This window comes from Chitinophaga tropicalis (genome assembly GCF_009758205.1).
Taxonomy (GTDB): domain Bacteria; phylum Bacteroidota; class Bacteroidia; order Chitinophagales; family Chitinophagaceae; genus Chitinophaga; species Chitinophaga tropicalis.
In genome coordinates, this window is record NZ_WRXN01000022.1 from 1 (window position 1) to 54,885 (window position 54,885).

Below are 54,885 nucleotides of genomic sequence, written 5' to 3' on the forward strand. Positions count from 1 at the left end.
AATGATGGGTGAAATTTATAGCTTCATATACTCCAATCCTAGTAATATTAGGGTGGGGTTACCATCAGCGGAATGAGGGGGTACCATGTTCCGGTATGGGGGGATACCATACTCCGGAATCTACAATTAAATGATTATAACTGTAACAGGTCCGGGGGTTCGAATCCCTCTTTCTCCGCTAAATAAAAGAGCCGTCAGTTTTAACTGATGGCTCTTTTTTTATTAAGCATACCCCTATAAAATCATGGAACAGGACTTTCCTTACCGGTCCATTGACATATTATTTCATAAGGTGGCGTCCTGGAATAATATTGAATCCAGCTAAGAAACAATGCACTATTCTTGCTGACCGAAGAACTCGTAAAGGCTAAAGTTTCCGAACTCACACAACTAACATGATGATACAAATCTTCATCGTCACCTCATGGGCGGAACGCAGTTGCTAACAGTTCTTGTTTCTCTTAACAGATAAAGGTAATCGACGTTTTAAAACATCCAACTATTAGTATCTGGGTCTAAATCCAGGGCCTGGGCCGGATCTGGAGAAACGATTATTTTCTGGTCTTTCAGGTTTTGGACGAGCCTCATACACTACTATTTTCTGGCCAGCAACTACTGAATTATTCAATTCCTTAATTGCCAGTACTGCATTGGAATCGTCTGGCATTTCAACGAATGCAAAGCCTTTAGAACGTCCACTGTACTTATCGTAAGCCACATTAATACTATATACAACTCCAAATGGGTCAAATAAAGACCATATTTCATCTTCAGTTGTTCTGTCACTTATATTACCTACAAAAATATTCACAAATATAATTTTAATTAAATATGCTTACTACTGAAAAACAGGAATGAGGAAGAAAAAGGACCTCAAACTAAATCAGAAGAAGCCAAATGCAACCTCGCTAAAGTTAGAGCAATAAATTGAGTATTGCAGGATTAATTTATGGGATTGGATTATTAGCATTAGTACATAGTCTGCGCAAAAAGCAGCTTAAAATGGCTGAGGAATATTTATTTCGTCAATAAAAATCCCCGATGCTTGTCTGCCATTTGGTATTTCGTGTCTTAAGACTATTGATATGTTCCGTGAGTTAGAGGAAACATTTTAGCTTTTCTAATAACCATGACAGAACTTGCCAAGGTCCTGATTGAAATTGATAAGATCTCTGAATAACAACAAAGGAGCCTCGCGGCTCCTTTGTTAATTTCTGTTTTCGTCTTAGCTACTATTCTCTGAATCACCTTATTTCTTCAGTATTTCAGGACTTTATTGCTATATGTTTTCTTACCAGCTATTGTACTAATAATATAAATACCGGCAGGAAGATGTGAAAGACCGATCTTCGACCCATTCAACACTCTTCTGGCAGGAAGGACTACTCCTCCACTGCTGTTAAAGACTTCCACTATAACATACTGATCTTTTATACTCTCGGCCTTTACAGTAACATCAGACGTAAATGGATTGGGAGTTACCGTCAGACTGCTGCTGGCCCTTGCAGCAGAGGTTGCACATCCTGCCTCAAATATCCATGTACCGGAAGACACGCTGAATCTGACATACTGTGCATCTTCTGCTGAGAATGTCACCCCTGGTACCACTGTTACTGTCGCACCATTCCTCCAGATAACTGTGCCATTCACCTTGATCTCTTTCAGTCCGCAGGTTATGGCGCTCTTTGGAATACCTACAATACCTGTTGTGCCGGACGGAGATATGATGGTTTGCAGCACTCCGGAGCTATTGGAGAAGAAAGTCGCGCTGATATTACCTTTAACGGTAGGGATCACGCCGGATACATTAGTGAGATCACCCGGTTGCGGCAGGAAGGAAAACTCCTCATATCCCGGCAGCGAAGGACGCACTCCAAGCACGAAAGCACTGAGAACATACAGTGGTCCGGCAGACCAGGCATGGTTATTACTATTACTGGCAGGAAACTCTTCCCATAATGTAGATGACCAGCTATCGATCATAGCTGCATAACGGTCCTTCATTCTTTTAATACCCGCTTTAGGGTCAAGCTGCACCAGGGCCTGCTCTATGTACATTTCCTGGTATGGACTTGCATTGTATTTCGTTTTAAGAACATTCAGTATTCCTGCTTTCTGCGCATCATTGGCCACACCGGCAAGCAGCGCCCATGCGTTACTTCTGTCGTCTATGATCTGAGATTGCGCACCCTCAGCTGTACGATGGTAAACATACGCGTTTGCACTGCTGTTCCAGAAGTAATTATTAAAGTTACTTCTTACCTTATTCAGCAGTTGTTCATAATAACTTTTATCTGCTGCATACCCCAGCAAATTGGCAATATTGGCAGCCGATTCAAGGAACACTGCATAAATACCATTATAAACAGTATTGGCAGCGCCGATAGTTGAAGCATCCTTGTTATCTCCCCAGTCAACCCAGTTCCAGGGACCATTCTGCCAGACAAGCATACCATCGCTGTTTGAAGAACCGGCACAGTATGAAGCAAATTTCTTTATTGCAGGATACAGCTCCTGTAATAAAGCCCTGTCTCCCGTATAAGTATAATACTTCCACAACAGGGCCACCGCTGCCAGGTTCTGATCCGGCAAATGGAACTCTGTACCGGGCGCAGTAGTATATAATGATCCGTCGCTTTTCTGGGAGCGCAGCAACTCACGATAACCTTTGCGGGCAAGAAGGTTCGAAGACGTATCATAAATATAGGCTGAATAAAGGATCTGCTGGGATACATCTCCCCACCATTGCCCTCTTTCCCGGTTAGGGCAATCGTAAAAGATATCTCTCATACATACCTGGGAAGTTGCTTTTGACTTTCCCCATAATGTATTAAGGCCCTGGTCATTTGATGAAAAGGTTCCAGGTTTTGTTGTATTATAGCTGGTTTCACGATACTTCAGTGCCAGTACCTGTACTGTGCCGGTTACATTTGAAAATTGATAGCTTACTGTATCCCCGCTGGAATTTTGCCAGGCAAAGCATTCAAACTCCTGTTCTCCCGCCTTTGTGGTATATTCCTGCCAGTAATACCGGTTCACTTCTACCCTTACCTTAACGCCGGCCGGGGCATTCAGTTTAAGATAGGGCCTCACCTGTATATTGGTACCTACTCTTGCTGTAATAACACGATTAGAGCTGAGCGTAGCAGGGAATGAACCTGCATTGGTATAGTTATTCAGATCAGATTCTTTCCACATCGGTATGGTCCTGTGCTGGAGCTGATTCCATGGCGCTACTCCTGCCACTCCTTTTTGGACAGCATTTGGCCAGGTACTGTCATCATAAGCTGCAGACGTCCAGGCGCCAGGTTCAGCCTGTGCATTGTAATAAACAGGCCAGGCCAGCCATTTATAACCATTGTTGTCAATAATGAGCTGCGTAGACGGACCAAATGAAGGGTGTACTTTCGCTTTCCAGGATGCATCTGAAACAATAGATGAGGGGCTGCTGCCTTCCAGGGAAGATTCAAAAAGCAATCCACCGTACCCGGTTACGCGCTGTGAATATGAGTTATTTCCGCCTTTATGCCAGACCAGCACAGCGATAGTATTTTCGCCGGCAGTAAGATAAGGAGCAATATCTACTTCATCGTAATAAGTATTTAACAGATCAGGGCGGGCGTCCAGTCCACCATCTTTTATAACCAGCTGCTTATTGATATACAGCCAGTATTTATTCTCCGCTGCGATCCTGGTCAGCGCGCGGGATGGCTTAGCGGAAAGCGTTACTTTCTTTCTCAGGGATAGCCATGTATTGTTAGGTCCGGCAACAGATGTCCATATCCAGTTACCCAGCCATGATGAAGGGTTGACCTTCGCAATAATAAGGGATGTGACCTTATCATTCCATTCAGGACCTATCCATGGTTCGGATACTGTTCTTGTCAGGCTGCTGCCTGAGAAATTATCATCCCAATATACCGTTACCTGGTAGCCGGATGGCACTGTGAATGAAGAAATAGCATCATCGGGTATACCATAAGCTATCATTTGTGCCCGGGTATAATTTCCGGGAGAAAGCGGGACCGCCTTCCCTCCATAAGTTGCATCAGTATAAAAAACTGCCTGTTCTTCCGGTGCTGCTTTTGTAATAATAAGGGATGTAACCTTGTCATTCCATTCAAGGCCAATCCAGGCTTCTGACGCTGATCTGGTAATACTGGCGCCGGTGAAATTATCATCCCAGAAAAATGTGACCTGGTAACCCGCTGGAATTGTAAAAGAGGAAATTGCATCATCAGGAAGGCCATTGCCAATCATCTGCGCCCTGGTATAAGTACCGGCAGACAGTGCAATAGCTGATCCTCCGTAGTTCATATCAGTATAGAAAACGGCCTGGTCTGAGGGATCGTTACCCGACGCCCGTACAGAGATCAAAACTAAAGTCTGGGCCAGGAAGAGAAGTACGTACTTCCTGAGCCATTTCATAGGCATTAATAGTTTCATAATGTTTGGTTAAAGAGGGTTTGGTTAATGAACTATAACTTCGGTCATCTTCTTTCTGGTATATCGTGATCCCGATAAACTCCAAAAGGCAACTTCCGAGAGTATCTTTATCAGCTGTAGTTTCTATTTTTTTACGAACACCGGGTTACTTACACAGTTTCTGCCTATCTAAAGCTACCGTATTGCGTACAAGATTTTAGAACTTTCTTGGTCCGGAAGATTTTCCTTAACTTCTATCTGCCATTCAAAGGTTAATTATCAATCATTTATAAAAATGGAGTACTCCTAAATATTCCTGCTATTATACTCAAAAACTACTGCCAGCTGTAACAATAAAAATTATTATTCCTTATGATTTACAAAAAAGATTGGTCGCTTCTGCTCTTACTGCTCTTTTCCATGACATGTACTTTTGCCCAGAGAAGGGAAAAATTACTTGCCACATTAGGAATAATGCCTCAAAAACCTGCTCTTCATATAGACACATTGGAGAAGGTAAAACTTGGTAATGGGTGGCGATATAGAATTAAATACTTAGCTGAAGATTCAAATACAACTTTTCATACACCGGAAGATTATATCTATGCTTTTCTTTTCATTCCTGATGCAGCTAAAAGCAAAAAACTGCCAGCCATAGTAGCTATTCACCAGGATGGCAGTCACAACTACATAGGGTATTCGGAAACAGCAGGCATAACAGGCGATGCTGATCAGCATTACGGACTTGAACTGTTCAACAGAGGTTATATAGTTATATGCCCGGACAGATTTTTACATGCTGAAAGGCGCAGAATCCCCTCTCCCGATACACTGGCAGATGTTTTTGAACAGGCCGATATTGCAGAACAACACTGGGTTGGACAGCTGCTACTATCAGGCCGCAACTTTGCAGGTAAAGAAGTATATGATCTGATACTGACAACCGATGTCTTATGCACCGTTCCTAATGTCGACAAATCGAAAATAGGCGCAATCGGACACTCTGCCGGCGGGTACATACTTACTTACTTTATGTTTGCAGATAAACGGATCAGCGTTGGCGCTTCATCGTGTGGCGTCTTTGAACTGATGGACTGGTATGCAGAAGATGCCATCCGCAAAAGAAATGCGATGGCTGCTATTCCAGGATTAGCCTTGACAGGTAAAACCGCAGATTATGTAGGTATGATAGCTCCAAGGCCATTTTTAATGACAAGAGGATTGTATGAATGGGGCAATGAAAACGATGCAGAAAAACAGGATAGTAAGAGACATGTAGAAGGCGCCCAGCGGCTGGACTCAACAGCCAGAAAATATTATAAGGCTTTGAATGCAGACGGTAACTTACATACTATTTACTTTGATGAAGACAACGGACGGCATGCTTTCCCGCCTAAAGTAAAAGAAGAAGTCTATCATTGGCTGGATGCACATTTGAAGAAATAACAGCAAGGGGCATAAAGCCCCCTGCTCATTCCTATTTCACTTAAATTCTTTATATCCAAGGCCTTTTGCAACATGAGCTTATCAAGCATATATGATATACAGGGCCTGTTTGAATTATTAACTCTTTTAATTAACTAAAAAAGTTCAGTTGAGTATGTCTTTTATAATATCCCCACGCACGCTTACTCCAAAGGATATTTGCAGTTTGGATAATCCATCTATTGGCTCACTCGTTTTGGGAAACAGGTAGTATGCTTGTACTGCACCGACCAGTTGACCAAAGTTTAGTGTAAAACCACCCTCCAGACCTAAAAATGCCCATCTCTTGCTAGGGAATGATTCCAGGTATTTCGTTTTTCCAATCTCAGTTTTTAGCAGATTTCTGACATCGCCACCAAGAAATCTGCCTGATACCCCAAACTCTGCATCCAGCCCAACCGTAGTTTCCCCCAGTTCTCCCCCAAAAAGCCTTCGATGGAAAAATGCACCGACTCCTATTACAGAGGCAGATTTTGTCAGTGATCCACTACTTGTTGTATCCACATCCCATACTGAGGAAGAGAAAGAACCATAAAAGTGTAGCCAGTTGTTTATATTCTTCGTGATTTGTGGATACCATTCAAGTAATCCTGATTTTAAAGCTTTACCATTAACAGGACTCAATACATTAGCTCCAAAGCCTGATCTTATGGTATCTTCCGTAGCAGCCACAGCCACCTGGGCAGAAAAAAGATGCCGGTTGCTTGAATATGAAATTCCTATAGTGCCTGTACCTCCTGCCAATGGTTCTGTAGACTTGGATGTGGCAACATTCCTTATATTACCGCTGGCAAAAAAAGAGGCAGTTGGTTTGGAGGATTTTAGAACAAATGATTTGATAACCTCTATTTCTTCTTCAACCTCTTTTCTTTCTTTTCCATCCGGGTCAAACGAATACTCACTGAAATACCTTTCCAGTACTGCAGGCTTTTGCACCGCAAGAGAAGCGTAATAAATACTTTTCGTGGAAGGTGTATTAAAGTGGTCAGACAGATCATTTGCCTTCATGTGTTTGCTGTAAAAATCCAGCAACTCAACAAAGTCTTCAGTATTTTCTCTTGCAAATTTAGCAGCATCCTTCCAATGCTGTATCTCCCTTTTCCGTGCATAACTGTCCGTCCTTGCATTTTCCCGAACTGAATCTGGCACATTGGTTGCTGATATGATTTTCCTGACTTCCTTTACTGCTATCTTCTCTCTTGCGCTCTGCAATGTGTTTATATTACTTAAAGTTTGCCCAGATACGCAGGTAGGCAGTATGATTAGCAGCGTATATGCCGCAAGAAACTCAATAATAAAATGCTTAGCTACAAAACAGAAATTGCGAGCGCTGTTCTTTTTCATATGACGATATTTTCGGTCGATAATGGGGTTGATGATCAGTAAACTGGTATATGATTATATGATTTTGGGGTATTTGATTGCAAATTAATGCTGCTATTAGTAAAAATAAATACCAACAAGTTGGTATTTCTGGGGTTTTAATAACGCTGACACGGAACTAAGCATTGAAATAAAAATGAATAAAGGAGCTTAACGGCTCCCTTATTCATTCCAGCTTCGCTTTAATTCCCCACCCTCCAAAGTCTTCCGAAACAGCTATCCACAATTCATTACGCCCTTTCTTCAGATCAAGGTATACAGCATCGAAGTAGCCGATAGTTCCCAGGAACCGGTAATCCCTGGACATAAAACCATCTTCTCCGGCATATTGCAGGCGGTTATTGAGATATACCTTCGCCCTGTCAGAAAAACCAAAGCTTAGCTTTTGGATGCCCGGCTTATCAGCATATATGATCCTCTTTACAAACACAGTATTACTGTTGGAATCCACTCCCGAAAGCATAGCGAGGTCTGTGACGCCCAGTTCATCAGCATTTAAATGTTTCCAGCTTAGCTTAGCAGTATCTGCCGCAGAAAGATGGAATTTATTGGTTAACTGTTTCTCATTGAACGGACTGGAAACCTGCCAGGAGGTGATCACCGTAGAAGGCAACGGAGGAACCGGAGCAGCCTTGCTTCTGATAGTAACAGCATCGGTGGATGTATAAGTAAAATTGCTGTACCAGGCCGGCGAAGGAGCCATATTTGACAACTTTATCTTACCACCTGCAATATCTCTTCTCAGATGGCGGATAAAAAGCACAGGGGTAGTATCCTGGTCAAAATACACCTCCGCCTGACTGCCCAATACTACCAGCTTAACATGCAGCCAGCGGTCAAAAGGCAGTATAACAGGGTTATTATATCCCTCTCCGTAATATAGCTGCCACCCGGCAGAATTGTTATATACCGGGGTATACTGCATGGCATCCGGATTACCCGACTGATGGGGCCGCAGGTAATATTGTTCATAGTTATATTCATCCTGTACCCGGAATTCAATAGCCGGAAAATACCGTTCCTTTGCAAGGGCGATATCAAACTCAATGGTCCCGTTCTTAAAGTTGACATCTTCAAGCAGGGCAGCGCCCTTTGCCAGTCGGTAGGCGGGCCGGCCCAGGTGGGTTTCCTGTACAAATCCATTCCCCGTTATCTTCCAGCGGGGAGAATCAAAGGGAATAATGGGTTGCGCTCCTGCGGTCAATGAGAGAAGCAGTAAGATCAATAAACTGAAACGCATACGGTTAATGGTTTTTAAATTTGTGAAAAGCATTATTTTGGACCGGGTATGACGGGAAAGTTATAGTCTTCTGTAAGAACACAGTTATTCAGCCCGCATGCAAGTTTGTTCAAGATTGTTCAGCGATTAATTAATTGATTATCAATAATGGATAATATTGAATTACTACAACATTGTTGTAGGACCATTGAAGAAAAACTTGGATGGGGAAGCGCTGACGACTGGCAGAACCAGGACTTCGAAGCGCTCAGCGCCCGTATATATGACCATACGCAGGTAGTTCTTAGTGTAAGCACCCTGAAAAGAGTGTGGGGAAAAGTGAAGTATGAGAGCTCTCCTTCTCTAAGCACCTTAAATGCCCTCGCCGCATTTTCAGGTTATAGAGATTGGCGTGATTTCAAACAACAACAGCTTGCGGTACCTGTTGCCGGCACGGCGCTACAGAACGATCATCCTGCCGTTCAGTCTGCAGGCAGGCGTAACACCGGCTGGTATATCGTATCGGGCCTGCTGCTGATATCAGCTACTGCTGGATGGATGTATAGCAAAACAAGTACTGCCGGCATGTCCTCTCCCGTACCGGACAGCGCCCGTTTCAGTTTTTCCAGTCAGCCGCTGGCTGCCGGCATTCCCAATTCAGTGATCTTTAACTATGATGCTACCGCTGCAAAGAGTGATTCCGTGTTCATACAGCAATCATGGGACCCTTCCCGCCGTTCACGGGTGCCCGCCAATGGCCATACCTATACTTCCATCTATTATTATCCCGGTTTCTTCAAGGCTAAGCTGGTAGTTGGCAGTAAGATCGTAAAAGAGCACAATCTTATCATTCCTTCCGGTGGATGGCTGGCTGCTGTAGATCAGGAACCAGTGCCGGCATATTTTTCAAAGGAAGAATTTATAACGGATGGAGCGCTGCATATACCAGTAGCATTAATGGAAAAAAAGAACATCCATATGCAGCCACAGGCGCCGGAAGTGCGTTTCTATAATATCGGCGATTTCCACGGACTGAAAAACGACAACTTCATTTTTGAAACAGAACTAAAGAACGATTACAAACAGGGAGCCGCCGTTTGTCAGCGTGCTGATATTTATATTCACTGTGATGGTTCTGCCATCATTATTCCCGTGGGCATTCCCGGTTGTGTGGGAGAAATGAGCCTACTGGCAATAGACACGGGCTTTACAGCACAACATGGTAATCTTGCCGGCTTTGGCTGTGACATGAGTGAATGGGTGAAAGTATGTTGTGAAGCCCGCAACAAACAATTACAGATATTGGTAAATGGTAAGCTGGCGTATAGCCATAACTTTGCCTCCGATGCAGCTGATATTGTAGGTGTTAGCTACCGCTTCAAAGGCGCAGGGGCTGTTAACGCTGTGAAATTCACACGCCTGAATGGGACTGTGGTGCTGGAAGATAAGTTTGGGAAATAGACATCGATCGGTAACTGATCAGATAATGAGAACCGGGGTTTTACAGGCCCCGGCTTTTCTGTTTCAGGCTTACTTTTTAGTAAGTTATTGTACAGACCAGCAAAATGTTCCAAATTGAAGTATGAAAAAACTATCTCATTTCTTTACCATTGCTGGTCTGTTTATGACCACGTTATCCTTTGCTCAAACTAAGAATCAAAACATGGAAAACAACCCGAACTACAGCGTTGAAATTATCAGGTATAACATTCCTTCATCAGATCATGATGCTTTTGAAAGGGCCTATATTGAAGCAGGTAAGCTGCTGGAAGCATCTCCCTATTGTAAAGGCTACAATATCATCAAAGGGAGCGATGAACCGGATCATTATATTGTAACCATCTACTGGACCTCAGAAGCAGATCATCTTCAGAAATTCCGTAAAAGCGAACAGTTTACGGGATTCTTCCAGCTTGTAAAACCGTTTTATAATAACATACAGGAAATGAAACATTACCTGCCTCCACTGGTAAACTGGCAGAAACAATAACTACTGCAAAGCCGGTATCCTTTAACGATACCGGCTATTTCCATTCCTATTCCTGCAGTTTTACGATCCGTTCATAATATTCTCTTATGTATCCCATAATGCAATTATAATTAGACTATAACAGGAAATGCTGCATTTAAAAAGGACTTTGGATATATCAGGTGCAGCATTCCTGCATTGGGTTTTATTTTAAAGTTTCTTTTTTTAGAATAGAAAAAAAAATTTTCTACTCTAAGAATTTTTTTTCTAACTTCATCTTACTGAAGAAGATGCCCAATGGAGGAAGTATAATCTCAATTTAACTATAACATTTCTGAACCGGACGATTGTATCAAACCCTAAGAATTGGCTATGTTACCCTAGCATTATTCCTTTTACATTCAGACTAAAACTTTAGAAGCACTATTGTAGACTATACCTCTTAACAAATGGCTTAGATCATTTGCGGTAATACTTTTATCTGTCAAAGAAAGTTTCCAGGAATTTTATTGGTCCCTGTATACATTCCTTTGCTGCAAAGTACCTGCCGGTCATTACATCAAACAATAATCATAATAAAAGAAGATGAGCAAACTGATTGCACTGATTGCAATTGAACTAGTCATGTTGTTCAGCAATAACATATTTGGGCAAATCAAAATTTCAGGTAGAGTGACAGACAGCGCCTACCAGATTGTGGAATATGCAACTATTGAGTTGAGCAGAGATAGTATTCATGTCCTGAAATCTTTTTCAGATAGTACGGGCAATTATTCTCTGACCAACATCCGGCCAGGCAGTTACCGGTTAGTAAGCAGTTATCTGGGCAACAGGCAATATGAGTTAAATTTCATTCTGACCCGGGATACCACTATTGATATCAGGTTTGCAGCCAGCACTTCTAAAGATTTACAGGCTATTACAGTGAAAGCAAAGGTTATTGAGCGGGTGGGTGATAAACTATACTTTAACGTTGAAAACAGCATCATTTCCAAAGGCTTTAACGGTATAGATGTTCTGCAACGAAGCCCAAAACTGAATGTCAGTACGGATGGGGGGATCATGCTGAATAACAGGGCCGCTACTGTATTGATCAACGGCAGAAAAACCAGCCTGGCCGGTGCTGAGTTAAATAGCTATTTGTCCAGCCTCAACTCAGAAGACATTAAACGTATTGAGATACAGGAAATGGCATCAGCAGAACTTGATGCCACTTCAGCAGGAGGCGTTATCAACATCGTTTCAAAGAAAATACCCAACGGTTTCAGGGCAATAGCCAAAACTTCCTACCTGTTCAGAAAAGAAGAATATGGTACTTATAATGGCAGTCTGGGCCTGAACTATAGCGCAGCGAAATGGACAATGTATTCAAATCTGAATTATTCCAGGAACCGCGATCTGGGAAGATCCACCAGTGCTTTTAATTACAATACAGGAGTTAAAAATACCTATCTGGAAAAATTTGATGCGGATGATAATGACCTGAGCTGGAGAACAGGCCTCCTTTTATATCCTGACAAAAGGAATGAACTGGGTATTGAAGGATATGTCAATAATAACAAAGCTGTTTATGATGGCTACGGTAATCAGCAGCTGACAAGGCACAATTCAACAGATGTAAACAGTAAAATACATTCTGTTTCGGCTTTTAAGAACCGCCTCTGGTACATTACGCTCAATTACACCTATAAAACTGACGGGCAGGGAAGTACCCTGAAATTCATTGGCGATGTAGGAAGAAACAAAAGCCTCCCATCCAACAACGTTGAAACAAACTACCCGGATGATCCTGAAAGGAGCAGCTACTATACTTATAATACAACTGCCCTGTCAGATTATTATACTTTACAGGCTGACTGGATCCAGAAGATCGGGAGTAACACAGAGCTTCAGTCAGGATTAAAATATGGGAACGTTAAGCGGAATAATGAACTGACACCAAAGTTTCTTAAAGACGACCATTGGATAATTGATGAAGGTCAACGCCAGGATTTTGACAACCGGGAAAACATTATTGCAGGATACCTTAGTGCCGGCAAGCAGTGGAACAAGCATTATGTAAAAGCAGGGTTGCGCGTCGAAAATACAGATATTAAAGGCCTGAACAGAATCAACTCAAAAAATGTAAAACAGAACTATACCAGGCTTTTCCCAAGTCTTTATTACAAATATGACCTGAAGGAAGACAGAAGCCTTTCAGCCTCTTATAAAAGAAGCATCACAAGGCCTTCTTTTGCAGATCTGAATCCCTACGTCGTGAAACAGAACGATTACCTGTACCTTACAGGAAATCCATATCTGCAGCCTTTGTATATGGATATGGCAGAACTGGGCCTGGACTATCCCAATCAGTCTATCTCAGTTTTTGGCAGAAAAACCACTAATACCATACAGGGCGCCTATTATACTGACAGCGCACTTGTTAATTATTTCCAGCCACAGAACTTCGGCAAATTCTATGAAACAGGTATTGATTACTACTATAACAGAGACATTACCAAATGGCTGTACGCCAGCGTAAGTACAGGAATATTCTACAATTCATTTAAAGACATTGCGGGTATCAGCACATCCGGCACCTCATTTTATAACAACATATACATACAGCTTAACCCAGTCCCAACCTGGACAGTAGAATTATTTAACAACTATCAGCATCGCTATAAAAACAAGAACCTATCAGGAGAGCCTAAATATAAAACAGATGTTTCCATAAGAAAATCATTTAAACAGAATATTATCCTGAGTTTCAGGGCAAACGACATTTTCAATACAAGAATAGACGAGAACCTTTCCTTCTACAAAGATTTCACTTCTTATTACCGCCTGAAAAGATTAACCAGGAGCTTCATCATTTCTATCCAGTACACCTTTGACAATAAGAAAAAGATTAATACCAGGACCATAAAATCTGACAATGAAACCAGACAAAGACTTTGACTATATAAAGTAAAAGACGTTGCAACAAGGAGGCCGCTGAAAATCCTGAATAGAGTAAGCATAATCTCTAAAAACCCAAAAAAATGAAAGGTAAAATCAATTTAAAAGGACTGGAGAAAAAAGTTACTCCCCTGAAACAAAATGAGCAAGGTAAACTAAAAGGCGGTTTCTCTGCATTTGCCCCTAGTACTGTAATTGTTAAAGACCCCGTGAATGTAAACGTTGACGTGGCATCTGGACATGCTTGCGCCTGCGCCTGCAAATGATCCTAACCTTTAAGGCCGGTCTTGGAGAACTAAGACCGGTCTTCTTTGAACTAAGACTTCTAAACTTAATCATATGAAATTAAGCAGATTTAATACAGCTGTTCCTTATGGAGAAGAAATAGTTTACCATAACTCGTATACGAACAAATTCCTCCTGATTGATAGCTTCCTTTATGAGCTGGTCTCTGCAGGGAAAACACCCGCAGCCCTGGAAGAATTAAAGGAGATCCATCAGGAGTTTTTCGATGCACTGGTTGAATATGGATTTATAGTGGAGAACGATACCGATGAACTCCAAAATGTAAGAAACCTGATAGATTCTGTCGATAACCAGGACAACTATTTTCATCTGATTGTCAATCCAACCATGAATTGCAATTTCAGCTGCTGGTATTGCTATGAAAACCATGAAAAAAAATCAAAGATCACCGATGAGGTTATTGATAAGATTGAATTGTTGCTGGAAAATATCTTTACTCAGAACCCAAAGCTGGAAAAGCTCAGTTTATCCTTCTTTGGCGGAGAACCGCTTTTGTTCTATAATAAGATGAGTGAACTCATGAAAAAGGCAAAAGCCATTACAGACAAATACGGTAAAGAACTGCTGATTTCAATTACCTCAAATGGCCTGCTCATAGACCAGGAAATTATAGAGGAGCTGAAAGGATATAATGTGGGAGGGTTTCAGATCACCCTTGATGGAAACAGGGAAAAACATGACCTGGTACGTTTTGTATCAAAAAGCAAGGGATCATACGACAAAATCATTGCTAATGTAAAAGCTCTTGCAAGAAATGGGTTTGTGATCACCCTAAGGATCAATTTTACAAAAGAAAATCTCATAGGACTTGAAGATGTGATAGACGATCTGGCTGATCTGACAGTGGAAGAGAAAAAAATGATCTCATTATCCATGCAAAAGGTGTTCCAGGAACCCGGTACCCCGGAACTCGTAGAGAGTGTAGCCATTTTTAAAGAATACGCAAAAAAGAACCATATCCATCACCGGAGCGCAGTACTGGCTGACACTGTAAGAAGCTCCTGCTATGCTGATAAAAAAAATGAAGCCGTAATAAACTATAATGGCGATGTATATAAATGTAATGCCCGGGACTTTAACCAGAAGAACAAGGAAGGCGTACTGAATGAAAAGGGAGAAATAATATGGAATGAACAGCATAATAAAAGGCTGATACCTAAACTAACCAACAAGCCCTGCCTGGAATGTTCAATATTGCCGATCTGTGGCGGCGGTTGCAGTCAAATGATCATTGAGAATATAGGCAAGGACTATTGCGTACATGAATTTGATGAAGACAGTAAAAAACGGCTTGTACTGGAAATGTTCTTAGATCAGGAAACACAATTAATTTGAAATGACCTTTTCCCCTCAACACGATCAGATGGATTGCGGGCCTGCTTGCCTGGCAATGGTGGCATCCTGTCATGGTAAGATCTATGGTCTGAGCTATTTGCGGGAGTATTCATTTATATCCCGGGAAGGGGTATCTCTTTTGGGGATCAGCGAAGCAGCTCAGCGTATTGGCATGGAAACATTAACAGGCAAGCTTACTCCTGATATGCTTGCGGAAAAAGATACCCCGCTTCCCGCCATCCTGCATTGGAACCAAAACCATTTTGTAGTACTCTGCAAAGTGCAAAAGCGTCTGTTTACAGGGAAAACATATTTTAAGATAGCAGATCCTGCCCATGGTCTCATTACTTTATCACAGGAACGTTTTGAGAAGAACTGGATTTCTGATGATGGTGAAGGCGTAGCACTTTTCCTGCAGCCTACTGACAACTTTTATAACCAGGATCCACCAAAAGAAAACAATGCATCACTCCGTTACCTGTTTAGTTATCTGATCCCGTATAAACGTTCTTTAATATCAATGTTATTGCTGCTGCTGCTGGGCTCCGGCATTTCACTGATATTTCCGTTCCTTACCCAGAACCTGATCGACAAAGGAGTAAACGGGAAAGACCTCAACTTCATCACCCTTATATTACTGGCGCAACTGGGTCTGTACTTCGGTAGCCTTATGATGGAACTGTTGCGTAACTGGATCATGATGATAGTAGGAACAAAGATTAATATTCAGATCATTTCAGACTTCCTGAAAAAGCTGTTAAAATTGCCCATCAAGTTCTTTGATACAAAATTAATGGGCGATTTCAACCAGCGTATTTCTGACCATGACCGCATAGAATCTTTCCTTACCTCCCAGAGCCTGCTTACCTTCTTCTCCATGATCACTTTCATGGTCTTTTTTGGGGTGCTCTGGTACTACAATCCCCAACTGTTGTTCGTTTACCTGGGACTTAGCGTAGTGGCGGTCCTATGGTCATTGTTCTGGTTGAAAAAGAGGAAAATACTGGATTATTTCCGTTTCCAGATGCGTAGTGAAAACCAGGAGTCTATTTATGAAATGATGAGTGGGGTTACGGAGATGAAACTGAATCAATTTGAAGAATATAAAAGAAATGAATGGGAAAAAATACAGCACAAAATATTTAAGATCAATATCCGTATCCTCAAGCTCAACCAGGTACAGTTATCCGGCTTTGAACTGCTCAACCAGCTTAAGAACATCCTTGTTACCTTTCTGGCTGCATCACTGGTAATAAAAGAACAAATGACCCTGGGCGCATTGTTGAGCGTATCATACATTATTGGTCAGATGAACTCGCCTATTAATCAGCTGATGAGTTTCTTCCGCTCCCTGCAGGATGCCAGACTGAGCCTGGCCCGGCTTAACGAGATACAGCATCACAAAGAAGAAGAAGAGAGCAGTCTTAAAGATAAGATCCTGATGGGCAGTCCTTCTGACAACCTGGACTTCCAGCTATCGGGTGTTGATTTTCAATATGAAGGCCCCAGCTCTCCATTTGTTCTGAAAAATATTTACCTCCACATACCACAGGGAAAAGTCACGGCTATTGTCGGCGCAAGCGGCAGTGGTAAAACCACCCTCATGAAACTACTGCTGAAGTTCTATGAACCGGTGAACGGCCATATCTTCCTGGGAGACGCTCCGTTGAACGAGGTATCACACCTGTGGCTGCGCAGGAACAGTGGTGTGGTATTGCAGGATGGTTTTATTTTCGGAGATACCATAGAAAGGAATATTGTCTGTGGCGATGAACATATTGATGAAGAAAAGCTGCAGCAGGCATTGCATATCGCCAATATCCAGTCATTCATTGCAAGCCTGCCGCTGGGGCTGAATACTAAGATCGGCTCTTCAGGTAACGGTCTTTCCGGCGGACAGAGGCAAAGGATCCTGATAGCCCGTGCAGTATATAAGAATCCGCAATTTCTCTTCCTTGATGAAGCGACATCTGCACTGGACGCTGAAAATGAAAAGGTCATCCATAACAACCTTCAATCCTTTTTTACCGGAAAAACAGTGGTGATCATTGCCCACAGGCTTTCTACCGTCAAAAATGCTGACCAGATCATTGTATTGAGAGATGGGCAGATCGTGGAGAGCGGTACGCACAATGAACTGGTAGCCACAAAAATGAATTATTACAACCTGGTAAAGAACCAGCTGGAGCTGGGAACATAGTCGTAATCCCGTCAAAAAAAATCGCTTTTACCAAAGGCAAAAGCGATTTTCTGAAGAATTTAATTGCTACAGTTGTACAGGTGGTGATTTTTTGAAAATATGCTATACAGATTCTGTGTATTTCTTAAAATTATCCATAATAGCCTGCCAGCCGGCCTGCTGCATCTCGATCGGGTTCTCTGATTCCGGTTCAAAAAATTCAGTTACTGTGGTGGTATTGCCATTTGCTTCGAAAACGACTTTTACGGTTCTGCCATCAGCGATCGTATATTCGATCAGTTTATGTTCTTCTACAGCATCATAAATACCTGCAAAATCAAAACCCCAGCTGCCATCTTTCGCCTCCATACGTGAAGTGAATTTGCCTCCCGGGCGAAGATCGTTCGTGGCACTGGGAGTGTGCCAGTCGTCAGAAGGAGAGTTCCATTTCATAATATCTTCCGGGGTGCTCCATGTTTTCCATACTTTTTCAACCGGTGCATTTACGGTTGCAGCTACAGTCAGGATAGTTTTTTCAGTTGTACTCATTTTGCGTTTGTTGAATAGTGAATGATGTGTTTGTTTTGACAATACAAACTTAGCACCTATGCGCAAGAACAATAGTGGGCAAAAACGACAAATAAAGGGTGATTTTACGAACTAATATACCTAAAGATGTATTTTATACACTTAATAACTATCCCTTTTTCTTTTAAAAAAATCTTACTTTAGGGAACATTTCCGCGTATGAACCTTCATCTCCTGACCGATGATATATTGCTCCGGCTTTTAAAAGCTTCTGATGAGAAGGCTTTCCGTGTATTATATGAACGCTACTGGAAGAGGTTGTTTGCAGTTGCCTGTTATAAACTGAAGAACAGGGAAGCCGCAGAGGAAATTGTCCAGAATATCTTTGTAAGCCTGTGGGAGAAAAGAGCCGATCTGCAGATAGAAAAGCTGGAGGAATATCTATTCACAGCAGTAAAATACAAGGTGATCAACTATGTGGAATCCCTGCTGGTAAGGCAGGCAGGTCAGAAACAGCTGGCCGGCGCCATCACAGATGCCTCCACAGAAGATACCATTATTATCAATGACCTGCACAATGCAATACAACAGGCGTTATCCTGCCTGCCGCCAAAGACCAGGGAGGTATTTACCCTGAGCCGTTTTGAGAAATACTCTGTAAAAGATATAGCACAGCATCTCAACCTCACCGAAAAAGCGGTAGAATATCATATTACCCGTTCCCTTAAACAGATGCGTATCAGTTTGAAAGACTTTATTGTTATTAATACCCTGGCCATCCTGATCTGTCTCTAATTTTTTTTCTTTCCCTTTAGGGGTTTTTCCTTTTGAGCTGACTTACTATATATAAACCGTAATCAGCTATCATGGACCGTCATCAATTCCGGCTTTTTCTTAAAAGATATGCGGAGAACAAATGTACTCCGGAGGAGATCGTACTGATTGACCATTGGTATGAGCTGATAGGAGATGATGTAGCGTTGTCATCCATGCAGGAAAATGAATGGGCGCATACAGAAGAACGTCTCTGGCAGAAGATCAGCGCCAGCGCCCTTCAACCCGCCGCTCCGGCAAAACGTTTCCGTATGACGCCCCTGAGATGGGCGGCGGCAGCGGCCATATCCGGCGTAATAATAGCAGGCGCCCTGTTCTTCTCACACAACAGGCCAATGACCGCAGAACAGATCTATGCAGCGGCCGGGGACACACATTTTACAGAAGCAACCAATAATACAGCCTCTTCCCGCCGTATCAGGCTGGAAGATGGAACAGTGATCATTTTATATCCCGGTGCGGCTATGAAATATCCGCAACACTTTAACACAACCAGGAGAGAAGTATACCTGAAAGGTAAAGCAATGTTTGACGTTGAAAAAGATGCCAACAGACCCTTTTATGTATACAGTGCCCATCTCGTGACACACGTTTTGGGCACTAGTTTCACCATCGATCCGGACAAAGACGGCGGCCAGATACAGGTATCCGTACACAACGGCCGGGTTGAGATCTATGAACAACACACATCTGTCGCAGTAAAACAAAATGCCGGCAACAGCGGCGTAATACTTACTCCTAACCAGCGGGTCATTTACAGACAATCTGAAAGCAGTTTTGAAACAACGCTTGTAGAAGCACCTGAACCGGTAGTAACACAGAACAATGAAACAGGAGATACCGGCATTTCGCTGCAGTTCAGCGATGACCCTATCAGCATGGTCATTAATGCACTGGAAAAGTATTACGGCGTAGAGATCGTAGTGGACAATGAGAACCTGTACAACTGTCCTTTTACAGGCGCTCTCACTCAACAGGGACTTTATGAAAAACTGGCCGTGGTCTGTCAGTCGGTCGGCGCCAGTTACGAGATTAAAGGCACCCGCATCCTGATAAGGGGGAAAGGATGTAATTAAGCAAATTTTTACTATACAATTAGCACGTTATGAACACTACATTATTCAATACTGGATAGTCGTACCCTTTTTGCATAAAAAAACCGGCGATGCTGCTACATTACCGGTTTTTATCCCTTGCAGGAAGATTTCACCGCCTCTTATTATTAACGATTAAATCCACGTAAAAATATGAAAAAAAAGCAACTTGTTGCTTTAATGCTGCTTGCCATGAAAGTAACTGCAGTACAGATCACGTTTGCAATACTGATAGTTTATTCGGTATACGCCTCCCCTACTTCGGCGCAGGATATGCTGGATAAAACGATCTCTATACATGCCGACAAAAAAGAGCTGAAGTCCATCATTGCCGATATACAGGTGCAGACCGGCATACGCTTCATCTTCAGTGCCAAAGCTATACAGTCAGACAGGACCCTGAGCCTTGTAGTGAAAGACCGTAAACTGGGTACTTTCCTGCAGCAGGTATTCCTGCCGCTGCATATCGGCTACAAGGTGGTGGGCGATCAGCTGTTGCTGTACAATACAGAGAATGTACAGGGAAAGGACGAGCTTGCCCCCCGGGAAACAGGCATCTCCGGGGTGGTAAAAAGCAATAAAGGAGAACTGTTGCCTGGTGTGACCATTCAGCTGAAAGGTACTAACAGCTCTGCCCTGACAGACGGAGAAGGACATTTTGAGCTAAAAAGGGTACCTGCCGGCACCTATACGCTGGTAGCATCTTCCATAGGCTATATTTCCAAAGAACAGAGCGTCATCGTGGCCGACGCCACCGTCAGTATCAACCTGGTACTGACCGAAGACGTGCTGCAGCTGCAGGGTGTAGTAGTAACAGGAGGCAATCCCAAGAAAAAAATAGAATCCAGTGTGGCCATCACTACTGTCAGCAACCGTGATATTGAGACCCGCGCTCCCCTGAACAGTACAGACCTGCTGAAAGCCATTCCCGGCCTGACCGTTGAAAGCACCGGTGGCGACGGTCCCGGAAACGTGTTTGTAAGAGGCTTTCCACAACAGGGCGGATACATCTTCCTGGGCATTATGGAAGATGGACTGCCTGTTATACCTACCGGCTTTAACTCTATCCCCTCTGCCGACCAGTACTATAAAACTGACCTTACCATTAAAGGCATTGAAGCCATCAGGGGTGGTAACGCCGCTATCCTGCTGAACAATACTCCCGGCGCCGTAGTAAATAATCTCAGTTATACCGGCGGAGACAAGACCTATGGCAAAGTAAAACTGACCAGTGGCCTGTCACAGGACCTCTACAGACTGGACCTCAACATAGGAGGGAAAGTAAGCAATAACATTAAATACAATATAGGCGGACATTACCGCACAGATAAAGGCATTGTTCCTCCTACCTATACTCCTAACCAGGGCGGACAGATCAAAGGCAATATGACCTTCGATTTTAAAAATAAGAAAGGATTTATACGGGTGTATGGTAAATACCTGAATGATAAAGTACAATGGATGCTGCCGGGATACTATGCCTACGACGGTTCCGGCAAGCCTAAATCTATAGCAGGATTTGACGTCTTTAACCAATCTCTCGCCACCTCAGATACCAAATGGAACTATACTGATCCTTCCGGCAGGACCTTCAATTACGATATGGCAGATGGTATACATACCCGCCTGGGCTACGGCGGCCTGCAATTCAACTATGTTACGTCCAACGGCTGGCAGATCAACAATAACTTCCGCTACCAGGAAGCTAAAACAGATTATACCGTAGGTATTCCTATTGGCGCAGCCCTATATAACGGCACTACTTCCTACTATTATCCCGATGGTTCTCCTGCAGCAATGAAATCAGGCGACTATGTGGTGACGGCTTTAGCTATTGCCCAGAAGAACAGTGATAAACAGATAATAGATTACCTGGACTTCAAGAAGAAAATAAATAAGCACCAGCTCACACTCGGAGCCGGCATCTATCAATATAATGTGAACAACGGGCCTAACAACACATTCCTCTTCTCACAGGAACTGAAAAAGCAGCCCCGCAGGCTGCTGGCTGGCAGCCCAACCGGAAATGGTATGACTGCACTGTCTACCGCTACCGTGATCGGCGATACAAGAACATTATCCGCTTATCTGAGTGATGAGATCACCCTGGACGACCAGTGGAGACTGGATGTAGGTCTGAGACTTGACAATGATCATATTGAAGGTAAAAGACCTTACTATGGCGTAGATGCCGCTGGTAACCCGGATGTTACTGCAGCTGCAACAACTACTATTGCGGGCTATATTCCTTATACCGAGACCAATACTAACTGGGCAGCTTCACTGGGCCTTAACTATAAGATCAGCAATGCCCTGGCTATGTTTGCAAGAGCTACCAAGGCTTACAACGCGCCGAATGTGAACGACTACAACGCTACACAGTTCAACCCGGCTTCTATTAAGAAAAGACCTGTTTACCTAGGTGAACTGGGCGTGAAGTATGCAGAGGGGCCTCTCTCGCTGTTTGCTTCCGCCAGCTATTCCGCCATCAAAAACGTATCGCTTACTATTGCGGTGCCAACTACTACGGCAGGGCTGCAGAACTTACTGTCATTCGGTTCCACCCGTACCTGGAGTGCTGAGTACGAGATCTCCTACAGGCCTGTTAAACAGCTGGGTATCAGGCTGACCGGTACTCTACAGAACTCCAAATACACTGACTACAAAGCTTCCACCAATACCAACAGTACCGTACTGGCGGAAATGGGCGATACTACTTACAGCTTTACCGGCAACAGGACAGAAAGGGTACCTGTGCTTAATACAGAGCTGTCTGTTACATACGACCTGAAACGCTTTAACATTAATCTTTCTGCCAACTATATAGGCGCCCGCTATACTTCTCCATCAGAAAGCTACCAGCTGCCGGCTTACGTGGTAATGCGCGGCGGTATAGGGTATGATATCACTAAAAAGATCGGTATACGTGTATGGGCGGATAACCTGCTGAACACAAGAACGCTGACAGAGGGAGATGTAAGAGGTGATCAGTTCCGTGATTTCTCTACCGTAACTAAAGGTAGTGCTATGGCCGGAAGAACAATACTGCCACGCAGTTTCTGGGCGTCTTTATCTTATGAGTTTTAATGAATCCCTCAAAAATAAGTGTCTGTAAAAAGATACTGCCATCAAAAACACAATTATGAAGAAACGAACCCTTATTTCATTCTTTCTGCTGGCAGCTACCATTGCCGCAGCACAGACGGACTATACCGCAAAAGCAAAGGAACTGGTCGCAAAAATGACATTGGAGGAAAAAGCCGCTATTTGTTCAGGCAGGGACTTCTGGAGCACCAAGCCTCTTGAACGGCTGGGTATTCCCTCTGTGTTCATGACTGACGGACCTCATGGGCTGCGCAAATCAGCGGGGGTGGATTTTACCACTACGGTACCCGCCACCTGTTTTCCTACAGCTGCAGGGCTGGCCTCTTCCTGGAACCCGGAACTGCTCACTGAAATGGGTCAGGCATTAGGCGAAGAATGCCAGGCTAATAACGTACAGTTCCTGCTGGGGCCCGGGGTGAATATGAAACGTTCCCCCCTGGGAGGAAGGAACTTCGAGTACTTCTCCGAAGATCCTCTCCTGGCCGGGAAGATGGCCGCCGCCCTGATCAGAGGAGTGCAAAGCCAGGGCGTTGGTACCTCATTAAAACACTTTGCGGCCAACAACCAGGAGTTTGAGAGACTTACAAACAACTCTGTCGTAGATGAAAGAACGCTGCATGAAATCTATCTTCCTGCATTTGAGATCGCGGTGAAAGAGGCGCAGCCATGGACCGTCATGTGTTCTTATAATAAACTAAACGGGACCTATGCTTCCGAGAACAGTCTGCTCCTGGATAGTATACTGCGTAAGCAATGGGGCTTTAAGGGATTTGTTGTGAGCGACTGGGGCGCGGTGAACAACAGGCCAGTGGGCGTAAAGGCGGGGCTTAATCTTGAAATGCCGGGCAATGGTGGCGTAAATGATAAAAAGATAGTGGATGCTGTTAATAGCGGCACCTTAAGCATACAGCAACTTGATGAAAGCGCTGTACAGACACTCGCGCTGTTCCTGCAAACACATGCGTTGCATAAGGCGGATGCAACATATGACAAACAGCTGCATCATCAGCTGGCCAGGAAGATCAGCAGTGAATGTATTGTATTGCTTAAGAACACTGGAAATGCGCTGCCACTTAATTTCAACAGCACAAAGAAAATAGCGCTGATAGGTGGTTTTGCCAAAACACCGCGTTACCAGGGAGCAGGCAGCTCACAGGTAAATCCTACACAGATCTCCAATGTATTTGACGCACTGACGAAAGCAGCAGGTAAACAGGCCGTTATTTCCTATGCGCAGGGCTATACTTCAGATGCAACAACAGACGATAAACTCATAGCAGAAGCACAGCAACAGGCAAAGAACAGCCAGCTTGCGGTAATCTTTGCCGGCCTGCCGGACAGCTATGAAAGCGAAGGATTTGACAGGAGTAATATGGACATGCCTGCTGCTTTCAACAGGCTGATAGAAGAAGTAACTAAAGTACAGCCCAACACCGTGGTGGTGCTTATGAACGGTTCTGCCGTAAGCATGCCCTGGGCAGGGAAAGTACGCGGTATTGTGGAAGCATGGCTGGGCGGACAGGCCGGAGGGGAAGCGCTGAGTGATGTTCTTACGGGAAGTGTAAATCCCTCCGGTAAACTGTCCGAAACATTTGCCGCCAGACTGGAAGATACTCCCTCCTACACGGAGTTTCCCGGCAGGAACGGGAACACGCTGTATGGTGAAGGGATCTTCATCGGTTACCGCTATTATGATACAAAGAAAGTAGCGCCACTGTTCCCCTTCGGATATGGACTAAGCTATACAACCTTTGCATACACCGGTATCAAAGTAAGCAGTAATACAGCAAAGGATACAGATAAGATAACAGTAAGCGTAAAAGTAAAGAATACAGGACGTGTAGCAGGAAAGGAAATTGTACAGCTCTATCTGCATGATGAAGATAAGACTGTGACAAGACCGGAAAAAGAGCTGAAGCATTTTGCAAAAGTAATGCTGCAACCAGGCGAGGAGACTACTGTGAATTTTGAGCTGGGCTACCGTGATTTTGCTTATTATGACGAGAAGGTACATGACTGGCAAACCAGTAACGGCAAATATGTTGTACTGGCCGGCGGCTCTTCTGGCAACCTGCCTTTACAGCAGACACTGGAGATACAGCCTACCAACGTACTGTATCCTCCTCTTACAAGGAATTCCATGCTGAAAGAATTTGCTCAGCATCCAAAAGGAAAGGCTTTGTACGCAAAACTGATGGAAAGTATGGGCAGTATGTTTGGCGGTGGTAGTAACAGTACGGAAAAACTGACGCCCGCGCAGGAAGAAGCGAAGAAAAAGATGCAGGCTATGATGATGGCGGTGCTGAATGAAATGCCTGTCAGCAAACTGGTAACAATGGGCGGAGGGAAATTTACGGAAGAGATGCTGAATGCAATGCTGCAACAGGTGCAGTAAGAAATGAGATGCCGGATGAGCGGAATGCTCATCCGGCTATCATTTTATACCAGTTCCGGACCAGCTGCCAACTCCTGTATGGGCTGTAAACCGGCCTTCAGCCTTTCAATCTCAGCCACGAACCTGTCTGCCACCAGCTTAAACCCATCGTTAGTAGGATGGATCTCATCATACCAGCTATTCCTGGCCACCAGGCCCCTGACATTGATATAGGAAACATAGTCAGGGAACGCCTTCACAGCATTCTTCAGGCGGGTATTGAATTCATCCACCATAAACCTGATCAGCGCTTCCCGTTCAGCCTGCGGTTCAATACCCTTCTCAATCATATATACTCCCAGCCAGCTTGTCTTCTTCGGATACATTTCAGTATCTACCGGAATAATATAGTCGTAGCTATGCGTTAATATACGCAGGTGCGGATATCTGATCTTTAGTTCGGTGAACATTTCCTTATACCATGCTTCCAGCATATCCAGCTTATCAAAGAAAGTCTCGTTCAGATAACGTCTTGGGGTAGCATCGTTCGGGTCAGGCGTATCCCGCAGAGAGCCGCGGAACTGCTTGCCCAGGATGTCATTACCGCCACCGCTTACCAGGTAGAATATGGCCTGTTCTTCTGCGATAGGCTCTACATATTCCCGTTCCTTCATATAGTTTTCCATCGTATCTCCTGCTTCTGCAAAGCTTCGGATGGCGTACAGACGATAGAGATGGTCCAGTATATCCTGCACCAGGATGGGATACTGGAACCAGGAATCGCCTTCAGCTACTATGCGTGTTCTGCTGGTGTTCTTAAGCTTTTTGTACAGCCGTTTACGTTGTAATGTTTCTATTGTATTGGCAGCCCATAGCTTAAAATCGCCCAGTATACCTCTCTCTCCTTCCGGCAGTACCAGTTCTTTCTTCAGGCTAAGCAATGAAGGTTCTCCGTTTTCATCAGGCGTTACATCATAGTACAGTCCGGCTGCATAGAAAGCGGTTTCTTCATAGTCCATCAGGGCTTCTGCCGTAGCTTTACTGATATGATTGTACAATGGGTTCTGTTGTATCAATGATAAGGTCTGGGTGATCCAGCCTGAGAACTGCACAGGATCATTCTTCCTTGTCACCAGGCTCCTTTCAATCACTCTCCTGTCCTTATCTGCCAGGATATAAGGTCTTGGCAGCGCTTCCAGCACCAGGGATTCTGCATTGAACTCCTCAGTACTTACTATAAATTTCAGGAATTCAGCGATCTCCGGCCAGTTATATTCACGGGCTACTTCACTCAGTTCAAAACGCAGCAGATCATCTCCTTCCAGCTGCAGGAAGAGGGATGCTCCCGCTTCCAGCTTCTGTGTTCTCTGTGGCAGAAAATCAAGGAAGGACTGGAACAACATGTCCAGGTATATGGCAGCTACATAAAGGTCCTGTTTCGTAGTATTGGTGATCTGTATCTGCAAAGCGCCCTGCAGGGACTTATCGCCCTCTTCATATTGCAGGATGGCGGTGCCTCCCTCTGTATCCAGCAGCTTTTTACTGCCGTCATTGAATACCCGGGTCACCTCTATTTTCAGCGGCTTTGCAGGGAATCCTTTAGGGATGTCAGCGTTCTGCAACTGTTTGATGAAATGCCATTGCGACATATGTTTCAATGTTTCCAGCAGGAAAGCATTGTCTTCTTTGCTCATCAGCGGCTGTGGCTGTACCAATGGCCTGTAAGGATCGCCGGGACGGGTAATAACGGCCTCCCCTGCCCTTATATGTACCGTGTAATCTGCCCTGCGTGCACTGTTGTTATCGGATGACTCAAATTCGAAATGACCGTCTGTTTTAGTGCGGATATCTTCCAGCAAGGCATCCATTTCTTTTGGATGACCATTCCAGTTATTCAGTTCCAGGAGAATGTTGCCTGACATCAGGCCGGCTACTTCCGCTTTATGGGCAAGGCCGGTAGAAAGATTACCTGTAATGGCAATAATGCTGTAGTCAATGAAGACCTTTTTAATGGTAGCCTTCAGCTTTTCCTGTGCATTTTCTGTATTGATGATCGCCACTTTGCTATCGGCAGTAACACCGTGAATAGCGCCGATGTTCAGCTGCCAGCCTTTGGTACTGTTATAGGTAGCTTCCGCGATAACTGTCTGGTCTGTCAGCGGTCTGTTCAGGAAACCGGCAGCCAGCAGGGCCGCGGCGTTTTTTCCTGAGGCATAGATACGTGGTGTCTGTTCAAAACTGAACCGCAGGTACTGCCGTATCCTGTTACGTAATACGTTATAGGAAAGATTACCTCCTGAAGCATCCAGCGCTGCCAGCAGCTGTTTGGTAAAGACGCCTTCACCGTTCACTTCCATCGCTGACTGATCACTCTCACAGGCGGCTATCTGGATATGCTGTCCTTCCGGCAGGAATTCGCCGGGTTTCTTACCTGCAATATCCTCTTTCCTGATTTTGCTGCTGAACATAAAGTCTGACCATTGTCTTTGCTCAAAAGCACCAGAAACACGGGAAGTCACTATCATACGTTTGGCGATGGTATTGTCTGCAAAGGCAGCTTCTACCAGGGCTCCACGGGTATTATCTCCTGAGTGGCAGCAATCACATATAACAACGATATGCGCCTGTGTCTTTTTATAGAGCTCTGCCAGCAGGTAGCGAAGCTCTTTATCTGTAAGCAGGAATTCGGGCGATCTTGTAGTGCCTCCGTCATGACATACAAGACATTCCAGCAGCTGGTCTGTTTCATCCCATAACGGATCTGCTTCTTCCCTGGTACCATGGCCGGAAAAGTAGAAGAGCACTGTATCATCCTTCCCTGCCTGTCCCAGGTGTTCTTCAAACCCTTTGGCAATGCCGGCGCGGGAGGCCTGATCATCCAGCAGTGTTTTAACTTTACAGTCCAGCGTTGTGCGGCGCTCCAGGTATTCCTTCACACGTTTGATATCTTCCAGGCATCCGTTCAGTTTACGGACCCTGTCGTAGTTATTGATGCCGGCAAGCAGGGCATATACCTTACCACTGCCGGGAGTAAGTTCTTTTTCCAGGATTTCTTCTGTAATATTGTTAGGGTTATACCCTTCATTATCTGAAGCTTCTTCTGTGCCTTCTGTGATCTGTGTAGCCGGCTGTGATTGCAGCAGCGCATCTTCATCCGTAATGACGGCTTTCCCTGCAATAAGATCTCTCGTTGCTTCGCGAACCAATGACGGTGTAAAGGAAGTAGCCTGTACTCCGCCGATCAGCGTGTCCCAGTCAAATGCGGGGCCAATATCCCATTTACCGCTGCTGCGGTAGTTAATATGAGATACGATCCCTTTGAAGCCAAGCACATCGTTGGTGGTCAGGAAGCGTTTATCTTCCGGCAGGAACTGACGGGGAATATTATATTTTGCCGTGAGATAACGGAGCAGGATAATAGTGCTTTCCAGCTGTTCAGGAGTATAGGAGGCATAGTAGGACTGATCACGGAAAGGTGTGTCTGTCTTAATATAGGCTTCCGTGGTATTGAGAGAACAATAAGGATCCGGCGGGCTCACAACACCTGTGTTAGGATTCTTTACACGGGAATAGATGGTTTCAAGTACACCATCCCTCGGTACAAGAAATCCATAGTTGGAGATCTCTATGCCTATGGTAGCTTTGTCCTGGCTGTTGCCTGTGCCCTGGTTGCCTATGCCCGCGCCTATGTGGCCGGACCAGTAGCCGGAATGGAAAAGCTGGTAAATGGTGCCGTCACGTCCTATTACGAATGCTACAGATACATGCCTGCTCTGCGTGGTCAGGGTATACATGTCTGATCTGACATTTCCTGCGGTAAAGTGCAGGACAATACGTTGTTTGGGGTGTTTGGTCTCGTAATAGTAATTACTCCGGTTGGGCTTATACAGTAAGCCGTTCAATGTGAGTGATTCATTTGGCACCGGTACTGATAAAGGTGAAAGGAAAGGCGCAGCTTCGTTCCTGAAACGAGCCTCGATCTGGGGTAAGGTTTCGTATCTCATGCTTGAGGTTTGTTTTAAATTTTTGGGGATGTGCTGTTATATTGTCCTGTTTTGAAGCCAGGCTGTTCTTCTCTTATATGTGTGAAAATGAAAATCTGTGGTTATAACCAGGCTTATATGACCCCGAATTTATGTCATTAAATCTGAAAATAAAAAAATTGCTTCTGCCTGAGGCAGAAGCAATTATGGCAATGTCCGGTCCAATAATTTTGTCTTTTTAAAGTGTGTTCAAGGTATTTATCAGATTGACCAGATCGGTCGCTGAAACCTCTGCTAATGTGAATTTGATAGGAGAATAATTAGTACCAGCCGCAGGCGCCGCCACTGTTATATTTGGCAACAGCTGTGCATAGAATTTTCCATTCAGGGCCGTAATGGCAAGGAAGGATCCTTTCTGTCCAACAGAAACGGCGGTCTGATAGCTCAGAAATCCCTTAAATCCTGCAGGAGCATCCAGGATAAGGTTATATAATTTCACCACAGAATTGATGCCCTGTGGCTTAAAATAAAGCAGGCTGGGTTGCTCTGACAGGGATTGCTGTGTTTCATCATTAAAATAGTTGCTAAAGTATCCCAGTACAGTAGTTTTTGGAGTAGGTGTGCTGTATAGCACATCACAGTTAGTCCAGCGCAGCAGATCTGAGAGCTGGAAGTCGACAGTACCTGTAGTGGCATTGAACAGTGCATATGTTGGCAGCTGGCTCCAGTCAACACCGGGAGCTACGGCAACAGGTATGACCACACCAACCGGCTGATTGAACTGGTTATACCCATTCAATGTGGTAGTTGCGGAAGTATCGCCATCCCAGAGCGGCAGCTTCTCCTGCCCGGCGGGCCTTCCTACTGCCGGCGCCTGTACGCCGATAGTAACACCAGGTCTCAGCTTCAGCTCTGTAGAACCCTGAGTAGCTCTTACAAAGAATTCTCCGAATGACTGGAGGAAATTAGCTCCGGAGGCAGTCTGCCTGTCAGCAAATACAAAATCCTTAGGTTCGAAGATCTCTTTGAAAGAAAGAGTGATCACTCCTGTGGCTGTACTGCCGTCAGGTTTTACAAAGGCCAGGGAAGGGATAGTGTATGTGACCTTCTTTTTAGTGGTCAGTACTTTACGGCCTTCCGCCTGTACAGTAAAGAATTCAGGCTGGGGTCCCACCTTCCTGAAAAGTTCTGCCAGCAAAGCGCCGTCTTTACTGATAAAACCGGCGGCAGCTATAGTTTCCGGTGTTTTCAGTTTTTGATCATCAGATTGTTTTTTGCAGGACGCAAAACCAAGTGCAACAGTTGCCACCAAGGCAAGTGCTTTGACAGAAAGGGATTTCATGTTATCAGTTTTTAGTTAGGAAATTCAGAGGGTTACATATATAGGTGATCAATGCTTTACAATGATAAGCGTGATAACATGAAATAAAACCGCAGGAAGAAAAATATGACAGTACGATATTTCGCAGCAACAATGGCGATATTACGATATATCGTAATTATCATATGACAAAATCCTCTATAAATATTGATTTTCAACAGCTATCTCTCAGGCATGTATTTAGCCTGTTCTATTAAAACTGTTGTAATTATGAAATATCCCGAATTTTTCCCCCTGTTAAAATTAGAGGACCCTGACACCAGTCTGCCATTTGAGATCTTTTCTATCAGAAGAATGAAAGGAGAGATAATGACCCATAACAGCCATCCGCATAAGCAAAACTATCTTGAAATCATCTGGATCACGAAAGGCAGTGGCTGCCTTATTATTGACCTTGACAGGCATGAACTGAAAGCTAACAGTATCTTCTGCGTCACCCCCGGACAGCTGCATCAGCTGAAAACAGATGAAGACACGGAAGGATATATCCTCACATTCACCGAATCTTTCCTTTGCCTGGGCGACCAGGAATATGACCTGACCTATAATTCAGGGCTTTTTCAGGCCTTTTCCCGATCGGCCGGAATATATATTGATGAAGAGATAGCAATGGAAATGAACAGCATCATTGCGAAGATGATAAAAGAATGTCATAACGTATATCTCTTCAGAACAGAGATACTGCGCCGTTACCTGAAGATCTTCCTTATTTACCTGACAAGGCAATTCCAGGGCCCTTTACAGACTACTATGCAAACCAGGAACCTGGAGCTGATGGAACGCTTTAAATCCCTCGTGGAAGTACACTTCAAATCGCACAGGAAAGTGGCGGATTATGCGCGCCTGCTAACAGTAACGCCTAATTACCTGAATGAGATCGTAAAAAAGATCAGTGGTTATCCTGCCAGCTATCATATCAGGCAGCGTATAGTACTGGAAGCCAAAAGAAGGGCAGCTTACTCTGACGTATGTATGAAAGAAGTGGCCTGGTATCTTGGTTTTTCAGATATAGCACATTTCAGCAAGTTCTTTAAGAACACTACTGGTACTACTTATTCTGATTTTAAGAGGGAATGCCTTATTGTTTCATCCGGCAACTGATAAAACATACCCTCATATGTACCACCACTACGATAATATATACAAGTGTTTCCGTCATACGGAAATTGATTTTTATCTTCTGCATATCTACATTTGGGCCCAAAAGCCCACTGCCACGTTATTATGAATATGAATAGCATGAATACTTCATACAGGTCAGCCCGGTTAACAGATGCTGAGGAACTTACTATCATGTCTATGGAACTGTACAATGAAGTTGTTAACCGGAAAGATTTTACAGAGAACAGGATCGTTGCCTCATTACGCTTTTATGAAGAGAACAGTAATATGGGAGAAGTGCTTATGCTTGAATATAACAGCAGGTTGGCGGGGTATGCAATTGTATTCAGGTTCTGGAGCAACGAGTATGGGGGATTAATACTGGGAGTTGATGAGTTATTTATCAGAAAGCCTTTCCGCAGGTTAGGCATTGCAAAGACCTTCATCAATTCACTGATCAGTGAAGAAAAGAATAATCCTCTCTTTGCGGGGGTAGAAATGGAAGGGCATGCGGATAATGATGTAGCGAATAAACTGTATGCTTCAATAGGGGTCCCCAAGAATAACAATTCATTTTATATACGACTGTTTAAAAGATAATCCCTTAAAAAAATAAATAGCGCCACATGGAGTAGTGGCGCTACCGGGCTAACAACATTATCTACCTATTACAACTGTCCTGTATTATTTCCATCCACCACCAAGGCTCCTGTACAATTCTACAGAAGCGCTCAACTGCTGCCTGGTAATATCAGCCTGGGTAAGCTCAGCTTCCAGGGACCTTCCCTGTGCTGTGATCACTTCCAGGTAATTAGCCATTCCGCTTTTGAACAACAGCTGCGCATGCTGTGTAGCAAGATGCGTAGTGTTGACCTGGGCAGTAGCTATCTCTTGCTGTGTTTTCAGCTTATCCAGTTTCACCAGGGCATTCGCCACTTCTCCTATAGCGTCAAGCGCCAGCTGTCTGAAACGGATCACCGCTTCTTCCCTCTCTACTTTCGCTACTTCCAGCTGAGTTTTCAACTCTCTGCGCTGAAAGAGAGGTTGTGTAAGACCTCCTGCCACTGTACCGAAAAGGGAGGAAGGCAGATCGAACCATTTATCTGCTTTAAAGGCATTCGCACCACCACTGGCAGTAATATTCAATGATGGATACATGCTACCCTGTGCGGCCCCTACCCTTGCGTTAGCTGCTACCAGCGCCATCTCTCCGGCTTTTACGTCGGGGCGGTTGCTGATCAGCGCAGCAGGTACGCCGGTAGATACCATCTCGTTAAGAGGCGTTGAGGTAAGCGTAGCATTATATGTCACAGTTCCCGGCAGTTCTCCGGTAAGGATGCGTATGGTGTTCTGCTGGATAGCTAATGCCTGTTCCAGCTGAGGCACCAGCAATGCGGCTGTTTGCCGTTGTGCTTCCGCCTGTTGTACTGCCAGTTCGGTTACCTCACCTGCAGTTTTCTGCAGGCGTATCATCTGTACGATTGTATCGCTGAGCGCTACATTGCTACGGGCAATATTCAGCTGGGCATCCAGCATCAGCAGGTTGTAGTAACCGTTGGCTATATTGGCCACCAGTCCTGTCTGCACAGCATGTGCGCCTTCATATGTTTCAAGGTAGCTGGCTAATGCAGCCTCTTTACGACGGCGTATCTTACCCCATACATCAATTTCCCATGACAGGGTACCACCCAGATTAAAGTCTTCTATATGGTCTGTGCCTATGAACTGGCTCAGGTTTCTGCCATTCAGACTGTTTTTGGACGGGATGGACGTAGAGGCTGATGCGTTCAGGCTTACAGAAGGCAGCCAGGCCACTTTCGCCTGTTTCAGGTAAGCATCAGCAGATTCTATGCGTTTCAGCGCCAACTGAAGATCATAGTTGCCGGATACTGCTTTGGAGATCAATCCCTGGAGGGTAGGGTCAGTGAAGAACCGTTTCCATTCCAACGTAGCGATACTACTGTCTGCCGTTGAGGTCACAGTTGCAGCAGAATCTGCGAACTGTGACGGCAGGTCCAGGGCGGGCCGTTCATAATTCCGGCCCACCCGGCATGCTGCCATACCTACAACTATAAATAAACAGACGAATGAAACGTTGATATATTTTAGTGTCATTATATTTTTCTTTATCATCTTAAATATGTTCCGGAAAGGAGCTATATGATATCCTGTTTAAACCATCACTTCGTCTTCGTGATGTTTCTCCGGCTTGCGGCCTACTTTTTCCTGCAGGTACTGGAATATGATGAACAGTACCGGGATAGCAAAGATACCCAGCAGTACACCGGTAAGCATTCCGCCTGCCGCACCTGTACTGATGGAACGGTTACCCAGTGCAGAAGAACCTGTAGCTCTCATCAGCGGCATCAGACCTGCCACGAAGGCGAACGAGGTCATGAGGATAGGTCTTAAGCGCAGCTTGGATGCTTCCAGTGCTGCTGCCAGCAGTCCCATACCGTTACGGCGCCGCTGCACGGCATATTCCACAATCAGGATGGCGTTCTTGGCCAGCAAACCTATCAGCATGATCAGACCTACCTGTACATAGATATTGTTGTCTATACCAAAGATGTTAATGAAGACAAACACACCGAAGATACCCAGTGGAATAGAGAGGATAACGGCCAGTGGCAGAATGTAGCTTTCATACTGGGCTGCCAGCAGGAAGTATACAAATACCAGACAGAGCAGGAATATGATACCTGCCTGACCACCGGCGGCAATCTCTTCTTTGGTCATACCAACCCACTCATAAGTATACCCTCTTGGCAGGTATTGCTGCGCCACTTCTTCTACTGCCCTGATAGCATCGCCGGAGCTGTAGCCGGGTTTCGGCTGACCATTGATGGTAACGGCGTTGAAGAGGTTGTTGCGGGTCACGGTTTCAGGGCCATATACACGTTCCAGTTTCACAACGGTGTTGATAGGCACCATTTCTCCCAGGTTGTTCTTCACGAAGATGTTGTTCAGAGAACCAGGCTCTGCACGTGCAGGCGCTTCTGCCTGTACAATTACACGGTAATATTTACCGAAGCGGTTGAAGTCAGATGCGAAAGTACTACCATAATACACCTGCAGGGTTTGCAGGATATCTGATACGGAGATACCCAGCTGTTTAGCCTTACCTTCATCTATCTCCACACTGTATTGCGGGTTACCGGCGTTAAAGGTGGTAAAGGCAAAAGCGATCTCTTTACGTTTCATCAGTTCTCCGATAAATCCGTATGCTGTATTAGCCAGTTTATCAATAGGTCCGCTGTTACGGTCCTGGAGTATCACCTCAAAACCATCCACGTTAGAGAAACCTGGTACAGTAGGCATGTTGAACATGAAGATGTTAGCTTCATTGATGCCTGCCAGCTGTCCCTGCATCATACCCATTACTTCTTTCAGATCTTTTACCTTTCCTCTTTTAGAATGTTCTTTCAGCTTTACGAAACCTACGCCGTAGGCAGAGCTGTTAGAGTTGGTAAGGAGGTTAAAGCCGGAAACGCTCAGGTAAGAGTTTACAGCCTCCAGCGCTTTCATCTTATTCTCTACCTTTTCTATCACCTGCCTGGTACGTTCCAGGGAAGATCCCGGAGGCATGGTAACAGAGTATACCACGAAGCCGTTATCCTCTGTAGGGATAAAGCCTGTAGGCGTTTTCTTCACCAGGTATACGGTAACACCGCATATTACTGCCAGTGCAGCGAAGGTGATCCATTTATATCTTACCAGGAAACGGAGGCTGTGAATGTACTTGTTGGTAACAGCATCAAAGCCGGTGTTGAAGGCAGAGAAGAAACGTTTACCAAAACCATTAGTGGCGTATTTATCATTATGAGAATCCTTGTCGTGGTGGTTCTTCAGCAACAGGGCGCAAAGCGCAGGGCTCAATGTCAACGCGTTAAGCGCGGAAATGATGATAGCGATGGCCAGCGTAAAGGCAAACTGACGGTAGAACACACCTGCCGGCCCCTGCATGAAACCTACCGGGATAAACACGGCAGCCATTACCAGGGTGATGGAGATGATAGCCCCGGATATTTCCTGCATGCTGACAATGGTAGCATTACGTGGCGACATCCTGATACGTTCCATCTTGGCATGCACCGCTTCCACCACCACAATGGCATCATCCACCACTATACCGATGGCAAGCACCAGGGCGAAGAGGGTAAGCAGGTTGATGGTGAAGCCAAACAGCTGCATGAAGAAGAAAGTACCTATGATAGCCACCGGTACTGCAATAGCAGGAATAAGGGTGGAACGGAAATCCTGCAGGAAGATGAATACCACGATAAATACCAGTATAAAGGCTTCTATCAGGGTATGTTGTACCTGCTCTATAGATTCGTCCAGATATTCCTTGGTGCTGTAGATATTAAAGTAATCCACGCCCTGGGGGAATAATCCTTTCGCTTTCTTCATCAGCTCATTTACAGACACCTGTATATCATTCGCATTGGACCCTGCAGTCTGATAGATAGCGATACCAATACCATATTTGCCGTTCACTTTGGTATCACTGCTGTACGTGAAGGAACCAAATTCAACGCGGGCCACATCTTTCAGGGTCAGGAGAGATCCATCCGGATTGGCTTTCAGAACAATGTTCTCGTATTGTTCGTTCTTATTGCGTTTTCCTTTGTACTTGATCACATATTCAAAGGATTCCTTGCTGCTTTCGCCAAAGCGTCCAGGAGCGGCTTCCAGGTTCTGTTCCCTGATGGCGGCCAGTACGTCCTGTGGAGACAGGTTATTGGCGGCCAGGCGGTCAGGTTGTAACCAGATACGCATGGAGTAATCTTTAGCGCCAAACACCATTGCCTGACCTACACCGGTTACACGTTGTATTTCCGGGATGATGTTGATCTTGGCATAGTTCTGCAGGAACTTCTCATCGTAATCTTCTTTATCGCTCACCAGGTTCACCACCATGATCATACTGTTCTGTTGCTTCTGTGTGGTGATACCTGCGCTTACAACTTCTGTTGGCAGCAGGCTGGTAGCTTTGGATACACGGTTCTGCACGTTCACGGCAGCAAGGTCCGGATCTGTACCCAGTTTAAAATATACGTTGAGGGTCATGGAGCCGTCGTTGTTGGAAGTGGAGGTCATGTAGGTCATGTTCTCCACACCGTTCACGGCTTCTTCTATGGGTGTGGCCACGGAACGGGCCACTACTTCAGCGTTTGCACCCGGGTAAGAGGCAGTTACCGCCACACTTGGAGGTGCGATATCAGGGAACTGCGTAACCGGGAGAGTGACCAGTGATAACAATCCCAGCAGCACCAGGATAATGGAGATCACTGTTGCCAGTACCGGTCTTTCTATGAATTTTCTTAACATAATCTTTTAATTAGCTGATGGATCTGTTGTGAGAAAAGCGTAGAGTTCCCCCCGGCAGCCTTCAGCTGCCATCACGGGGGTACGCTGTCTGCACGTATAATTAAAGCGGTCTGGCTTTGAGCAGACTATCCAGGGAGATAGTTTCAGGTGCTATTACAGCGCCATCGCGAAGACGGTCCAGTCCTGTATACACTATCTTCTCGCCGGCGCTCACTCCTTTTTCTACAAAATACCAGTTACCATTTTTACCGGAGATGCGGATAGGTTTGCTGGTTACTTTATTACTGTCTCCCACGGCAAAGACAAATACTTTGTCCTGCAGTTCGAAGGTAGCTTCTGAAGGCACCAGGATAGCGGCAGCGAAAGCTTCAGGGATCTTCACCTTACCGGTATTGCCGGAGCGGATCAGGCCTGATGCGTTCGGGAAAACAGCGCGGAAGCTAACAGCTCCCATTGTTTTATCGAACTGTCCTTCCATGGTTTCGATACGGCCTTTCTCAGGATAGATGGTGTTGTCGGCCATTACCAGTTCTACCGGAGGCAGTTGTTTTACCTTATCTGCGATGGTATTACCTTTTGTTTTATCCTTGAAACGGAGGAAGTCAACTTCGCTCATAGAGAAATAAGCATATACCTCTTTCACGTCAGAGAGCACGGTGAGGGGTTGTGTTTCTCCGCGACCTACAAGGCTTCCTGTCTTTAAAGGAATACGGCCAATGTAACCGCTTACGGGTGCAGTGATGAGTGTGTATCCCAGGTTGATACGGGCATTGCTTACCTGTGCCTGAGCCTGCGCAACATTTGCTTTTGCCGCCTGGTATGCAGCGGTAGCTGTTTTCAGCTGGATGTCAGAAACTACGTTGTTCTGTACAAGCGGTGTAAGGCGGGATACTTCGAGGGAAGCCTTTTCTTCATTTGCCTGTGCGGCCAGCAGTAATGCAGAAGCGTTGCTGAGCTGTTCACGATAAGGGCGGTCATTAATGCGGAAGAGGGGTTGTCCTTCTTTCACATAAGCGCCTTCATCGACGAAGATCTTATCCAGGTATCCGTCTACCTGTGGCCTGATCTCCACATTTACCTTTCCTTCCAGGGCGGCGTTGTATTCGCGGTAAGTAGTAGCAGGTACTTCAGCTACTTTCAGTACAGGCAATGACGGTGCAGGAGGCGCTCCTCCTTCTGGCTTGGCTGATGATGATGCACAGCCGGAAAGTACAGCCAATATCATTACACTATAGAGGAAGGCTGCGGGCCTGTGTGTGTTCATGTGTTGCAAAAACTGGTTCATACTGTTTATTTTACGTTGTGAGTGGCAATAGTCGTCCTCTCCTGCAATACAGTTGCCTGTAATCACAGATAAATAATGACGGCCAGTGACATAGGTTCTCTGTCTGTTCCCTGTTCAGGGGAAGAGAAAAAGTTACAAATGCAGCGCGGTCAAGGACTACGTTGAGATAATGAGTGATTGATAAACTGCTAAGAAAAAACCAAAAAAGTTGTTAGCAGGCCTGATGTTTATAGTTCATGTGCTTACGGTTTTAGTTTAGTTCCTGGAAACACTGTTAATAGATAGATTAATGCAAATGTAGCACGTATAGAAACGAAATTCATTTAACTAATTAAGGTATTAATTGTACTTTTCACGGGCGCCTTTCTGAAACCCTGCAGGTGTGAACCCGGTATGTTTCTTGAAAAAGCGGTTAAAGTATCCGTCATCCTCAAAGTTAAGCTGCCACGCTATTTCCTTGATACTTACATCTCCCCAGTACAACAGTCTTTTCGCTTCCATGATACGTTTCTCATCAATGATCTGTTTTGCGGTTTTACCCAACGCTGATTTGATAGTATCGTTCAGGTGACCTGGCGTAACGAACATCATATCTGCATACTGCGCTACCTGTGTTTTATCTTTATAGTGCAGGTCTGAGAGTTCATTGAACTGGCGTACTATACGGTTAGGCAATGTATCTGTCTGCATGGAAGCAATATCGATCTGCGGGAAGCGAGAGCTGGCTGTCAGCAAAGATTTCAGCTGATTGCGCAATATCATTTCACGTAGTGGCAGATTGTTTTCCATTTCTCTCAGCATGGGCCTCACAAAGCTCATTAATTCCCTGAGCTGTTCATCGGTGAGCTCTATCACTGATCTTTCAAACATACATGCCCAGCAAAGCAGTCCTGTGCCTACAGTTTCACCCATGAAGAAATCACAGTTGAAAGAAATATTGACAATCTCAGATAAACTATTCCCGGTATGCTGATGTACCTGGTCAGGAGACAGCATGATCATAGCCGGCGCTTTCACTGTATATTTCTTAAAGTCAATATACTGTGTAGTCTCGCCTGACAGTACAAGCGTGATGCTGTAATTGTTACGCCTGTGAGGTTCCATTACATCATCGGGTTTCACCAGGTATGTAGTACGGTCTATATGGAAACCCTTTACGGGATTATCTATCTTATTTACGTCCGCATAGTCGTAAACGGGTATGGATACATTGTTCCGCATAACACTTGTCAGTTTGTTATTAATAATGGGTTCACGATAACATATACAGTAGGATGACCGATATGTGACGGTTCAGACAGGAGCAGGTAATAAGTAGTATTAACGTTTCGTAACAGACTAATAGTAGTGCAAAAGTAAAAAATCCAATCTATTATCCTAGTAACTTAAATAATTAATATAGAACTCGATAATTTAATACCACCCTTTTACCCCTCTTTTTCCTGCCTGCATTTAATTAGCCGGCTAATTAAATAAATCAAAAAAAAGGAAAAACGGTTATTCTTCCTCTTCCAGATTATCCAGTACCTGCATCAGCAAACGCTTTAATAATATCTTTTCTTCCATGCTCATATTCTTTGACATCTGTTGTTCCAGTTTGTTCCAGGTGGTATCAATGATCTGGGAGGTTGCCTCTTTTCCCTTTTCTGTGAGGCTTACCCTGACCACACGCTGGTCGGCGCAACATTTTTCCTTTGTAAGAAAGCCGTTTTTTTCCAGCCGTTCCGCCATACGCGTCACTGTGGCGGGTGTTACTTCAAGATTATCCTTCAGTTCGTTCATCGTCATCGCACCGTTGCACATCACTTCCTGCAGAAATTGCTCCTGGCCTGCATGGAGGTTATAGGCAGCCAGCATCTGGTTACCTTTGTTCCTGTGCACCTTGCAGACCCGCATAAGCAGGTAGCCGACGGTGCTGCACATTAGCGGTTCTTTCATGGGCCAAAGGTAATAATTAGCCGGCTAAATAAATAAAAAATTATTTTTCCTGTAAAAAATCTGCGTAAAAACACAAAAAACGCCTTTACCGGCGGTAAAAGCGTTTTCTGTGTTTTTCTCCGGCCTATAAAAAAGGCCATTATTATTTAGCAGTTTCCTTTTTCTCTTTCGGACGTTCTTTCACCAGTACAAGATCTGCCAGCAGCACATTCATCGGGATATTACCCAGCTTCACAATGCCTCTCTTATCCCTGATCTCGAGCAACTTACCGACCTGGCCGTTACTACGGATCTTTACCTGATCCCCTACTTTACACTCTCCTGTTATTTCAAGGAATCTTTCCTGTACTTTCTTCTCAAAACGTTCGTTGATCTGCTTTTCCTTTTTCCGGAACAACAGCGCTTCCGCCTGCTTCATTACTTTCTGCTTATCTTCCGTGCGTTTCCACTCTATCACTATCTGCTTCATCTTCCGCTCCATATCTTTCAGGTATTGGAGCTCCTCTTCCTTGATCTTGTTCTGGAGCTTCATAGCGGTGAACTGCTGGGTTTTCCGCTCTTTATCAGATAATATCTCATATTCACGTTTCAGGCGTTCATTTTCTTTCAGCAGCTTCTGCAGCTCTTTTTCCTTAGCTTCTACTTTCTGAAGGTCCTGTTCTGCCTTGTTGAGCAGTTTATCCAGCTGGAAATGTCCTTCGTCCACCAGGTTACGCGCCCGGGAAATCAGGGAAGGATGCAGTCCTATACGCTGGGCAATAGAGAAAGTATATGAGCTGCCCGGCTTGCCGACAATCAACTTATAAAGCGGCAGCAGGTTCTGTTCGTCAAAACCCATGGCGCCGTTAATGATACCTTTCACTTTATTGGCCATTACCTTCAGGTTAAGGTAGTGGGTAGTTACTATTCCGAAGGAGTGTTTCTTGGCCAGTTCTTCCATGATGACCTCTGCAAAGGCACCTCCCAGGTTAGGGTCGGAACCGCTACCCAACTCGTCTATGAAGAAGAGGGTCCTGCCATTGGCATTCTCCATAAAGTACTTCATGTTCTTGAGATGGGAGCTGTAGGTACTCAGCTCGAACTCCAGGGATTGGGTATCGCCAATATGGATCATAAGCTGACGGAAGATACCCAGCTGGGAGCTGGGATGTACCGGTACCAGCAAACCTGCCTGCAACATCAGCTGAATAAGTCCTAATGTTTTCAGCGTAACTGTTTTACCGCCCGCATTTGGTCCGCTGATCACCAGTATGTGATTATCCTTATCCAGGCTCACGCTGATGGGGATAGTGGGTTTCTGGTTGCGGCGGTTATAGAGTAACAGCAGGGGGTGATAGGCTTCTACCAGGTGTACCTGTGAATGCGGGTTAAGCATGGGATAGTTACCATCCATATCCAGTGCCAGTTTTGCTTTGGCGCGGATAAAGTCGTACTCGCCCAGTATCTCGTGATAGTTATTGAGCAGCTGGCTGTGTTGGGAAAGAGCACCTGTCAGGGTACGGAGTATCTTGTAGACCTCCTTGTTCTCTTCTCTTTCCAGGGAAGCCACGTCGTTGTTCAGCTCAATTGTTTCTTCCGGCTCCACGAATGCGGTACGGCGGGTATCTGACTCCCCATGCAGGATACCTTTCACCATGCGTTTATTTTCCGCATAGATGGCCACTACCCTTCTGCCGTTAAGGAAAGCTTCCTCTGTGTCTGCCAGGTATCCCAGTTTACTCAGTTTGCTGAGTACTCTGTCAAATGCCCTGCGCAGCTCATTCCTTTTGCGGAAAAGCTGCATACGTATTTTGGCCAGTTCGGGGGTAGCGTTATCCCTTACCTGTCCATTTTCATCCAGCACATCATCTATCAGAACAAGGATCTTCTTTTCGAAATGGGTATGCGTGATCACACCAAAGAGGGCGGAATATTGCACCCGTCTATCGTGATCAAAGAAACGCACTATACTCTGCATGCTTTCCGCCAGTTTGCGGAGCTGCATGATTTGTTCGCCGCTCAATACGGCGCCCTGAATGCTCAGGAGACGAAGCTCATTTTTCAGGTTAAGAATGTAGTCGTTCGGGAAGTGCTCCTGCAGCAGGGTTAGCTGCTTATATTCGTGCGCCTGTTGGAGGGCTGTTCTTACATAATCTATGTGGGTATGCAAACGGAGGTCTTCCGCCATCTGTTTACCCAACTCTGTTTTACAATGCTCCTGTAATAATGCCTGTACTTTGTCAAATTCCAGCTGCACGAGCGCTGACTCGGGAAAATATTTCATCTTACTTATCCATACAAAGCCTGTAAACCCTTTGTTTACAGACGGTTAAAATTGGTTTCTGACAAACCGCACCAGCCCCGGCCTGTCAAAAAGAATGTTAAAGTTACTTAACTTGTCGATCTAATACCTCAATGTTGTCGTAATTTAACTTGTTGGGGGTATCTGTCCCTTGACCAGAAATGACACTTCAACATTTAAAAATCATGCGAAGATACTCATTATTAAGCTGTTTGCTGGCAATTGCTTTCACTGCATGTGCCCAGGGCAAACCTTCAAAAGATAAAGTACCCGGAGATATGGAAGTAAGCAACAATGTAAAAACCGAGAAGGCCACGTTTGGCGGCGGTTGTTTCTGGTGTACTGAAGCGCAGTTTCAGTACCTGGATGGCGTGTTAAAAGTAGAATCCGGCTATGCCGGGGGTACTGTGCCCAACCCTACATACGAGCAGGTATGTACGGGAACTACCGGTCATGCGGAAGTGATACAGGTAACCTACGATCCTTCAAAGATCACATACGAGGAACTGCTGCAGGCTTTCTGGCAAAGCCATGACCCCACCCAGCTGAACAGGCAGGGTAATGATGTGGGAACCCAGTATCGTTCCGTTATCTTCTATCATAATGAAGAACAGCATAAGCTGGCGGAATTCTATAAGGATAAGCTGCAACACTCAGGGGCATACGATGAGCCGGTAGTAACGGAGATCTCTCCTATAGATAAATTCTACAAAGCGGAGAATTATCATCAGAATTACTATAATCAAAATGGCTCTCAGCCTTATTGCCATTTTGTGATAGCGCCTAAACTGGAGAAATTCAAGAAGGTGTTTAAGGATAAACTGAAAAAGAACTAAACCGGCGGATGTTCCTATAAAAAGATTACAAAAAGCGCTTTCTTCAAAGAGAAAGCGTTTTTTGTAAAGGGGTAATGTGGGGTCACGTGGGGCTAAAGTGGTACCGCAATACATACACTAAACATGCTTAAGACATGCTTAAGACATGCTTGAAACATGCTTTTAAGGTGGATTAAAGGTGGATTAAAGGCGAACTAAAGGGGGACTAAAGGTGGACTGATATGCCCAGATGGTTAAAAAGCAGTCAATTATTATATTAAATTAAATTGTATATTGCAGCCGGACAATATATGACTACATCCCTGCAACTACCTGGCTAATTATACCCGAATGAAATATACATCACAAACCTGGGACCCGAATATTTCCGAAACGGAAAAGTCGTTCCGCACCTTTATCAACAATGATCAGGCGTTAACGTATTTCCTTGAAACAGGTACAATGCGTAAAAATGCCAAATTTGCCAAAGAGACCATTTACAGTGATCCGGCATTCCTGGCATTTATCTCCCCTTATTACGAACCGGTATATACCGCTGCTGTGATCCGCAGCTTTGATACCAAAGACACCAACCTGATGGGTGATGTAGCTGGTAATCCTATCCTGCTGGATGTAAGCCATAAGCAGAAAGCTTTTGCTGCTATTGAACAACACCTGGAACAGAAGCTGAGGCAGTTACAGAATACCTCTCTTCAGATACAACAAGGTGGTTTTATTGTACCTGCTGAGCTGGAAGAGACCAGTGGTATTATGGTGATCTGTGTATTGAACTACCTGCCTGTTGAGTTTCAGTCTATCCGTACAAAATTTGCCGTACAGATAGTAAACACGGCAAAAGCGTTAATGAACAGGGATTTTGAGCTGGCATCCAGTATGGCTACCAACGTGCGTCAGCTGAAAGCGGATGCGCAGGCTACTTATGATGCGGATGCGTTGTATCAGTCAATTGAGAGGGTAAGGGAAAGCGCCCAGGCTTCCGCGGGTAATAGTGATGGCGGAGGGGGTGGTATCTCTATATGGGGTATTATCGGGATTATACTGATTATTATTAAGCTGATATTGTTATTTGCGAGATAACCTTTCTGAATAGATTTAAACCGGATGCCAGGCTAATCGCCCAGCATCCGGTTTCTTATTTCATCATACTTTTCTATCCAGCTAAAATCGCCCTGGATAGATGGTAGTAAGTAAGTCTGCATTATAATACAGAGATTTCTTATCTCATGCTGCGTCTTTTTCTTAGAAGGCGCCTTTGAAGGGTAATCCTGTAAAACAGGGAAATTAATCCCTTTCTCTTTAGCTTCCGGTACAAGTACCAGCAAGGCATCGTTCAGGCCAAAACGGTTATCATCTCTCTGGTACGGCCAGATACCCAGATGCAATTTTGCTTCAAAGCCTACTTCAAAACTAAAATCACAATGTGGAAAGCGTACCACGATATGGTTGGGCAAACCATCCAGCAAAGTGTATGGCGCTGGCCATGAAAATGCTGAAAGTACCTCTTCCAGCATTTTCATGGTCATAAAATCTTTGTTTTTATACCTTTCCTCCATTTATTTACTTTTTAATTGCGGACCATGTATTACCGGTTCTCGGAATAACGTATCCATTCTCTCTCAGCAAGTCAAGTTCCAGGGAGTAAATAGTTCTTATTTCTTCTCCGAATTCATTTAACTGAGGCACACCATTCTCGAATCTCTTAAGGTTTGAAATCAGGTTAGGATCAGAAACGAACCTGAACCGGTCTCCTCTCTTTATTGCTTCTTCCATCCATGGCTTGTTTACTTTTATCCAGAATTCATCAGTTACTGCTTTCCAGAACCTGCCATCCAACAGTTTTGTCGCCGCAGCTCCTGCTGCATCAGCATCCAATCCTTTTGCTATAAAGTTTTGCGTTTCAGCTGCCAGCTTGTCTGCAGACCTCAGATATTCATACTTATTCTGTGTTGCAATCCACTGATCAGATCTTAACATATTTATTCCGCCATTGCGTTCACCCATTGCAGAAGTGTTTCCAAGAATTTTCTTCCAACGGCTAAAGTAAACTGTATTTACATCTTCAAGTACTCCTGTTACTGTGGTTGTTCCCTCATATAATTCAATTGAAGAGCCCCCAAAGATCGGCTTCTTCATATTAAAAAGCTCGAAAAATTTACCTTTTGAGTACCGGGCCATGACCTTGCTGCCTTGCGCTATTTCTACAACCCCATCGGCAAGTACTGTGGTTTTTACTTTACTTCCCAGTTCTATAAAATCCTCTCCTACAGCTATCTCCCTGCCTACTTTTATAGCCTGTGCATCACTGACAGCGCCTTTAGGGTCCAACCACCTAAATCCTCCTTCAGCTTCAATTGCACCATTATCATACAGCCTTACCAATCCAGGGCTTGCCGCCAGCGGACGGTTCAGTGTCTTACTTAATGCCTGTGCAGATTCCAGGTTGGCGCAAGATACCAACACCAGTTTACTTTCAGCGGAAATATTCTGTTCTTCTATCCAGCGGGCAAGAGAATTATGGGGAATTTCAATATCTACGCCATTATGCAATACCTTGTATGTGCTACCTTCTCCATGTACAAGTATATAGAAGAAGTCCCCATCAGCTCCCTTACTTATCCAACCGGTTGCTTTGCCAAGATCTTCGCCCAATGTCACAGAACGTTCCCCTATCTGAGCAGCGTCCAATGCCTGTTTCTCTGCCTGTAATTCTGCAGCTGCCAATAAATTCTCCAGCTCACCAATTCCTTTCAGGCCAAAAGCTTCCAGTTTTTCTGCCAGCTCCGGGTTGGTTTTCCTCAGCGTTTCAAGATCAGAAGCTTTCCACTCGTTATAAGCTGTCTTTAATTCCTGTATGGATATCTTGTAAGGTACACGAACTTCAGCCAGACCGTAAAGCAGACGCACCCCCTGTCCTATAGCCAGGTATTTATTAACCGTATGCCATTTCTCGATGAATGCTTTACCCGATTCTGTTTTACTTAATGCTTCCTGTTCATTCAGAATATACAGGTTCCCGCTGGCAACGATCAGGTCTGCAGTTGCCCACAAATAAGTCCAGAAAGTAGCTCCTTTTGTTCCAAGCTGTTTTGCAGCTAACGTTACTATCAGCTTATTTAACGCTACATTGATATCAAAATTCTTATAGTTATTTGTGATATAACCAAGGAAAAGTGCCGGCGCATAAGTATCCGTTATATTCCCTTCTTTGGTATAAGACAATAATCTTATCAACTCAAAAGGACGGGTTCTGAATGTCTGATGGAGAATATTGAGCGTACAGTTATTATCACGGAAAGAAACCGCAACTCTTCCATACTGGTCGTATATCGGCGCTTCCATCGGTAATGTATAATGTATTGTATTAACTCCTTCTCCATTATATGCATGAGTAACAAAAACTTTTGCCTGTCTAGCCATCTCATACCAGAAATTGCAATCCCTGCCATTCATACTGTGCTGCACTTTGCCGGCTGCCAGGTCAAATTCATCATAAATAGTGGCCCACTCTATAGCAGATTTACTCCTGATAAACAGCTGCGACATTGCACTGAAATATTCTGTCAACTCATCACCATCAATAGAAGAGAATATAGTGGCCAGTAAACCAGTACTGTCTTTATCAAAACGGCTGAGCATGTCCTTCACCTGGTCATCAGGAGTACTTCTGATCAGTTTTATGATGGACATTTCATCATCATCTCCAACAACAAACCCGTCTGAAATATTCCTGATCAGTTCAAACCTTTCGTCTACGCACAGGAAATTCTTCATATTCTGCTCACTCACACTTTCCATGAGATCGTCCAGTTTGGAGCTTTTCGGATTAACATAGTATTCCTTCAGCACATTCTGTACATCAGCAGGTTTATTTTCAAGCTTCAGCGTACATTCAACACATTCTTTTCCTTCTATAGATTTGACGCCTATCAGTTTCCTGTTATTATCCTTAAATGGTATTTCATCAAAAGCAGTGTATTTAACAGCCTTAGCCTGGTATATACCTGAATAGATGGCCAACTGGCATTTAGAGAACTCCACACCTGCCACTACAAGCCGTTCACCTGTCTGTTCTTTAAACGAATAAGCAGTATTGCCAGAGTAGAAACCGCTGAAGGTACCATCGCCGGAGAATCTGGCACCCCAATAAGTATTTCCTTTATTAAATCCTGTGATAACTCCAATGGCATCTTTTGACATGCCAGACGCGTTAGAAGTACCTATTACGACCAGATAACCGCCGAATGAAACTTTAAAGTCCTTACCCAACCTGATAATCCGTCCATCAGGAACTACATAGTTTATACTGTCGTTATCCAGGTAATCTGCATCCGGCACATCCTTCAGCAATCGGTCCTTAATAAGGAAGTAGTTATTATAGAAAAGCGTACTCTCACCATCATCTTCAAAAATGCCCCATACGCTTCCCGGATCATGAACAATGTTCCACTGGTATTTCAGTAACTCATAACCGCTGTTATAATCCATCAGGTTTTCAGTAGTGGCCTTAGGTAATCCAATACCGGCACTGAAGGTATGTTCAAGGGTGAAATCACCATGTCCAATCTCATGCGCTACGGTGCGCCCCACTTTCTCTGATGCTACCCCTTTGGAGAAGATAAAGCCAAACTGACTCTGACGTGGCATCTTGCCTGCCAGGTCACCATCAGACTGCGCTACTTCATTTATCACAAACAGATAGACAGTATTATCATCTATGTCATGAGACTTCTTATAGGCTTTCTTCATTGCCTTCTCCTCTCCGGTAAAGCCGTTGCTCAGGAAAGCGCTCTTACTATCCTGTAATGCTTTATCGCCGTTAAGGTCCCAGCTCATATCAGAACGGAAGCTTTCATCTACCTCTACTGTGTAGCTTACGCCTATCTTCTCATAAGCCGTTTTCAGGCTGCTCTCTATCGCAGATACAGGTACTGTAGTGGTTTCTCCGATCGGGATCAGTTTTACCTTCTTCTGTAAGGTGCCATAGCTAACCACCAGCAGCTTGCCTATGCTGGTATAACCGCCACCTGTTTTCGGGAAAACGGCATATACTTCCTGCGCATCTCCCGCAGGACCTCCTGTAATAGTTATCTTATAGGTGCTTCCTTCCTTGCTGGATGGATAGAAGATACCCTTACCACTTACAAACTTCAGACTGTCAGCCACTCCCGTTGCACCATTCTTCAACGTGGCGATCGCTATATCCTGTACGCCTGGTTGTATGGCTTTCGCACTTACTCTGTACTTGCCTTCTGCCAGCAGTTCATAACTGCTATCCAATACAGGTTTACCGGCATAACTGTCTTTCCATGCGTCAAAGGCATACTTACTGTCAGATGGTGCGCTGAACGTTACCTCGCCTTTATCCAGCTGTAAGGTGTTCAATGCGGCCAGTGCGGCGGCATTGCCCGCCAGGGAAGAATCCCGTTTACCTGCGGAAGTAACTTTACCACTCTTATCTATATTATAAAGGTTACCTCCTGCATCCTCTAACACAAGCGGTAATGTCTTGCCTTTATCCTTGTAGTTGATCACTTCTTCCGCTCCTGTCTTGCTGTCTTTCAGTGTGATCGTGCTGGCAGTAGTATCTACCCTGATATCTGCGGCTGAGAAGATGTACAGGTTAGTCTTAATGTCAGGAACAATATCGCCCGTAACTACCTGACCTACATCATTACCGCCACGCTGTTCATCCAGCTTATCCTTCACAAACTTGTCTATTCCTTCTGTGGCAGCATACATCTCTCCTTTGGTTACAAGCATATCACTGTTGATCGTGATGTTCTTAAACTCCATCTTCAGACCTATACCAAAGCCAGGAGTGATCACGCGACCAACACCGGAGAAAGTTCCGTTACCTCCACTCACCTGCGTCAGCAACACATCAAAATGACCTATTCTTACGATGTCTGTTATTTTGGCGGCTGCCAGCGGAGTATTGTTCGTTGTAGCATTTACAGGCGTAGCATCGCCACACACAAAAGGTTTCAAGGTGTCTGTGGTGATGGTCACCAGGTCACTGTAAGCACCATAAACGCCTGCTACTCTCCATTGAAGGCGGGCTTCATAACTACGCCCCGGTTCAAGGCTGTTAACTGTAAAAGCAGTATCCTTCTGCTTCTCCTCTGTCAGCCAGTCAAATTCTACCCCGTTCTTTTTAGTAGCACGGTATTGCAAACGGTAAGCTTCTACTGTATAAGCAGCATCTGAAGGCGCCAGCGGCCAGGACAGGCGGATGCTGCGCTGTCCGTTGGAACGGCCTGATAATGTCGGTTTGCCGATGTTAAACTGAGCAAACGGGTTATTACCCAGGTAAGTGAACGTACAGCTCTTGCTCAGACCCTGGTTGCTGAAAAGGTCACGCCCGCTCTTATCGCGGGCCTGTACTGTCCATACATATTGCATGCTGTCTGTCAGCAGCGGTTCTCCCGGGCCGTAGACAAGCGTATTACTTTCTGTTGTGATGGTGTAGATGGGGCGGGCTGTTCGCAGAATATAATCAGGGTTGCTGCCGGCGGGTTTTATCTCATATAAAGAGAACACATACTCTGTTCCACTGCCTGGCAATGGATTGGGAGAGTTACGTGTGCTCCAGTTGAAGTTCATAAACTGGGGGTCACGCTTCTCTACCCTGCTGCCACAGATGGGCAGGTTCAGTAGAGGCGGTTCGCTTTTCTGGAAGAAGAACACATTGGCGCCTACATTACTTACCTGTACCTGGGAACGGCGGTAGTCGTAAGCTGTGAAGCTGACACGGTATGCGCCTTCCGGAAGGGATTTGGTGCGTTCGTATTCATCGCGGCTAAAGCCTCCGCTGAACTCAATATTAACAGAGTTCAGGTAGTCATACAGCTCTGTGCCTCCTATAATAGTAGGAACACCAGGGCTCAGCGTCAGTGGTTTAGGGGTAAATGAAGGGGCTGTCCGCATAATTACCGTACCGTTCCGCTCTACAGTCATCTGTAGTCTTACATCGTAAGAGGGTCTGGTCAGGTCATTCTGAACCAGTATCACCCGTAATTTATCGCTGCCCGGTACTGCATAGTCGGGAAGGTAAACGCTGTAAGGCGGGATGATCTGGGTGCTCGCTGAAACTGGGAATTGCTGGGCGCGGGCTGTCTGCTGTAATATAAAGAATGACAGCAGGCATAACAGGTATCGGATTATACGGGACATGATCAAAATGAATAGGTATAGTTAATAGTACTTGTCAACTCATTATAACCGGGCTGGGAAGCAGCTGCTCCCCTTATCATCCACATGATGGTTGCCCCGATATTATGTGACTGTTTATTAAAGAATTTCTTAGTTCCTTCTCCTCCTTCTGCACCTTCAGACTGTTTGGGTTTAGGGGAATAATTAAAATTCAGGCCGGCGTTGAACAGCGTGCTGTTTGTCTTCACTGTCGCATTCTCAACGGTTGTGGTCGCCTGTGTCACGTTATAGGCAGAATTAAACCCGGCACGGAATGTCTTTTCAAAGAACTGCTTATTTACGTTCACGCTCGGCCCCATAAAGGTAGTGTTCAACCCACTCGCAGTGTTCTTGTAATAGTTCACTCCACCACTCATAGAGAGCGACTGTGGCTGCAGATTATAAGAATAGCTGACATTGGAAGTAAAGAACTTGCTGAGCTGCGGGTCCGCATCTTCTGCACTGCTTCTGTCGCTTGCATACTGGTAGGATGTATTGAAAGTAATAGCGTGCTGGCGATCTTTGGTGCCTGTACGATACATCACCATTCCATTATAGGTATTGTTCACCTGGTAAAAATCCAGTGTATCCAGCGGGTTGTTGAAATAAGGATCTACCTGCGGACGAACACGTGTATAATTGCTGAAGTTGGAATAACCACCGTTGAAAGCCCAGTGTTCATTAGGTACCACACCTGCATTGGCATTCACCACCCAACGGCGGGCATCGCTTGTCTTGCTATGGTCAAGGTTGTTGGTCTGCACTCCCACATTACCGGCAAGGCTGATCTTTCCTCCAAGCAATTGCAGGGTAGGCGCCACCGTGATATTCCTCATATCGTTCACTACGTTATAAGCCCCCAGCGTTACATAGTCCGGCGCCACACGTTCATAACGCAGCTGGATGGTATAGAAGCTGCCGGTATATCCCAATCCTGCCTGTATAGCGTCAAAATAACGGGTACTGGGCGTGGGTGACAGGAAATGATTCAGGAAGTTGGAAGTGCCCCTGCTGCTGTCAAAGGCATCCTTCTCTGAGCGAACATCGCGGTTCAATGCAGACACTGAATATTCAACATCCACGAAAACGCGTTTCGCAATGCTCTGACGCACGTTAAAAGCAACAGCTACGTTCTCTCTGGGCGTGATAGTGGCATCGTCAGGGATATAGGGGATGGAGCTGGCATCGTCCTTAGCCCTGAAGAATGAAATACCATAGGCATTACCATTATCTTCATAACCTATTTTAAGGCCGTATCCTTTCCGTTCAAAGGCCGCGCGGCTATAACTCTCCGGCTTCGCAACGTCAAAAGGCACAGCTTTCAGCAGAGTACCATACATTGCTGAGACACGCCATTTATCGGGTGATAGCTCCACTCCTACTCCATTGAACATATGCCCGGCCAGGGTATAGTTACTGAAGGTCATGCTTGTGGTACCGAAGTAGGCCCTTGCCCATTTATAGGAAGGTGCAAAACGGAACTGGTTGAAGGGTTGTGAATAGTTCTGGCCCTGGTTGCTATAACTAAAAGAAAATGGCATATCATAACCAAACATGTTGATATTGATGTTACCATTCAGGTACCAGGCCATAGGGTCTCTACGGCTTTCAATGCCGTTCGCATTGTAAAGCGTGGTGCTGGCATTGATGGAGCCGCTCATGCGGACGCCCTTTTTGACTCCCAGCTGGTCCAGTGCCTGGGACCGGGCGCCTGCTGAAACAATGATCAGCGATAAGGTTACCAGAGTACAGCGTAAATTTAGGTTCATACTTATTTCAGTTGTGGCTTTTACCGTGAAATAATAAATCTTACGTCACGACTTTCGCTTTCTGTAATTACTCTTAATATAAAGGTGCCTGTCTGTGTGCCGCCGACCGTAAAGGAATCGTCGATCTGCAACGTTGGGGCATACTGCTTTTTGCCTGCTATAACTCCGTTCATGTCATACACATAAGCTACCACCTGCTGTTTGCGGTTCAGTTTCACCCTGAAGTTGAACTGACCATTGTTGGGATTAGGTGATAACATTACGGTATCTATTACATGAACAGGCATGTTATATCCCGGTCCTGCCAGCGGATCGTAGGCGCTGATCACCAGCTCTTTCTTTACTGAATAGGAACAGCTGCCAAAGCTGGCTGTCATACCGACCCAGTACGTGCCCGGGCTTGTAAACTTGATCATTGGTGTGCCCTTCTCATTATAACCAAGGAATTGCGCATCAGGGTGGTAAGTCCAGCTTACATTGTCAGGTGCTGGTACACTGATCTCTGTAATAGCAAGCGTATCCATTGCGTTCTTGCGGGAAGCTACAAGGAAGTCTACCTCTGGCATTACATTGATCGTACCTATGGTAAGGTCTTTGTTCACTATACAGCCATTCGCATCTTTTACCTGCAAACGATAGTTACCTGAGCGCAGGTCTGTATAATAATTACCGGCTCTCCATTCTGTATCGTTCAGGGAATACTGATAAGGAATAATACCTCCGTTAACCTGTGCATCTATCGTCCCTTCTCTTAACCCATCGCAGATAGCGGGCGCCACGGCCTGTAAAGTCAGCAGCTCCGGCTGGCCAACCTCATAGCTAAAGGACTGGAAGCAACCTTTACCATCTGTTACTTTAACTGTATAAGTACCGGCGGGAAGGTTAGTTCCTGATTTACCAGGCGTATTCCATTCATAGGTATACACTCCGTCGCCTCCTGTTACATTGAGTTTTACAGCACCGTTTGACTGACCATAACAGATCACGGAATCTATATCTGCCACTGCGCTGATGGCTGAATATTTTGTCTTCACGGTTGCGGACTGTTGTGCTGTACAACCATTGGCATCTTTTACCTGTACTGTATAATCGCCTGATGTTAGTCCGCTGATAACCGGGGCATCCTGCCAGGTATCTGAAGATGTATAGGTATAGGGAGTAGTACCTCCGGCAGATTGTAAATTGATCACACCTGTTGGGTTAGCACCGCAGACCAGATCTTCTATGGAAGATACCTTCAGCGACAAAGGCGCGGAAGGCTGATTCAGTGTAACCTGCTGAGTACTGATACAGCCACGGCTATCTTTTATTTTTACTGTATAGGTGCCTGTAGTCAGTCCGGAATAAGTACTATTACCGGTATAAGCGCTGTTGCTGACACTATACTGATAGCCTGTGTAACTACTTCCATTGCCTCCGTTTGCAGCAATACTGAATCCACCATCAGCCAGTCCATAACAGGATATCTGCATACCATTGTAATCTGATGTGGTGATAACAGCATTCAACGGAGCAGAAGGAGCGGTAATGGTGATAGCATCAGACACAGCTGAGTAACAACCTTGCGCATCTTTTACACGAACAGTATATGTACCGGTCTCCAGCGGAGTTGTATTAGAGAAGGAAGTATAGCTGTTCCCATTCCAGGCATATTCATTCGTTAGTGTACCTGTTCCACCATGAGCCTGTATTTCAATAGTACCTTTCTCTCCATAGCACACAATATCATGGGCATTTATATTATCAGTTACAATAGCAGGACTGGTTGAGTTAACCTGTACTGATAAAGAGCTCTTACAACTGTTTATATCTGTTACCAGTACATTGTAATTACCGGCAATAAGATTGTTAAAGGACGGACTGCTTTGCCAGTAAGTATCATCAAGACTGTATTGCAAAGTTCCTGTTCCGCCGCTGCCTGCTACTGTCAAGCTACCGGCCGGTATATTTGCACAACTTACATCCTGTTTCCTCACAAGGCTGATATTGATTGCCTGGGATGACTGTGTGAAGGTATAGTTATTTGATACTATACAACCCTTTGCATCCTGCACGCGAATAGCATGAACTCCTGCATTGATATGGGCCAGCATGGCATCATTGCTGTAAGCATTATTATCCAAGGCATAAGTGTAACCGCCATAACCGCCTGCTGCCGTTACCTGTGCATATCCATTATCGCCACCTACGCAGGAGATGTTATAGCCGTTATAATCTGATAGCACTGTGGTAAAGCTCATGGCTGCTGGGGGAGCGGTGATCTCAAGAGCATCAGGATAAGTCACCGAACAACCCTTGCCATCGGTAACCGTTAAATGGTAAACTCCGGCGCCAAGCGCGGCGCCATTGGTATAGCTGTTGCCATTGAGTGAATAGGTGTACACTCCATTGCCACCGGAAACAGTGATATCTATCTTACCGCTTTCTCCGAAACAACGGATATCATGCGCTACGGCACTTTCTATCTTCAGCTCAGGATACAGATGAACGATCTCTATAGTGGAATCTTTTATACAACCTCTGGCATCGGTAATATGCAGGGCATAACTACCGGCAGGCAGACCCGCAACTGTTCCGGTCGCGTTCACTACTGTGCCGTTCAGTGTTACC

At 44.9% G+C, this 54,885-nt stretch carries 33 protein-coding genes; 16 read left to right on the forward strand and 17 right to left on the reverse strand.

Going from position 1 to position 54,885, the window contains the following annotated elements; all coding sequences use genetic code 11:
- Positions 1-502: 502 nt before the first annotated feature.
- Positions 503-811: an RNA recognition motif domain-containing protein gene (locus GO493_RS28805; RefSeq protein WP_106604668.1), complete on the reverse strand. Its 309-nt coding sequence runs from the start codon at positions 809-811 to the stop codon at positions 503-505.
- Between the two features lie 223 nt (positions 812-1,034).
- Here GO493_RS28805 and GO493_RS31460 point away from each other — a divergent pair, with 223 nt between their 5' ends.
- Positions 1,035-1,115 (forward strand): hypothetical protein, encoded by an 81-nt coding sequence (locus GO493_RS31460; protein ID WP_394350752.1) that lies wholly within the window; start codon positions 1,035-1,037, stop codon positions 1,113-1,115.
- A gap of 142 nt (positions 1,116-1,257) precedes the next feature.
- Here GO493_RS31460 and GO493_RS28815 read toward each other — a convergent pair whose 3' ends face one another.
- On the reverse strand, positions 1,258-4,446 hold the full coding sequence (locus GO493_RS28815) for an alpha-L-rhamnosidase-related protein (protein ID WP_157309709.1): 3,189 nt from the start codon (positions 4,444-4,446) through the stop codon (positions 1,258-1,260).
- Positions 4,447-4,797: 351 nt separating this feature from the next.
- Between GO493_RS28815 and GO493_RS28820 the strand changes: the two genes are divergently transcribed.
- Positions 4,798-5,871: an alpha/beta hydrolase family protein gene (locus GO493_RS28820; RefSeq protein WP_157309710.1), complete on the forward strand. Its 1,074-nt coding sequence runs from the start codon at positions 4,798-4,800 to the stop codon at positions 5,869-5,871.
- Between the two features lie 144 nt (positions 5,872-6,015).
- Here the strand turns inward: GO493_RS28820 and GO493_RS28825 are convergent, their stop codons facing one another.
- Both GO493_RS28825 and GO493_RS28830 read right to left on the reverse strand, forming a co-directional pair.
- Entirely contained in the window at positions 6,016-7,254 is a 1,239-nt protein-coding gene (locus GO493_RS28825) for a hypothetical protein (RefSeq protein ID WP_157309711.1), read from the reverse strand.
- Between the two features lie 205 nt (positions 7,255-7,459).
- Complete coding sequence (locus GO493_RS28830; RefSeq protein WP_157309712.1) at positions 7,460-8,533, reverse strand: hypothetical protein; 1,074 nt, start codon at positions 8,531-8,533, stop codon at positions 7,460-7,462.
- Between the two features lie 147 nt (positions 8,534-8,680).
- Here GO493_RS28830 and GO493_RS28835 point away from each other — a divergent pair, with 147 nt between their 5' ends.
- The 6 genes from GO493_RS28835 to GO493_RS28860 all read left to right on the forward strand — a co-directional run bounded on the left by GO493_RS28835 (position 8,681) and on the right by GO493_RS28860 (position 17,262).
- Complete coding sequence (locus GO493_RS28835; RefSeq protein ID WP_157309713.1) at positions 8,681-9,973, forward strand: hypothetical protein; 1,293 nt, start codon at positions 8,681-8,683, stop codon at positions 9,971-9,973.
- A 121-nt stretch (positions 9,974-10,094) separates the two neighbouring features.
- Complete coding sequence (locus tag GO493_RS28840) at positions 10,095-10,502, forward strand: antibiotic biosynthesis monooxygenase family protein (protein ID WP_198315860.1); 408 nt, start codon at positions 10,095-10,097, stop codon at positions 10,500-10,502.
- 564 nt (positions 10,503-11,066) lie between these two features.
- Entirely contained in the window at positions 11,067-13,421 is a 2,355-nt protein-coding gene (locus tag GO493_RS28845) for a TonB-dependent receptor (protein ID WP_157309714.1), read from the forward strand.
- 83 nt (positions 13,422-13,504) lie between these two features.
- On the forward strand, positions 13,505-13,687 hold the full coding sequence (locus tag GO493_RS28850) for a hypothetical protein (RefSeq protein ID WP_157309715.1): 183 nt from the start codon (positions 13,505-13,507) through the stop codon (positions 13,685-13,687).
- Positions 13,688-13,760: 73 nt separating this feature from the next.
- Positions 13,761-15,062 (forward strand): radical SAM/SPASM domain-containing protein, encoded by a 1,302-nt coding sequence (locus tag GO493_RS28855; protein WP_157309716.1) that lies wholly within the window; start codon positions 13,761-13,763, stop codon positions 15,060-15,062.
- Position 15,063: 1 nt separating this feature from the next.
- Complete coding sequence (locus GO493_RS28860; protein WP_157309717.1) at positions 15,064-17,262, forward strand: peptidase domain-containing ABC transporter; 2,199 nt, start codon at positions 15,064-15,066, stop codon at positions 17,260-17,262.
- A gap of 102 nt (positions 17,263-17,364) precedes the next feature.
- Here GO493_RS28860 and GO493_RS28865 read toward each other — a convergent pair whose 3' ends face one another.
- Entirely contained in the window at positions 17,365-17,790 is a 426-nt protein-coding gene (locus GO493_RS28865; RefSeq protein WP_157309718.1) for an SRPBCC family protein, read from the reverse strand.
- Between the two features lie 198 nt (positions 17,791-17,988).
- Here GO493_RS28865 and GO493_RS28870 point away from each other — a divergent pair, with 198 nt between their 5' ends.
- The 4 genes from GO493_RS28870 to GO493_RS28885 all read left to right on the forward strand — a co-directional run bounded on the left by GO493_RS28870 (position 17,989) and on the right by GO493_RS28885 (position 25,197).
- Positions 17,989-18,564 (forward strand): RNA polymerase sigma-70 factor, encoded by a 576-nt coding sequence (locus GO493_RS28870; RefSeq protein WP_157309719.1) that lies wholly within the window; start codon positions 17,989-17,991, stop codon positions 18,562-18,564.
- 71 nt (positions 18,565-18,635) lie between these two features.
- The gene (locus GO493_RS28875) at positions 18,636-19,679 is read left to right on the forward strand and encodes a FecR family protein (protein ID WP_157309720.1); all 1,044 of its coding nucleotides are present in this window, start codon (positions 18,636-18,638) and stop codon (positions 19,677-19,679) included.
- A gap of 171 nt (positions 19,680-19,850) precedes the next feature.
- Positions 19,851-22,784, forward strand: a complete 2,934-nt coding sequence (locus GO493_RS28880) for a TonB-dependent receptor (protein ID WP_157309721.1) — start codon at positions 19,851-19,853, stop codon at positions 22,782-22,784.
- Between the two features lie 55 nt (positions 22,785-22,839).
- Positions 22,840-25,197, forward strand: a complete 2,358-nt coding sequence (locus GO493_RS28885) for a glycoside hydrolase family 3 C-terminal domain-containing protein (protein ID WP_198315861.1) — start codon at positions 22,840-22,842, stop codon at positions 25,195-25,197.
- A 44-nt stretch (positions 25,198-25,241) separates the two neighbouring features.
- Here the strand turns inward: GO493_RS28885 and GO493_RS28890 are convergent, their stop codons facing one another.
- Together GO493_RS28890 and GO493_RS28895 are read right to left on the reverse strand one after the other, a co-directional pair.
- Positions 25,242-29,180 carry a caspase family protein gene (locus GO493_RS28890; protein ID WP_157309722.1) on the reverse strand — a complete coding sequence of 1,313 codons (3,939 nt, stop codon included), beginning with the start codon at positions 29,178-29,180 and terminating at the stop codon, positions 25,242-25,244.
- 217 nt (positions 29,181-29,397) lie between these two features.
- Complete coding sequence (locus tag GO493_RS28895; protein WP_157309723.1) at positions 29,398-30,501, reverse strand: hypothetical protein; 1,104 nt, start codon at positions 30,499-30,501, stop codon at positions 29,398-29,400.
- Between the two features lie 249 nt (positions 30,502-30,750).
- On the opposite strand from GO493_RS28895, the gene GO493_RS28900 reads away from it, so the two are divergent.
- Both GO493_RS28900 and GO493_RS28905 read left to right on the forward strand, forming a co-directional pair.
- Positions 30,751-31,641 carry an AraC family transcriptional regulator gene (locus GO493_RS28900; RefSeq protein WP_157309724.1) on the forward strand — a complete coding sequence of 297 codons (891 nt, stop codon included), beginning with the start codon at positions 30,751-30,753 and terminating at the stop codon, positions 31,639-31,641.
- Between the two features lie 138 nt (positions 31,642-31,779).
- Positions 31,780-32,241, forward strand: a complete 462-nt coding sequence (locus GO493_RS28905) for a GNAT family N-acetyltransferase (protein ID WP_157309725.1) — start codon at positions 31,780-31,782, stop codon at positions 32,239-32,241.
- Between the two features lie 84 nt (positions 32,242-32,325).
- Here GO493_RS28905 and GO493_RS28910 read toward each other — a convergent pair whose 3' ends face one another.
- From GO493_RS28910 to GO493_RS28935, 6 genes are all read right to left on the reverse strand, one after another.
- Positions 32,326-33,756 (reverse strand): efflux transporter outer membrane subunit, encoded by a 1,431-nt coding sequence (locus GO493_RS28910; RefSeq protein ID WP_157309726.1) that lies wholly within the window; start codon positions 33,754-33,756, stop codon positions 32,326-32,328.
- 57 nt (positions 33,757-33,813) lie between these two features.
- The gene (locus GO493_RS28915) at positions 33,814-36,975 is read right to left on the reverse strand and encodes an efflux RND transporter permease subunit (protein ID WP_157309727.1); all 3,162 of its coding nucleotides are present in this window, start codon (positions 36,973-36,975) and stop codon (positions 33,814-33,816) included.
- Between the two features lie 100 nt (positions 36,976-37,075).
- Positions 37,076-38,260 (reverse strand): efflux RND transporter periplasmic adaptor subunit, encoded by a 1,185-nt coding sequence (locus tag GO493_RS28920; RefSeq protein WP_232539150.1) that lies wholly within the window; start codon positions 38,258-38,260, stop codon positions 37,076-37,078.
- Positions 38,261-38,599: 339 nt separating this feature from the next.
- Positions 38,600-39,481: an AraC family transcriptional regulator gene (locus tag GO493_RS28925; protein ID WP_157309728.1), complete on the reverse strand. Its 882-nt coding sequence runs from the start codon at positions 39,479-39,481 to the stop codon at positions 38,600-38,602.
- Positions 39,482-39,757: 276 nt separating this feature from the next.
- Positions 39,758-40,198, reverse strand: a complete 441-nt coding sequence (locus tag GO493_RS28930; RefSeq protein WP_157309729.1) for a MarR family winged helix-turn-helix transcriptional regulator — start codon at positions 40,196-40,198, stop codon at positions 39,758-39,760.
- Between the two features lie 142 nt (positions 40,199-40,340).
- Positions 40,341-42,461: an endonuclease MutS2 gene (locus GO493_RS28935; protein WP_157309730.1), complete on the reverse strand. Its 2,121-nt coding sequence runs from the start codon at positions 42,459-42,461 to the stop codon at positions 40,341-40,343.
- 296 nt (positions 42,462-42,757) lie between these two features.
- Between GO493_RS28935 and msrA the strand changes: the two genes are divergently transcribed.
- Together msrA and GO493_RS28945 are read left to right on the forward strand one after the other, a co-directional pair.
- Positions 42,758-43,315 carry a peptide-methionine (S)-S-oxide reductase MsrA gene (gene msrA, locus GO493_RS28940; protein ID WP_198315862.1) on the forward strand — a complete coding sequence of 186 codons (558 nt, stop codon included), beginning with the start codon at positions 42,758-42,760 and terminating at the stop codon, positions 43,313-43,315.
- Between the two features lie 330 nt (positions 43,316-43,645).
- The gene (locus GO493_RS28945) at positions 43,646-44,392 is read left to right on the forward strand and encodes a hypothetical protein (RefSeq protein WP_157309732.1); all 747 of its coding nucleotides are present in this window, start codon (positions 43,646-43,648) and stop codon (positions 44,390-44,392) included.
- Between the two features lie 32 nt (positions 44,393-44,424).
- Here GO493_RS28945 and GO493_RS28950 read toward each other — a convergent pair whose 3' ends face one another.
- From GO493_RS28950 to GO493_RS28965, 4 genes are all read right to left on the reverse strand, one after another.
- The gene (locus tag GO493_RS28950) at positions 44,425-44,868 is read right to left on the reverse strand and encodes a hypothetical protein (protein ID WP_157309733.1); all 444 of its coding nucleotides are present in this window, start codon (positions 44,866-44,868) and stop codon (positions 44,425-44,427) included.
- A 4-nt stretch (positions 44,869-44,872) separates the two neighbouring features.
- Complete coding sequence (locus GO493_RS28955; protein WP_157309734.1) at positions 44,873-50,488, reverse strand: fibronectin type III domain-containing protein; 5,616 nt, start codon at positions 50,486-50,488, stop codon at positions 44,873-44,875.
- Between the two features lie 2 nt (positions 50,489-50,490).
- Positions 50,491-52,275 (reverse strand): hypothetical protein, encoded by a 1,785-nt coding sequence (locus tag GO493_RS28960; RefSeq protein WP_157309735.1) that lies wholly within the window; start codon positions 52,273-52,275, stop codon positions 50,491-50,493.
- Between the two features lie 20 nt (positions 52,276-52,295).
- Positions 52,296-54,885, reverse strand: a 2,590-nt coding sequence (locus GO493_RS28965) for a T9SS type A sorting domain-containing protein (protein WP_157309736.1), incomplete at its 5' end; no start/stop codon positions are given.

What these genes read in the sequence shown, in the direction of transcription:
- GO493_RS28815 (WP_157309709.1), bottom strand. Translation starts at nt 4,446, where the DNA reads ATGAAACTATTAATGCCTATGAAATGGCTCAGGAAGTACGTACTTCTC.
- GO493_RS28820 (WP_157309710.1), top strand. Translation starts at nt 4,798, where the DNA reads ATGATTTACAAAAAAGATTGGTCGCTTCTGCTCTTACTGCTCTTTTCC.
- GO493_RS28825 (WP_157309711.1), bottom strand. Translation starts at nt 7,254, where the DNA reads ATGAAAAAGAACAGCGCTCGCAATTTCTGTTTTGTAGCTAAGCATTTT.
- GO493_RS28830 (WP_157309712.1), bottom strand. Translation starts at nt 8,533, where the DNA reads ATGCGTTTCAGTTTATTGATCTTACTGCTTCTCTCATTGACCGCAGGA.
- GO493_RS28835 (WP_157309713.1), top strand. Translation starts at nt 8,681, where the DNA reads ATGGATAATATTGAATTACTACAACATTGTTGTAGGACCATTGAAGAA.
- GO493_RS28840 (WP_198315860.1), top strand. Translation starts at nt 10,095, where the DNA reads ATGAAAAAACTATCTCATTTCTTTACCATTGCTGGTCTGTTTATGACC.
- GO493_RS28845 (WP_157309714.1), top strand. Translation starts at nt 11,067, where the DNA reads ATGAGCAAACTGATTGCACTGATTGCAATTGAACTAGTCATGTTGTTC.
- GO493_RS28850 (WP_157309715.1), top strand. Translation starts at nt 13,505, where the DNA reads ATGAAAGGTAAAATCAATTTAAAAGGACTGGAGAAAAAAGTTACTCCC.
- GO493_RS28855 (WP_157309716.1), top strand. Translation starts at nt 13,761, where the DNA reads ATGAAATTAAGCAGATTTAATACAGCTGTTCCTTATGGAGAAGAAATA.
- GO493_RS28860 (WP_157309717.1), top strand. Translation starts at nt 15,064, where the DNA reads ATGACCTTTTCCCCTCAACACGATCAGATGGATTGCGGGCCTGCTTGC.
- GO493_RS28865 (WP_157309718.1), bottom strand. Translation starts at nt 17,790, where the DNA reads ATGAGTACAACTGAAAAAACTATCCTGACTGTAGCTGCAACCGTAAAT.
- GO493_RS28870 (WP_157309719.1), top strand. Translation starts at nt 17,989, where the DNA reads ATGAACCTTCATCTCCTGACCGATGATATATTGCTCCGGCTTTTAAAA.
- GO493_RS28875 (WP_157309720.1), top strand. Translation starts at nt 18,636, where the DNA reads ATGGACCGTCATCAATTCCGGCTTTTTCTTAAAAGATATGCGGAGAAC.
- GO493_RS28880 (WP_157309721.1), top strand. Translation starts at nt 19,851, where the DNA reads ATGAAAAAAAAGCAACTTGTTGCTTTAATGCTGCTTGCCATGAAAGTA.
- GO493_RS28885 (WP_198315861.1), top strand. Translation starts at nt 22,840, where the DNA reads ATGAAGAAACGAACCCTTATTTCATTCTTTCTGCTGGCAGCTACCATT.
- GO493_RS28890 (WP_157309722.1), bottom strand. Translation starts at nt 29,180, where the DNA reads ATGAGATACGAAACCTTACCCCAGATCGAGGCTCGTTTCAGGAACGAA.
- GO493_RS28895 (WP_157309723.1), bottom strand. Translation starts at nt 30,501, where the DNA reads ATGAAATCCCTTTCTGTCAAAGCACTTGCCTTGGTGGCAACTGTTGCA.
- GO493_RS28900 (WP_157309724.1), top strand. Translation starts at nt 30,751, where the DNA reads ATGAAATATCCCGAATTTTTCCCCCTGTTAAAATTAGAGGACCCTGAC.
- GO493_RS28905 (WP_157309725.1), top strand. Translation starts at nt 31,780, where the DNA reads ATGAATACTTCATACAGGTCAGCCCGGTTAACAGATGCTGAGGAACTT.
- GO493_RS28910 (WP_157309726.1), bottom strand. Translation starts at nt 33,756, where the DNA reads ATGACACTAAAATATATCAACGTTTCATTCGTCTGTTTATTTATAGTT.
- GO493_RS28915 (WP_157309727.1), bottom strand. Translation starts at nt 36,975, where the DNA reads ATGTTAAGAAAATTCATAGAAAGACCGGTACTGGCAACAGTGATCTCC.
- GO493_RS28920 (WP_232539150.1), bottom strand. Translation starts at nt 38,260, where the DNA reads ATGAACCAGTTTTTGCAACACATGAACACACACAGGCCCGCAGCCTTC.
- GO493_RS28925 (WP_157309728.1), bottom strand. Translation starts at nt 39,481, where the DNA reads ATGCGGAACAATGTATCCATACCCGTTTACGACTATGCGGACGTAAAT.
- GO493_RS28930 (WP_157309729.1), bottom strand. Translation starts at nt 40,198, where the DNA reads ATGAAAGAACCGCTAATGTGCAGCACCGTCGGCTACCTGCTTATGCGG.
- GO493_RS28935 (WP_157309730.1), bottom strand. Translation starts at nt 42,461, where the DNA reads ATGAAATATTTTCCCGAGTCAGCGCTCGTGCAGCTGGAATTTGACAAA.
- msrA (WP_198315862.1), top strand. Translation starts at nt 42,758, where the DNA reads ATGGAAGTAAGCAACAATGTAAAAACCGAGAAGGCCACGTTTGGCGGC.
- GO493_RS28945 (WP_157309732.1), top strand. Translation starts at nt 43,646, where the DNA reads ATGAAATATACATCACAAACCTGGGACCCGAATATTTCCGAAACGGAA.
- GO493_RS28950 (WP_157309733.1), bottom strand. Translation starts at nt 44,868, where the DNA reads ATGGAGGAAAGGTATAAAAACAAAGATTTTATGACCATGAAAATGCTG.
- GO493_RS28955 (WP_157309734.1), bottom strand. Translation starts at nt 50,488, where the DNA reads ATGTCCCGTATAATCCGATACCTGTTATGCCTGCTGTCATTCTTTATA.
- GO493_RS28960 (WP_157309735.1), bottom strand. Translation starts at nt 52,275, where the DNA reads ATGAACCTAAATTTACGCTGTACTCTGGTAACCTTATCGCTGATCATT.